Source organism: Marinomonas transparens (assembly GCF_016463975.1).
Classification (GTDB): Bacteria; Pseudomonadota; Gammaproteobacteria; order Pseudomonadales; family Marinomonadaceae; genus Marinomonas; species Marinomonas transparens.
In genome coordinates, this window is record NZ_JAEMNX010000031.1 from 1 (window position 1) to 40,900 (window position 40,900).

Sequence of the window (40,900 nt, forward strand, 5' to 3'; positions counted from 1 at the left end):
AGCGGATAATAAAAAGCCAATCACTTGATATGACTGGCTTTAAAAGGTGGGTGGCACGTTAAATCTAATATTTCTTTGGCTTTTTTGGTAATACCAAATAGGCCATAAGTAAAGAAGACACTGCACCTAAAGCAAAAGCCAGATAGGGACCAGTAGACTGCACATCAACATGACTTCCAAAAACAATAAGTGACCATAAACACGCAACACAACCACCAACTAATGTTATAAAAAAGTAGCTACGCCAACTTTTAAATAAATGAAGCATGGTATAAATAATAGAGGCAGCAAGAGCTGGGATGCAAAACATTACAAAACCACCCACCCCAGTAATAAGTGGGATCAACAATATCATTCTAGTTAACTCAAATACATTATTAACATCCTCACTTACCATACCCTCAGCAAGCATCACACTACCACTAAGAAGCCCTGCAAGCCCCGGACAAAGAGTAAAGCCTATTATGACTCGCCGATATGGATAGTCATTTATCATGGCTTACATCCCTGTTCTTCTGAATATCCCATTAGCTTACAGCCGTAATCCATACGCGATTCATAATCAAGAATATTAACTCCCCCAGATTGACCTTGCTCTTCAGAAGTTCCAAATATAGTAAATATATTCCCAACACTAACTAGGTTGTCAGTATTCGTTATTTCGGTTGAAAGCCAAGTAAAAGCGTTTCGATCATTTAAATATTTTTCATGTATTGGCTGCAAGGCCCTCTGCTCACCACCTAACTGATGAATATCCCAAGCAACTGGATCATTGACTTCTCGGTTGTATAGGCTTGTGAAGTTATCAATAGCGTTGTATAGACACCCACTTTAAAATACGTCCAAGTACACCAGTATTGCAACAGGGACAATCTACTTTTAGGCAATAAAATAAATTCAAAAACCACTTTTTGGATGGCTTCATCTAGCAAAACAGAAAAACGAGAAGGAAATGTACTTTTAGCCTAATTGAAGGCGAAGAAAAGCGACTAGATTATCGCTAGTTTGATAGGAAAATATATTGGAAAAGTATATTAGGCGAGTAGCTTAATACCTTGCTGGCGTGGCTTTCGCTGTCGATGGTTTGACTCGCAGTAATACGCTATGGAATGCTCAGTCCCTACTACATTGCCTGTTCTTGCCCCGAATTCCGTGGCTATGCAAAGCCAGTTTTCTGAAGAGATATTGAGTCGTTGAAGTATCGGCAAGAGTGAAGCGTCTATCAAACCTCGTTTGTCTTCTCGGATGATTCGGCCTGTCATATCAACAAGTTCAAGGTAATCTGATAGATGAAAAGGCAGGCCATCAGGCATGTTCTCTCTGGGGTTACCAACAAAAGGATAAAGCGGTTTCGGTTGTTTTTGATGCCTCGCGGCAACAATTCGTTTTTTCACACTGGTGAACTCTGAGGTTTCAGGTGTTCGGCTTATTTTTACTCTCAATGGATTGAGGTCAACATAGGCCATACAAGCGGCCAGCGCCGCTTCATCAAGCAGGGCTTGAGACTTAAATCGTCCTTCCCAAAATCGACCAGTGCATTTATCTTCAAAGTTGGCTTGGCGAGCAATAGGTTCATTTAACTCTTTCATGAACCAGCTAATGTCCATAAGGCGATTTCTAAAGGTCTCAGCGGACGATTCCACTAACGTTAGAGCGTATTCAGGTAGGGACTCACCTCGTACATATTGCTGAGTAAACAAGGTGCCTTTATGGATCTTATGCCACCTTTGAATAACCTCCAACGTAGACCATTTTGCTATTTTCTCTGAATTAATGTGTAACACTACATGAAGGTGGTTACTCATTACCGCATAAGCACAAATGTCGATAGCGAAGACGCTTGCGAGGAATAACAGCCTATTCTCAACCCAACCTCGGCGGTGCTCAAAGCTTTCTCCAGAAATTAGGTCTTCACCACACAAAAACGCCCTACGAACACAGCGAGAAATACAGTGATAGTAAGGCGTATCTTGTAAACTAATTTGCTGACTTCTGGCTCTTGGCATGACAGACCTCTCTTCCATGAGAAACAAATAATACTGGTTAAATATACAGCATTCTTTTTGATCGTCAAGATTTTATAGTTTTCGATTTTTCATAAAAATAGCCAATCACTTGATATAACTGGCTTTGAGAGGTGGGTGGCACGTTAAATCTAAAAATAGCCAATCACTTGATATAACTGGCTTTGAGAGGTGGGTGGCACGTTAAATCGGGCAATTGAATCGGTGGGGAAGTGTTCTCCAGTTTTTTATCTAAGCTTTCTTGTGCTGCCTTGTCTCGTAGCCGAAATTCCGTTGCGTTGTCAGGAACGGCAGAAGGAGTTACGGGGTCAGCTGCTTTGACAGGTAGAGCAATACCATACGAAAAAACGTTTATAAACAAACACTTAACTCTCTTAGAAAGAGACAATACAACACTCTCCATGGAAAAATGATACAACTGAGTAAACTATGACGGACACTCTACACTCACCCACAAAAACTACATATTTATATATTACCTTTACTAAAACTAAAGCGTCAGTCTCAAACATCTCAAAAAGATCAAAAAAACACCAATTGAAATAGCTTGTATGATGTTTTCCATTGGTGAAACTTGTTATCGCTATCAGGCTAAAAAACAGGGATGGCAATGAGGATAGCAGAGTTACTGGTAGGTCTTACAGAAGACCAATCAGATTGGGGGATTAGGTTGTGCTTTTTCTATCAGAGAAATGTGAAGGAACCCACTCGACCAAACCAAGTATGGTCAATCGATTTTTAAATAGAGTTAAAAAAGAGAGGATTACCAATCTTTTCAATTTATTTTCCACATAAAAACGGCCCTCTTTTATATAAAAGAGAGCCGTTTCATTAGAACATTAACGCTGGAGGATTATTCCCACTCAATAGTGGCGGTGATGTAAAGCATTGATTTGTATAGCATTTAAAATCACTTTCTAACAAGTTTCTAACTATTCCCTTCGTTTTTTCGTACGAAGTGAACTATTGAAACTCAATAGTATCAATGCGTTAGTGAAAAGGCGATTGAAAGGTTTCTAAACTAATTTAGCTTCAACAAAGGTACCAATTCTTTCGCCACTAATTCAGCCCCCTTCACTGACATATGGTCATCATCAAAAAACAACGCGACCCCCTCTTTCACAACATAACAATCGCGTAAATCACAAAATACATCTGATGGGTCATAAACCTTAACTGCTTGAGGCAATTCTTTCAAAAGATCATTTTTAGCAGAGTACATATTAAACCAATCCTCTTTTGTTCGACCTTTCACGCTAGACTTAACACCAAACACTCCTTGTCTGATGTAGCTATTGATGTGCTTCGATGGCATCGGTGCTTGAAGAACAAGAACAACATCTTTATTGGCCTCAACAAGCTTTTTGAGCATTTCAACAAGTGATTTTCTGCGTGAAACGTTTTTGAGATACCCCTCATTACGGTAGGACACAATCACAGAAGATATCGAATCGTCCGACACCAATTCCTTTACAACTTTACTTTGCCAAGCAGCACATATCTGATGCTTGTTTTTATCTTTTGTTGAACCAAAGTTATGGACGCAACCGCTCATCGTGTGATGCCGTACGCCGTAACCAACATCTTTTAGAACTTGAGCTAAACCAAAAGCTAGTTCAACACTATGGCTATTGCCAAATACAGCAACTAATTTTTCAGTATGAAAATACTCACAAACAGATCTTTCAGAGAAGTCGTTTTTAAGTGGAAAATGGCAGTCTTTTCTTTTTGGACTTGCTTTAGCAGTGTCCGCCACCACTTGCTTCGGTGTTAAGGGCAATATTCTCCCCTCAGTTTTATGCACAGCGAAAGCGAAAAGACCAATTAACGCTAGACTTGCGGACAAGGCAACAGTTTTAAGCCCCCAATTTCCAACTCTTCTTATAGGCACTTCCAATAGTCGGTAGGTAAGCCAAGCCAAAAATATAGAAAGTAGAACAGCTATTATGCGAGCGTCTCTATGTGGCACTTTTCCTTCAACGATCTGAATAAAGGATAGAATCGGCCAATGCCATAGATAAAGCGGATAACTAATCAATCCAAACCAAACAGCAAGTGGATTCATTAGAAATATACGGTTCAACCAAGCCATAGAGCCACTAGCGATAATTAACACCGCACCTAAAACTGGAATTAGAGCCCATTTTGAAGGGAATGAAAGACTTTCATTAATGCGGATTACACCATAAGCCAATAACAGTAATCCGCAGAAAGACATCAGATTAGATGTAGTGGAGCCATCAGCCTCAACTTCTTTAGAGTGAATAATTCTAACTAAGAACTTATCAACCCATAGCTTAAATTTACTTAGTAAATCTGACTTATACAAAAACAACCAAGCAAGAACACTTCCACTTAAAAGCTCCCAAAATCGTCCTACTGGCCAAAAAAAAGTTTCTGTTGGATGTGACTTAACAAAACGTAGATTCAAATAAAATGAAACCGCAGCCACTAAGATTGTGATCGTAAGTAAATTAAACTTACGTTTCCAAGCAAGCCAAAGCACCAATGGCCAAACGATATAGAACTGCTCTTCAACAGCCAAGCTCCACAAGTGAAGCATTGGCTTGGTTTCTGCAGCATTATCAAAATAACCACTTTCATCTACCAATATGAAATTGGTAATAAAGGCCGCACCACTCGCAACGTGCTTACCAAGTTGAGCAAATTCATCTGCTAATAAAGCAAACCAACCAAAAGCTAATGAGCAAGCCATTACAAGGATAAGGGCTGGAAAAATTCGTCTGATGCGACGACCAAAAAAGTCAGTAAAACTGAATTGCCCTTTATCTAATTTTTCAAAAATATGACTAGTAATCAAAAAACCACTGATTACGAAAAAGACATCAACACCTATAAAGCCACCTTTTAACCAACTTGGAAAAGCGTGAAAGGCAACAACGGATAAGACAGCAAATGCTCTTAAACCATCAATTTCAGATCGATAGGATGACGTGTAAGGAGAAGATTGGTTCACTTGGTTCACTTGGTTCACTTGGTTCACTTGGTTCACTTGGTTCACTTGGTTCACTTGGTTCACTTGGTTCACTTGGTTCACAAAGCGAACAAAAGTCTAAGTTTATAGAGATCTAACTCGGAAAGACACCGTTGACTACAGATTTTATGGCGTCAACAGCCACTTTTTTCTTCCTACTAACAGCAACTGAAACCACCCTTCGCTTGTAGGCGATATCCCATTCTTCTTCAGTGTTGCGTTGCTCAACCTCTATACCTACTTGCTTTGCCAACGCATAGTTATTCACTTTTTCGCCATTAGCCTCTGCTTGTTCAATCAAGTCATATAATGCGAATGCTGTTTGAAGACTATCGATAGCGATTGACTTTGATAGGCTGTAGCGAGCATTGGAACGATTTGGATTACGTGTCTGCCTACCCTTTTCAAACTCAATGTGTTTTTTGAAGAGGCGATTGAGTGTCTTATCAATGTGTGTTCGTTTCATACCTTTTGAAACACGTATCAACAACTCATCTTCATCTGCTATCAAACGTTCCGCTGTAGCAACATCCTCAACCAACTCCACCTTCATTTCTGTCAGTGGTTCAGCAAACAGATAAGCACCTTTCGTTTCACCATTGGCAAGTTTCGCATTCCACCATTTAGCAAACGCTACATACCTATCACCTTCATATCGCACATCACCAAAGTCTTCATACACCTTCAACAACTTCTTTTTCGTTTTGAAACGATTTGCTGATGGGTTTTCGCATAACGCCACATAGTCGCAATTCAGCGTTAGTGCTAACCACCAATAAAAGTAGGGAGATTGTTCAATCTTCCACTTTGTAGGATTCGCATAACTGCCAAATGTTGGATATTGAGATATGAAGTAGCGACGCATTGTTATCAACCTAATGTGTTTTGATAAGTGATAACAAAAATATACCAAAGTGTTATCAATAAACAAACAAGTTAATTCTTGTTGGAATGATAACAGACGGTTTTGAGAGATACTGATTACATCGTTGATAACAGCGATAAACACTTTAATTTTAAATAGGAGATGCAGAAATGCAAACTAAAAACTTTAATTTTGAAAACGACACAATGTTAGCGAAACACGCTTACGCAATGGCAGAAAAGTTTATACGCAGTTGTGAAAGTGCTAACACAAATAACAGCAACAACAAACTGAACAGCATAAAAGGAGACAGCAGTTTGTATGACAAATACAACGCTGACTTTGACTACTTTATTGTTGGTAAAGTTTGCAGTTTAAGCGAAAACAGACAAGCACACTTTACGCAGTTTGTTGAAACAGAAAGCACAGATGAAGCAGATAGAAACGAGCGTGCATATAAATGGCTGATGGTTAATGCAGTATATGAACTTTATACAAACTTTATACTAGATGCTTTTTACTACAGTTACGTTGATGCAGACGATGATGCTGACGTATGGAAAGGTTATGGCTTTTGGTGCAACAGCATACGAAGCGAAGTAAATGGAAAGCGAGTATTTAACGTATTTAAGCAAACAAAAGTATTGCAAGTAGCATAAAGGAGCAAATGCAATGCTTGCATTATATTAATGCAAGCATTGCAGATTAAAAGGTAGCGTATTTAATACACTTCTCACTATGCCTAGCATTCATTCCGTCAAATACTAAAGGCAATCAGAAAGAAACGTGCGATTTTGACTCGTTTTGCCACATTTCAATCAAACCAATCGTTTCTTTTTCTACGCTACTTGTTTCAAAACGATTAAAACGGCGACTGAGGCTTTATTGGTTGTAGTTCAGACTGCTTCTGTAAGTAGTCGTTGCGTATGTCACTTATATCCTTACTAGTAAATGATTGACTTCCAACAGCACTATTTGGAGTTGCTTGTTGCGTCGTATTGGAGACTGAGGGCTGTGGTGGCTTTACTGATGGGAAAGGTTTGGCTTTAGTAATACCTTTGCTTTTCTTCGCTGTCTTTTTCTTCGCTGTCTTTTTCTTTGCCTTGTCTGTTGGCTGAAGGCTTTTTCTTACCCTCAAATCAATCCTATCACTCATATCTTTAACGGCGTTAGCCATCGCCTTCATATCGTCTAATGTTTGTTCTAAAGGTGCTGTAAATGATTGCTGTTTGACGATATCAATCAACTTACGCATTTCATCTTTGTAGTCCATTCCCTATTCCTAAAAGTATGGTGGTGTAAAATCACCACCCTAAAAATATTCTGTATTTCAAAAAAACTGCACAGCAGATTTTTTTGTCATCAGAACCCTTTTCACTACTGTTCAGCCATCCGTGTCATCCACACGTGCTTACTCTGTTGATACATCGCACTATCCAAACGTGCTGACAGCACATCAAAATCAGAAGCCAACTTACGGCTGTTGCTATCAGCCTTTTGCTTCAACGCTTCGCTGTAATGCTTCAACTTACTGCTACATACAGCAATAACACTAACTGATGGTGGCTTTTGGTTATGCTTCAAACAGCGAAAATAACTATCTCCTCTATTCAGCCAATCCCTACAAAACTCTCTCTTCGTATCCACCACACCAATCTTGTTCAGTAGCGTATAGGTTTCTTCAAATACCATTTCTGCCGTCATTTCTGTCTCCGTAGATAAATAAACGTGTAGGCAGAAACGCTTTGCCTACAACGTATTTAGTTGAGGAAGAGTTGAGATGACTTACAACAGAAGAGAAACAATAAAGGCGACAGCAGAATGGCAAAGTAAGCAAAACTACACACACTTCGCTACCGCTACATTTCAATACGCCAACAACTTTACTGAAGAACACGTTATGAAAACGCTTCGTTATTTCTTCAATGCGATTGACAGAAGGATATATACCCACAAAGGCATAAACAAAGGCAAAAGATTTGAAAGGATGGTGTATTTGGAGAGAGGCAGAGGAAGAGACAATCTACACACCCACTTTTTCTTCAAAGGCACTGATGACACAGAAGCAAAACTGATTTCTCAAATAGCAACTGAACTATGGCAAAACAAAATACACAAATCACACAGCATCAAAATCTTACCCAATACACAGAAAGACAACAGAAATGGCTACGGAATGAAAGAACACTACTTTGCTGACGATGACAACTTCGTAGCAGAGTTATCTGTTATCAATACACTTCAATAAGTGGCTATGCTCGAACTTTGAGGTGCTTTCATTTAACTACGTGCTTATTTTGATAGGCACGTGTTCTTCGTGTGCGTAAAACATAAGAAAATACAGAAAACATTACGTTTTGACGTAAGTCATTGAAAATCAAGTGATTGATTTATATGATATTTTCGGTAGGAAAAATAAAAGTAAGAAAGCACACTTGTACGTACGAAAACATTACATTTGATGGGATTTGTACGATGAAACAAGCAAAAGTACTGACAGACAAAGAACTCAACAAAGTATTAGACGTCATTTCACTCTACGCACACGCAGAACGAAACAGAGCAATGGGGCTACTGACGCACTTGTGTGGGTTGAGGGTATGCGAGTTAGCCAATCTGCGTGTTAGCGACGTAGTAAATGAAAATGGCGAAATAAGAGATTTGCTTTATTTGGATGCTACGCAGACAAAAGGAAGCGAAGTTAGACGTGTGTTTGTGGGCAAACGAGCAAAGTCAGCACTTAAACGCTACCTACAAAGCAATACAAGCGTCATACAGCGTATTTTTCTATTTAACACGCAAAAGAGTAAGCGATTCAACACAAACGCACTTACGCAACTGATAAAGCGTTTGTACGAACGAAGCGGCATTAGAGGAGCAAGTAGCCACAGCGGCAGACGTTCATTCATTACAAACTTAGCGAACAAAGGCGTCAATGTGCGTGTAATAGCAGAGTTAGCCTCACACAAATCCATTCAGACAACACAAAGATACATCGAAGCGTCAGAAACGACATTGGCAAATGCGGTAGATTTGTTGTGAAACGCTTCAGCACACACAAGTTGAAGAAAGAATTCAAAAGAGCAGAACGGCACAAAGAGTGGCTGAAAAAGAATCCGCCAAACTCAACGCAACAGCGGAAAAATCAAAAGGAAATACTCAAACTGCTAACAGAAATACGAGTACGTTAGTCTTCTGCTATCTCTTTGCCTAATGCGTAAATCTTTCCATCCCTACGCACAAAGCGAGCCGTAGCCACTGCCCTCATCTTTTCTTCGTTCAAATGATAGTAGGTGCTTTCAATCTGCTTCACACTCGTTCCACAATAAAACGCCACATCACTCAAACTCACACCACTCAATACTTGGTTGGTAATGGCTAAATGGCGAAGGCTGTATGGCACTAACAACTCTCTCTTATCCAAAGCAATGTCAGTTAGTAGCATTATTTGACGCCAATGACGGTGTAGGCGATAACGTTCATACTCTTCTTCGCCATCCAAACTAAAAATCAAACCATCTGTGCTTTCGCCATACTCTTTCTGTATCGCCTTCCAACGCTGTAAGTAGTCGCCACCTCTACACCAAAACGTGCGTTCTTTGCGTACTTTAGTGGTGCCTTTGCGAATATTCACACGCACCAACAACAACTCATCACCGTTGTCTTTTTCTTTGTGGATGCTGACATCACTCCAACGTAGTTGCCTTTGCTCACCACTCCGCAAACCACTATTCGCCGCAAACAAGCACCAATGCCTAACAAGTTCGCGTTCAAACGCCTCTTTGTCAGTCAGTCTATTTTTCACTTTGGCTACATATGAACGCATTGACGTATAAAACGACTTCCACTCGTCGTGTGTAAAAGTCATACGCTGTACTTCTTCGCCACTCTTTGTCGAACTGCCTTCAATCTTCAAACTTGGTAAGCGGAAACGTGGGAAAGAAGTGATTTGTTCGATATCGCAAAGATGACGCTGACACGCATTGATTGATGCCATTTCATTGCGAACGGTTTGTTTTGAAGCACCTTGTTCAGTTCGAAAAAGCACGTAGTTTGTTTCTTTGCCTTTCCACTCAAACTTCACAAGTGTGTTGATACCCAAGTTTGCGGCTTTTTCTTTTTCGCCAACGTACTCAATAAAGTGATTGAGATGAGCACGTATCGTATTCCAACGTCCCTCTACAATCTCTTTAGTGCGTACATCAATCTTTCTGTGTTCCAAATAGATAGCAACGGCTTCAGCAATCGATACAGAAAATAACTTTCTGCCATCCTTCAACTCATTCTGTAAATCAAAGTACATCTCTTCTGCTTTATCGATAGCCTCTGCTCTACGTTTGGTACGCAAAGACTTTTCGTAATAACGCTTTTCGTTGCTTACCCACATACGAAACTGCCACACATCAAACTTGTTCTGTTTGATAGTCGCTTTGCCGCCGTATATGTCTATCCGTTCAGTGCTCAAAATCTACGCTTTGTAATAGTTGATGTAGTTTCTAACTTTCTTTCTAACACTAAACAAAAAAGCCAACAGAATCAACCATTGGCTTTCGAACTTTTTAACAACTTACTAACTAAAAATAATAATAAAATCAATAAGTTAAGTTATTTGAACTACTCCCACTCAATCGTCGCCGGTGGTTTAGAAGAAACATCGTAAGCCACACGAGAGATGTGCTCGATTTCGTTGATGATACGGCCAGACACTGTTTCTAGCAGTTCATACGGAAGATGAGCCCAACGAGCCGTCATGAAGTCGATGGTTTCAACCGCACGAAGTGCGACAACGTATTCATAACGACGACCATCCCCCACCACACCGACTGATTTAACGGGTAAAAAAACGACAAATGCTTGACTGGTTTTTTCATACCAACCAGAACGACGTAACTCTTCGATAAAAATGGCATCCGCACGACGAAGAATATCAGCGTACTCTTTTTTCACTTCACCCAAGATACGCACACCTAGACCCGGCCCAGGGAAAGGGTGACGGTAAACCATATCGTGAGGTAAACCTAGAGCGACACCCAATTTACGCACTTCGTCTTTAAACAATTCACGAAGCGGCTCTACCAATTGCATTTTCATGTCTTCCGGCAGACCACCAACATTATGATGAGACTTAATTACGTGAGCTTTACCTGTTTTTGAAGCCGCAGACTCAATCACATCTGGGTATATCGTACCTTGTGCAAGGAACTCAATCTCATTAAGTTTTGATGATTCTTCATCAAAAATCTCAATAAAGGTATTACCGATAATTTTACGTTTTTTCTCTGGGTCACTTTCACCAGCTAATTTACCAAGGAATAAATCTTCGGCATCAACACGGATTACTTTCACACCCATGTTGTCAGCGAACATTTTCATCACTTGATCACCTTCATTTAAGCGAAGCAAGCCATTATCCACAAACACACAAGTCAGCTGATCACCAATCGCCTTATGAAGCAAGGCTGCTACGACAGAGGAATCCACACCACCAGACAAAGCCAACAAGACTTGTTTATCACCTACTTGGGCACGCATTCTTTCGATTGCATCTTCTGCAATGTTTGCAGGCGTCCACAAAGTATCACAACCACAAATATCAACAATAAAACGATTCAGAATTAAGCCACCTTGTTTAGTGTGAGTAACTTCTGGGTGAAACTGAACGCCATAAAACTTTTTCGTTTCATTCGCCATCGCTGCAATCGGGCAACTTTCAGTCGATGCCATCAATACGAAATCTTCAGGCATAGCTGACACTTTATCACCATGACTCATCCACACATCAAGAGAAGCCACACCGTTGTTTGCAACATGATCTTCAATGCCTTCAAACAAAGCTGGGCCTTCATGCTTACGAATTTGTGCGTAACCAAACTCACGAAGATCAGAACCTTGAACGTTACCGCCCAGTTGCTCGGCCATCGTCTGCATGCCGTAACAGATACCAAAAACAGGCACACCCAAATTAAAGACAGCCTCTGGCGCACGAGGAGAACCTGGCTCTGGCACAGACTCAGGACCACCCGCTAAAATAATACCTTTAGGTGCGAAGTCGATAACCTCTTGATCTTCCATATCAAAAGCACGAATTTCACAGAAAACACCAATTTCACGAATACGACGTGCGATCAATTGAGTGTACTGAGAGCCAAAATCAAGAATGAGAATTTTATGAGCGTGGATATCTTGCGACATTGTAAGCCAGTCCTTTCACCCTTACTCAGTAAGAGCGTATCTTTTGTATTGAAAATAATAAGAGCAAAAAATAAAGATGGGGCGATAACATCGCCCCATCTCAGTGTCCATTTATACGCGATTAACCCGCGTGATAATTTGGCGCTTCTTTGGTGATTGTCACATCATGAACATGACTTTCACGCATACCAGCACCCGTGATTTGTGAGAATTGCGTTTTAGTACGCATGGTCTCAATATCAGCAGAACCAGTGTACCCCATTGAAGAACGAACACCGCCCATCAATTGATGAACCACCGCAGCCATTGGCCCTTTGGAAGGCACACGACCTTCAATACCTTCTGGCACCAACTTCTCAACACTGCTTGAGTCTTGGAAGTAGCGATCACTAGAGCCTTGAGACTGAGACATCGCACCTAACGAGCCCATGCCACGGTACGATTTAAATGAACGACCTTGGAACAAAACCACTTCGCCCGGCGCTTCATCAGTACCCGCCAGTAAGCCACCCACCATGATGACACTAGCACCAGCGGCAATCGCTTTACTAATATCACCCGAGAAACGCACACCGCCATCAGCAATAACAGGAATACCACGGGGATTCATCGCTTCTGCTACGTTAGCAACCGCACTGATTTGAGGAACACCAACGCCCGCAACAATACGAGTGGTACAAATAGAACCCGGACCGATACCCACTTTAACGCCATCAGCACCTGCATCCGCCAAAGCAATGGCCGCTTCCGCCGTTGCAATATTACCACCGATTACCTGAATATGAGGGAAGTTTTCTTTTACCCAACGAACGCGATCAATAACGCCTTTAGAATGGCCATGCGCGGTATCAACAACAATTACATCGACACCTGCATCAGACAAAGCCTTAACGCGATCTTCTGTATCCGCGCCAGTTCCAACAGCCGCACCAACACGTAAGCGACCTTCTTCATCCTTACAAGCGTTTGGGTATGTGGTCGCTTTCGTAAAGTCAGTTACCGTGACCATTCCGCTCAATTCAAACTGCTCGTTGACAATAAGCACTTTTTCAATGCGATTTTCATGGAGTAGTTTACGAATAGAACCTGAAGAGGAACCTTCAAGGGCTGTAATCAAGCGCTCTTTTGGCGTCATGATGTCAGACACTTTTTTATCGAAATCTTTTACGAAGCGAACATCACGGCTGGTAACGATACCAACAAGATCTGTACCTTGAACAACAGGCACACTGGAAATGCTATTTGCCGCCGTTAATGCCATCAGCTCATTAATGCTAGCGTCTGGACTAATAGTAACAAGATCGCGAACAATACCGCTCTCATATTTTTTAACACGACGAACTTCTGTCGCTTGTTCTTCGACAGTCAGGTTTTTATGAACAATACCTAAACCACCTTCTTGAGCCAAAGCAATCGCCATACGATATTCAGTTACCGTATCCATTGCTGAAGAAATAAGTGGAATATTTAGCTCAATGTCTTTAGTGATGTTGGTTTTGAGGCTAACATCCTTCGGGAGAACTTCGGAATAGCCGGGGATAAGCAATACGTCGTCAAACGTCAAAGCTTCTTGCACGATTCGTAACATAATGGGGAGTTTCCAATGCCAACAAGGGTGTTAAGATGGCAAGTAATTCTACTCTAATAGTTGCACTCGGTAAATCAAAACCACGAGAGATTAATGAAAAACTTTACAACTTCTACTGCACAAGAAACCGCCTTCACCGTTTCTCAACTTAATCGACAAATCCAACAACTTTTAGAAGCCAGTTTACCGTGGATTTTAGTGGAGGGAGAGATATCTAATCTGGCCAAACCGGGTTCTGGCCACTGGTACTTCTCTCTTAAAGACGATAAAGCTCAAATCCGCTGCACCATGTTTAAAAACCGCAACCTAGCAGTACGCTTCCAGCCACAAAATGGAGACAAGGTCCGTTTACGTGCACGGGTCACTTTCTATGGGCCTCGCGGAGATTGTCAGCTCGGTGTAGAAAGCATGGAATCCGCAGGCGAAGGTGCACTACAACAAGCCTATGAACGATTAAAAACCAGCCTACAGCTTGAAGGACTGTTCGATTCCAAACATAAAAAACCGCTGCCAACCAAACCAGAACGTGTCGCTATTATCACCTCCCCTGTTGGCGCCGCGGTTCGAGACATGGTCATCACCTTTCGTCGCCGTTTTCCGTTAACTGAGCTGACTATTTTACCGTCTTTAGTTCAAGGGCAAGACGCTGCAAAAAATATCCTAAGACAATTAGAACGTGCTGATAGCAGCGGACACTTCGACGCTATTATTCTTGGTCGAGGTGGCGGCTCATTAGAAGATTTATGGAGTTTCAACGACGAAACCCTGTCACGAGCCGTATTTCATGCAAAAACTCCCATTGTCTCGGCCGTCGGTCACGAAACAGACTTCACCATTACCGACTTTGTCGCCGACATTCGCGCCGCGACTCCCACAGCCGCGGCCGAGCTACTTAGCCCAGATAAAGCACAGCTTAGTCGACAAATTGAGCAGCAAGAAAAACAACTCACACGACGCATGGATAGACTATTAGAACAGTTCCAACAACAGCTCGACTTCATGACCAAGCGCATTCGCCACCCTAAGGAGCGAATCAAGCAACAACAAAACCAGCTAAACCAATTAATACGACGTTTACAACAAAGTATGCAACGCAAAGTATCTGATCGACAAATACAGACAACAAACCTTGCCCACAGATTAGAAAAAAACAGCCCTGCTCGCCGAATATCTCAAGACAGGCAAAAGCTGAGCGACATGGATACTCGACTAGCTCGTGCACTAAGTAACACTCTAACAAGTAAGCAAACCACCTTTGCTCGTATCATCGAAAAGCTCAATTTAGTCAGCCCTCTAAACACCTTATCCCGTGGTTACTCTATTGCGACGAAAGATAAACAAGTCATTCGATCTATTCATGACGTTGAAAAAGGGGATGCTATTTCAGTCAGAGTTCAAGATGGGGAAATACGCTGCGCCGTGACAACAAAGAAAACGGTCACCCATTAATAAAAAGCCTAGCTATGCATTCATCGAAGATACATTCAAACAAAACGACTTTTCGAGCCACCATAAAAGGTGGCTCTCTTATGATCGACTAAATTGCAAAAAATACCTTTAGATGATCAATAAAGGCCTCAACTTGTGGAGGTAATACCCGACCTTTCATCGAAATCAAATCAATGCCCGCGGTGATAGATTGAGCCTGAGGAAGTACCTCAACGACAGTACCTTTCTTTAACTCTTCTTCAAATAATGCTTCTGGTACATTGGCAATCCCAAGGTGCGACATCACCAGCTGTTTAATCAACCTATCATCATTGGCGGACATTGAGGCGGTTTTTATTTCCAAGTATTTGACCATCGTCTTGTCGTTTTTATTAAGCCAAGTTTTCATCGACGGACAATCTGGATGGTAATCAATAATATTGCTGTCGATAACGTCTCTAAAGCTATTGAAGGGTCCATGCGCTTTCATAAATTCCGTGCTTGCCAGCGTAATAAACCGTTCTTTTTTTATTGGGGTGATATGTAATAATTGGGCTTCTGATGAGAAAACAACCACGCCCAAATCAGCCTCACTGTGAATAATATTTTTTACAGTTGCAGCATCATCTTGTAACGCCAGCTCTACATTAACTTGTGGGTAACGCTTCTTAAAACTGACAATCATTGGCACTAGAATCAAGTTCGCCAACTCCATCGTTGTGCCTATTTTGATTGGTCCAACTATCGTGGAATGATCATGTTTTACTTTGAAAATATCGTGCTCTAAAGCGGACAAATGCTTTTCTGTTGTTTTTAATAGCGACCTACCTTCTTGAGTTAAATATATCTTTCGATGCGCTCTTTTAAACAGCAGCACACCTAATTCATCTTCTAATTTCTTAATTTGGTAAGAAACGGCCTGCTGCGTTAAGTGCAGCTTTTCTGATGCTTTTGTCACACTTTCATGCTTTGCGACCTGAACAAAAGTCGCCAAATTATTTAAATTTCGCATTGTATACCTCATCGCGAAAACACGAGTAGAACCCTCAACTTAGCACAAAATATTTTTAATCAAAGATAAAAAATGATTGTTATTTATTTGTTATAAAAATTCACATAATTGTCACAACCCAATCATTAAAGGAAACAACCATGACACGATTATTTCCATTTACTAAGAATACCTTATTAGGTTGTGTTGCCTGCTTATCTCTCAACCAAGCTCACGCTTTAGATATTGAAATAGACCCATTAGCCTACGCGTTGAATGGACACTCTGTACACTTTGGCTTTGGAGGAAATCAGTACCGTTTTGATATCGGTACATTCGGACTAGAATCGCCTGAAGCCTTCCATGGCGACGAACGTTATGATCTAGAATTTAAGGGCTATGGTATTAAACTAGACTACCTATTTGGACGTTATGATGGTGTATTTATAGGCGTTGAAGCCAGTTCGTCAGAGGTAGAATACACATTAAAATCAACCAACCAAAAAGCCACCCGAACGCAAATCTCTCTAGGTCCCAGAATTGGCTATCGCATCATGTACAACAAAAACATCACTATCACACCATGGTTAGGAATCGATTTAAACCTCGACCATGACGACGTCGATCTCAACGGGGAAAAATTTGATAGCCAACCTGTCTCGTTATTTCCAACCGTACACCTTGGTTGGAAGTTTTAAATTTACACAACAAACATGGAGATCATTTAAATGAAAGAAGCAGCAGGTAATATCAGATGGGTACTAAGAATTGAAGGAGTAGCAATTTTAACATTATCCTCTATCGCTTTTGCACACTGCGAGGCTAGCTGGACGTTATTTGCCATACTTTTCTTAGTGCCAGATTTTTCCTTAATAGGCTATTTACTGGGAAGTAAAACAGGGGCGATTGCATACAACATCACTCACTCATTAATCGGCCCACTCATTTGTATTGGCGCAGGCCTTCTTTCTGAAAACAGTCTGACTATTGCCATAGGACTAATCTGGTCTGCTCACATAGGTTTTGATCGCGGCCTAGGATATGGGCTCAAATATCAATCTGGCTTTCGTTACACACACTTGGGAATGATTGGAAAATAAACCGCTTACAATCCATACCTTTCTATCTTTTTAATCAAACCTTGCCGTGAAATACCAAGCTGTTTTGCGGCTTGGGTTCGATTGTCTTTATTCGCTTCTAACGCATGGTGAATCAATCGGATCTCAAGCGCTCGCACCTGCTCGTCCAATGTATCGCTATTACTAGGCTCATGCTGAAAAACTAAACTAGAGCGATCGACACTTGGATACAGAAGTTGAATATCATCCATGGTAATCACTCCCTCAGGACAAATGGAAGCAACACTGTCGAGGGCATTTTTTAATTCACGGACATTTCCCTTCCATGGTTGATCTCGGAACCACTGAACAGCTTCTGGACTAAGCTGTAAGCGCTTAGATTGTTGATGTTGTAAGCGAGATAAGAACGTTTGCAATAAAATAGGGACATCTTCGATACGCTCGGCAAGTAATTGCGTTTCAATATTAACGCCTTTAATTCGGTAATATAAATCCTCTCGAAAACTGCCCTCTTGTACTTTTTCTAATAGGTCAGCGTTGGTGGCGGAAATTACTCTAATATCTATGTACTTCTGCTCTCTTCCGCCAACTGGAAAAAAGGTTCCTTCCTGTAAAACTCGCAATAATTTCACCTGCATCGCTAAGGGCATTTCACCAATTTCATCTAAAAATAAAGTGCCGCCGTTGGCTAAACTCAATAAGCCGACCTTGTCTTTTTCTGCTCCGGTAAATGCCCCTTTTACATAGCCGAATAACTCGCTTTCTAACAAATCCGCTGGAATGGCACCACAATGCACAGAAACAAACGACTTAGCAGATCGATGACTCAGGTCATGCAAGGTTCGTGAAATAACCTCTTTGCCTGTTCCAGATGGGCCGGTAACCAATACTCGAACATCCGTTGGCGCAATTCGTTCAACCAAAGCACGTATTTTCTGAGAACTCACCGAATGGCCAATATAGGCTGAAGCGCCTTCCGGCTGACTAACAGATTGCTTTAGTTGGTTCAGCTCTCGTTCTAGCGTCGTTTTCGTAATAGCGCGACGTACCACCACCGCTAGCATATCTGGATCAATCGGCTTGGCAATAAAATCCCACGCCCCAAGATCAATAGCCTTCAGAGCAAGATCCCGATCCGCATGGCCTGTAATGATGATGACTGGGCGACCATCAAAATCGGCCATTGCATCAAGCGTCACTTGAGGATCAAAATACGGCGGCATAGATAAATCCAACAGGACTAAATCCGCATCAAATGCTGTTAATGCCTGACGAGCCTCGTCTAAACTTCCTGCCGTTTTAACGTGATAATTCTGTTGCGCCAACCAACGGCTAGCCAATTCACGAAAAGCGGGCTCATCATCCACCAATAAAATTTTATTTTGTGTCATAGGGGTCTCGGTTCGAAATAGAAGTACTAGAAGAATGAAGCGGTAAAAACAGTTCAAAGGTTACCGGCCAACCTGAGTCAGAACGATGCTGGATTTTCCCGTTATGGGCATCGACAATACGACGTACAATTGCCAATCCCAAACCACTACCACCAGCCCGCTTCGTAACAAAAGGTTGAAACAAGGTCTCTCCTTGTAAGCTAGCATCAACTTCTGGGCCGTTATTATGCACTTGAATCACAACTGTCTTGTCATCCGTTCTCGCTGCAATAAGAAACTTGCCATTAGGTTGATTACGCAAAAATGCCACCGCGTTATCAATCAGATTAATAAACACTTGCTGCAGCCGTTGCGGGTCAGCTTCAAGCTCAATGGATTCATCAATATCTATTTCATAAGCCACACCATCCAATTGAGCTTGCGCCAAAATACCTAATACCAAAGCACGCAATGGTGTGGTACTTATTTGCAGCGTTAAGCCACCCGAGTAAACCAACATATCACTCACTAAGCGATCCGCTCGTTTGAGTTGAGTTTGAATATGTTGCCGCGTTTCTGGAGGCGTATCGTAAGCCGCCATGGCAATAATATTAAGTGGGTTACGAAGCTCATGAGCCATTGACGCAGACAGTCCGCCTAACTCAACCAAATGCTTTTCGTCTAATCGTTTTCGCTCCGTAGCAGCCAACGCCAATGACCGTTCCAGCAAACCGCAACTGGTGGAAAACAAGGAGCCAAATACCTCGGCTGTTAATCGCATTCCAGGGCTTGCATCTTCCCAGCCTAACAGCATAAAACGCCAACCGGAGTCTGACCGAGATACTTGTAAGGCCAAATCACGATCATCAAGAACACTGTCGCTTTGAAGAACATTTAGCTTAATCTCAATACTCCGTCTTATTTGAGATGACAGTAAATCTTCTCCGAGAGCCGTTAATTGTTCCCAATCTTGAGCTTCTTTTAATCGACTAGACCAAGTATCTAGCACGGTTTCATTCAAGACCGCTCCGGGGTAAATTAGTCGAGAAATTAGACGATTTAATGGCTGATAAATGAGCGCAGACATGAGTAACATTAACAAAGAGTACAACCATAATTGCCAGCTTGGCACATCGGCTAAGGCCTGCAAACCGATACGACCAGAGACCACACTAATGACAGCAATCAAGCAAAGAATTACTAACATCATCGCCAACCAAAGCAAGGCCCGATTAGCAAAAGCATTAACAGAGAGGATTTGATACCTCACCACGGCATAAACCAAAAGCAACAAATAGGTTGGCAATAACAACATAGGGTAAGGAAACCAACTAATGCCAAAAGACGGAAACACAAAGCTTGTCGCCAGTAAAAGTCCCCACGCCCCCACACCAAACATGGCAAGTATCGAACGCTTTTTATTGCCCGAGTGACGATACCAGCCAAATAACAAAACGCCATGAGCCAACATACCGATCAACACGGTATAGGCTAAATTCCACGATCCAGCATCCGTAAAAATAAAGAAGGAACGCGTATCCAATGTACTAATTGCATCGCCCGCTTCCATCCACCAGCTATGTAACACTACGGCAACACTGGCAACATAAAACCAAGGTATCGCCAGATGCAGTCGGTCGAGTGTTCTCTCTTTTGCAGGGCCAGAATTCACAAAGACAATAGCAAAATGCAGAAAAAAGGTTGGCATTAACGGGTTTGCAAGAATGATGTTGATCCCAATTTTTTCATATCCTTGAAACAAGACCACATGACCAAAACACCAGATCGCCATCATGATGGCAAAACCCGCCAACGCTTGTAAATCGCCCTGATTCCTAGCTCGCCACAACAGCCAAGCTGCGACAAGAACACCGCAAACACTGGATATCGACATAGCCATTTCGAACATCAATGAGACAGTCACACTGTAAACCTCGTTTACACATAAAAGTTGATAAACCGTAAAGCTACTTTACAACTTTCGCAAGAATATATTTTATCCTTTTAAAATCAAACAGATAAAGCCATCGAAAAATTGGCCTACGGATTGCTATTAGAAGAGTAACTTTTTTTGATCTAACTCAACCTTTTACTTATTAATGGAGAAGACCTTATGAATACTGGCTTTTTTATGACTGAAATCATCGCACTGTTTTGCATTGTAGGCTTAGCAATATTTCCTTTGGCATTGCAAAAGATGCGCACAATTAAAATCAATAAAGACGACTAAGACTTTTTAGTTTGTGAACTCTGATTATCCAAAAAGATTTTTATCACCACATAATTAGGTACGTACATGGATCTCGACGTTGCTCTATTATCCCGTCTCCAGTTCGCTTTCACTGTGAGCTTTCATATTATTTTCCCAAGCATCACCATTGGCTTGGCAACCCTCATCGCTATCTGGGAAGGTTTATGGTTGAAAACCCATAATCCTTATTATTTGCAACTGGCTAAGTTTTGGATCAAACCGTTCGCCATCACCTTCGGGATGGGCGTCGTGTCCGGCATTGTTTTGTCTTACGAGTTTGGCACCAATTTTTCTAAGTTTTCCGAGATCACTGGTGCCGTCTTAGGTCCATTGATGGCTTATGAAGTATTAACGGCCTTCTTTATGGAAGCAGGCTTTCTTGGTGTTATGCTATTTGGCTGGCAACGAGTGGGGCGCAAGCTTCATTTTTTCTCGACTATCGTCGTTATGGTGGGCACTTGGTTTTCTGCGTTTTGGATTATCGCGGCAAACTCTTGGATGCAAACCCCAGCAGGTTACAAAATAGTTAATGGAAAATTTGAAGTCGAAAGTTGGATGGCGGTTATCTTCAATCCCTCCATGCCCTACCGACTCACTCACATGGTAATGGCGTCTTTAATAACCGCAACCTTCGTTGTGGCCGGAATTAGCGCTTATTATTTACTAAAAAAGAAAAACATTCCCTTTGCCAAAAAAGGCTTATCCATGTGCATGTGGTTCGCCTTGGTCTTAACACCAGTACAAGCTTGGATCGGCGACATGCACGGCTTAAATGTGAAAGAGCACCAACCAACAAAATTAGCCGCGATGGAAGGTATCTGGCCTGCGCAAGAAGAAAACGTTCCTTTATTGCTGTTCGCTATGCCTAATATGAAAACGGAATCAAATGATTACGAGGTCGGCATACCGAATTTAGGTAGTTTGATATTAACCCATTCTTGGGATGGTGCCGTTCAAGGCTTAAAAGCCGTTCCTCCAGAAGATAGACCAAACGTGCCATTAGTATTTTGGTCATTCCGAGTCATGGTCGGAATTGGTGTCGGCATGATTGGCATTGCCTTTTTGGCTTTATTGTTGCGCTGCAAGGGCCGTTTATTCGAGAACAGGCCCTTCCTTGCTTTGCTCACTTTATTTACACCAACAGGTGTCATTGCCGTCCTTGCTGGCTGGTATGTGGTTGAAGTAGGCCGTCAACCTTGGATCGTCTATAACTTAGTGCGTACCGCCGACATAGTCTCACCATTACCTGCCGAGCGAGTACTTTTTACCTTTATGATGTTTGTCATCATTTACACCTTATTACTCGGTGTTTACCTCTACTTCATGCGTAAGCTTATTAAAAAAGGTCCTCCAACAATGGAAGTACTAGAGCAACAGCTAATTGGTATGAAAGCACCAGGATACGCGCTGGCTTGGGTTAAAAACTTACAAAATAAAGCACAAGGAGAGAAATAATGGACTTAGCCTTTTTCTATTTCCTTCTATTGGGGTTTGCCATTTTCATGTACGTGTTGCTTGATGGCTTTGATTTGGGTATTGGTATTCTCTACCCTTGGTTCGATCAAACGGGCGAGAAAGATCATTTGATGCGCTCTATTTCACATGTCTGGGATGGTAACGAAACTTGGTTAGTGTTTGGTGGTGTGATCTTATTCGCCGCCTTCCCCATCGCTTATGCACAAATCACGTCCACCTTTTACTTACCTATTATGCTCATGCTGTTCGCCTTAATTTTCCGAGGCGTGGCATTTGAATATCGCTTTAAATCTGATACTTCTCGACCTTATTGGGACTTCGCCTTTAGCTCAGGATCCGCCATCGCCGCCTTTTGCCAAGGCATGTTGCTTGGTTCATTGGTGCAGGGGATTCCAGTTGGCATAAACAGTATGTCCAGCTTACATTGGCTAACCCCTTTTTCCGTCTTAACAGGTTTCGCCGTCATGGCAGGCTATGCGTTATTAGCGGCCTGTTATTTGTTTATGAAAAGCCGAGGACGAATTCAACAACATGCCGCCATGCTGGGTAAGCGCCTATTAGTTATCACTCTATTGGCGATGGTAGCGGTTAGTTTGTGGACGGTAATAGGTCAAGTTGAAATTCGTGAACGCTGGTTCTCTGGCTACCATTTTTTGCTGTTGTCACCGCTGCCTATTTTAACCCTAATAGCAGCGGCCATTGCTTGGAAAGACTTGAATAACCACGCTACAGGAAAAGCCAGCACTGAAGGCCGACCGTTTTGGTGTGCTGCCATGCTGTTTTTACTTGGTTTTTCAGGCTTGGTAGTTGGATTGTTCCCTTTCCTACTCCCTAGACAACTCACCTTTTGGGAAGCCGCATCACCAGACAGCAGCTTGTTATTTTTATTACCCGGCGTATGCATTTTCGTTCCCCTTATTTGTGCTTACACCTTCTGGGGCTATCGCGTCTTTGCAGGGAAAGTTGAAGATTATCAGGAAGGGTACTAATGCTTTTGGAACGAATTAAAGCCAAACTCTCCGTCTTAAAATCATGGCAATGGTTTTTATTGCTGTATCTAGGCGGTTTTATCACCGTACTATCCGCCTCTTACGGTATTAAGCTTTTAATGACTGGGTTACCTTAAATTCTACACACAGATAGGAATAGCTCGCTAGATTTATTCCGATCTGTGTCCTCTGTTTCTTCTTAATCTGTCCATGTTCAAGTGCCTATAAAACACGTAGAGTAATCAACTTTTCCATGCATTGCTCGGTTCAAGGTTCTTTATGATTCGTAAGGATATGTTTTTAGCGCTGATTATCATTATTGCGTGGGGGTTTAACTTTATTGTCATGCGCTGGGGATTGGATGAATTAACGCCAATGATGCTCGGAGGACTAAGGTTCTTAGTTATCGGAATGCTAGGCTGTTTCTTCTTTTCCCGCCCTAATACGCCACTGCTTTGGTGTATTGGTTATGCCTTATTATTAAACTTTGGGCAATTTGCTTTCTTGTTCAGCGCCATGTCGTTTGGCATGCCTGCGGGTTTAGCCTCACTGGTTCTACAATCTCAAGCTATTTTTACACTGCTATTCGCCGTTTTATTATTAAAAGAAGCGGTTCGTCCTTATCAAGTACTCGCTATTGGAATTGCGATTGGCGGCTTGGCAGTCATTGGCTTAGAAAATGATAACGCCACAATGACGGCACTTGGCTTCGGTTTAACCTTAGCGGCGGGATCAAGCTGGGCTCTTGGAAACATTCTCACAAAAAAAATTAGTAGTAAGGGCTACGATGCTAACTTGAACCTTATTGTTTGGTCGAGCTGGATACCACCTATTCCATTCTTTTTATGCGCGTACTTTATCGATGGCAGTGATGTTATGTGGAACAATATCGTTAACCTAAACATCAAAACGCTTTCTGCCTTGGCTTATTTATCACTGTTTGCGACATTGGCCGGGTATGGTTTATGGAGCTACTTATTATCTCGCTACCCTGCTGCTACCGTGGCACCGCTAACATTAGGCGTACCAGTGGTTGGCTTAGCATCCGCCGAAATATTTCTATCTGAAATAGTAAGTTTAATGCAGTGGGTAGGCATTTTTATTGTATTACTAGGATTGATATTAAACACTTTTGGCGGCCGCTGGCTAAAAAGGGCTAGCCAGCAAACACCTTAAATTCAGATACAGAGCTATTCTTTCCTACTTTGCTGTGCATCTATCTTATCGGAAAGCCGAGCCACTTGAGCTTGTAATTCTGAGATTTGAGCCACCAAAGCATGGTGGTGGTTATCCTGATTTTCTTGATCTTTTTCAGCGGTTTCTCGAGTCATCACATCGAGCACAACACCTACCATCATGTTTAAGAAAATAAAGGCGGTTAGGAAGATAAAAACAATGTAGAAAATCCAGCTAAATGGATAAACCTCCATCGTCTCATACATAACATCTGTCCAATCCTCAAAAGTCGCTACCCGAAACAAGGTCAACATAGAAACGGCAATGTCACCCCAAAGCTTTTCATTTACATGATCAAAAAAGATCGACCCCACTGCGGCAAAAAGATAAAAAATGATAAACATCAGCAATGCAATGTAGCCCATTTTTGGTATCGCTTTAAGCAAGGCATTAATGAGGTAACGTAAATCAGGGATAATAGAAACCAATCGCAGAACACGAAAGACTCGAAGTAAACGCGCCACTAAAACCATATCGGATTCCGATGTTGGAATCAGACTGCCAACGACGATTATAACGTCAAAGATATTCCAAGGATCTGCAAAAAAGCGACGTTTATCATCATGAGTGATAAAACGCAGAGTGATTTCTACAAGAAAAAAGACAGTGATAAAGCTGTCTAAGTAGTTAATAGCTAATTCAACACCATAGGGTAAAGAGTAAGTTTTAGCGCCAACAGTTAATGCCGCAATAATAATGATGCTAATAATAAAGCCTTGGAACCATACACTGCGCTCAACGCGCTTCATCATGGTAAAAAGACTACTCGAACGACTCATTTCCATTATTCAAAATACCTAATTTATAATCGAGAAAAACCTACATGGAGACATAATGCGCCATATTAAGTTCATATAGTGAATAAGAAAAGTACGAATGATATAGATAAGGAAAATAGTCTTTAAGTACGCTTAACCCGCACGACTTTCATGATTTCTACTGCTATGCCAGCCACCATTTCCTGCGCTGGATAATAGGTCAAATTCACCCGTGCACCCTTCAATGTACGGTACTTACCCTGACGTTTGAAGCGAAATGGCACGTCATAACCTTCAATCATCAAGGTATGAAGTATCCAATCTTCTTGAGATCTTTGTACGTGGGATTTCACTTTCAGCGCATCCGAATGAATGAGCTCATCGTTTTTCTTTAACAGGGTTTCAGGATCCGATTTCACAAAACACTCTCCATTCGAAAAGATGAGAGTTTTTCATTATGGCACAAATAAACGGAATCTTGAAAATTTGATCGTTTTTTATGCGATATCAAAATATAAAGCTTATGAATCATCCGTTTTTAATTTTTCATTAAACTGACTCATCGCTTGAGCCGCCTCTTTGTTAGCAAAGCGAATCACAGCTTTTTGTAGAATTAAGCTATTTGGGTAAGTCACCACATCACTGGATAAGCGCTGAATAATCACATGAAACGTCGATATTTCGATAATTTGACCTAAAACTTCATCATCTTTGTCCACCACCTTAACCCAATCACCGACTCGATAGGGAAAACTGAAAAAGATGATCAAGCTCGCTGTTACATTACTTAAAATCGACCATTGAGCAAATAAAGCAACCCCCACGACAGCAAAAACAGAGGAGAAGAAAATCGCAAATTGCCCATAACCAACCCCTAGCACCAAACAAATCAGCAAAACAAATAGGGCAGTAAGACCAAGATGAAGCATTTTAGAAACATAAGTAATGCGCACTTCATTAATCGATTTCTTCTGGCCCAACAAAGCAATGCTCGACTTTAAAAAACGTGAAAAAATGACATAGCCAATAATTAATAAAACGGTCAAACCGATTTGCAGCACCATAACTCCCCTCTTCAAATTTGTGCTTAGTTTATAAGACGTAAAACAAAACACAAGGCACGATAGCTAAACTCATTAAGTTACCAATCAATACAATAGAAGCCACCTTATGAGGCTCTTGTTGATAAAGCTCAGCTATCATGTAGTTGAGCACAGCAGGCGGCAAACAAGCGAATAGCAATAAGTAACCAAAATACTCTGCCGACATGCCCACTGTGAACTGCCAAATAACAGCAATAATTAAACCACTTAAAGGACAAAGAAAACCACTAATAACACCCAGTTTCCAATGACTAAAATCGACATTGGTCATACGCACACCTAGAGCAAACAACATCAAGGGAATCGCAATCTGCCCCAGCATATCAACCGACACCTTAATCGCAGTGGGTAATACCCAACCCTGTAAGCTCCACATCACCCCCAGAATAGTGGCAATAATCATCGGCATTTTTAACGTATTTAATAAATTAGATTTTGGGTTAAGCAAGTACATGCCAACCGTAAAATGCAGTAAGTTTTCGGTTAGAAATAACACCACAGCAACGGGCAGAGCTGATTCGCCAAAGGCTAACAGAATCAAAGGAATACCCAAGTTACCGCTGTTATTAAACATCATAGGAGGCACTAGGGTTTTCGGTGCAATTTTAAGCAATTTACATAATGGCCAAACGAGTAAGCCTGATCCTAAAACCACGACTACTGCGGCAAGTATCAAATCAAGGTATTGTGAAATATGAAACTCTTTCGACGCCATAACAGAAAAAATCAAAGCAGGACAAAATACACTGATGTTTAAGCGATTCGCCACCGTCATATCGGTTGGCCTTACCCGTGCGTAAAGGAACGCCACTAAGACGATACTCGCTAAGGGAAAAACGGTATTAAGAATTTGAGAAAATAACGTTGATGTGTCCATGAATAACCTTAAAGAACGAAGGCCATTAGCTTACCTAGCTTCGCCATAAAGGCCAATGAACAAATAATTTTTTAAGCAAGAAATAGGCAATGCAAGCAACCTCCTTGTTACTTGCCAATCCCCCTTAACTACTTCCAAAACGGCTTTTCTATTTCATGGTAGACATCACTTCTTGTTAAGCCTAAATCCTTCATATCCGTTTCTGAAATAGTCATAAGCTGGCGGCGTGTTCTCCAATTCCGGTAAGCTTTTCTAAGCTTGGCCAAGACATTTTTAAACGTCAGTTTTTTTTCTATCCGCTGACAGCACTGGCTGATTAAGTCTGCGTCATGGTGATTAGATAAATGAGTGGTCATGCTAAATCTCCTTTTAATTTATGAGGAAACGCGGCTAAGCGTTGGACTCATAATCGATCAAAAAAGAAACACTGACAAACGAGAAAATTTACGCCATAGTTAAGAAATACTTAACCATAGAGATTGAGCAATGAGTAATACTCCCCTCCGTTTACCACCACTAAAGTCCTTATTAGCCTTTCGTCATGCTGCCCGAAGTCTGAGCTTTAAAGATGCGGCAGGCCAGCTTCATGTAACCCAGGCCGCCATCAGCCAACAAATAAAGACGCTAGAAGAAACATTAGGTGTGCCTTTATTTGAACGCCATACACGACAGATTAGCTTAACCCATGAGGGCCAATATCTATTCGAGCATGCCGAGAAAGCCTTTGAGCTGTTAGAAACGGGTGTAAAAGGCATTATCGATGACCCAAACCCAAACACCTTGGTAATTAGCACTCTGCCATCCTTTGCCAGTCGCTGGTTAGTCTCTCGTTTAGGCCATTTTCAAGAAAAAGAAAAAGACATTAATATTCATCTCAGCCCAAGCCTGAGCTTGGCGTCTTTTTCAGATGGAAATTTAGATTTATCAATCCGTTTAGGACAAGGTACTTATGCTGGTTTAAGATCAGACCTGTTATTTGATGAGTTTTTATTACCCGTATGCCACCCTGCTCTGTTAAACAATACAAAAGAAATCAAGCAACAGCTTGCCGCTCTGCCAGTGATTACCGACGGCGGTCCAGATCTGATACATGTATGGCCAGAGTTTCAACGCTATTTAGGCTCAACAAACACACCATTAAAATCACACCTGCATGTTTCAGACTCAACCATATTAATCGAAGCACTCCTTTCTGGTCAGGGTATCACCATGGCACGATTTAGTTTGGTTTATGAATTAATAGAAAAAGGTCAATTAATTTGCCCTCTACCTATTTATGTAAAATCCTATTACAGCTTTTACTTAGTCGCACCAGCGCCTCACTTTAAACATCATAAAGTGACAACCTTTATTAGCTGGCTAAAAGGGGAAACAAAAACCATAGAGGCGTCATGGCAAGCCTATTTAAAAGCTCATCCTGAACTTGAAAAACTTGAAATCAGCTACGGAAAAATAGAGGACGGTTGCTAGGTCTTTGAATAAGATAAAAACTAAGGTTTTTCAACAAGTACGGAAGGAATCAAAATAAAACGCTGGGGCACTTCCCGACCTTCTAACAAGGCCATCGCAATTTCAATGGCTCTTTCCGCCATCAATGCGGGTCTTTGCACTGCGGTTGCAATCCAAGGGCTACCTTGCTGCTTAATCATCTTTTCAGCAAAAGGTGCTCCATCCACAGATGCCAAAAGAAACTCATTGCGCTTAGCTTGTTTTGCAGCACGTAATACCCCTAAAGCAGTCGGGTCATTAATAGTAAATACCGCATCAATATGAGGATAACTTTCCATCAAATAAGTCATGGCTTCCATCCCTCCTCCAACACTGCCTGTGCCGTTCATTCGATCACTTAACAGCTTAATATCTGGGTATTTATTGAGAACAGATTTGCAGCCAGCCACGCGCTCGACAACAGAAGAGACTAAAACGCCATTAACAATAACGAAATTTCCTTTGTAGCCTATTTTTTCAGCCAATTTTTCACAAGCCACAACACCAGCTTGTACATTATCTGTAGTAATCGTTGCATCGGCACCTTTAGCATTTACGTCAACTGCAATAACCTTGATGCCAGCACGCTGTGCTTTAGCAACAACCGCCGCCACCTTATATTCTTCAGCCGCCGTCAGCACAATAAGATCCACATCTTGTTCGATAAAATCATTAAGTTGCTCGATTTGTCGATCCAAATCATAGGCATCCGAGCGAATCAGCATTTTCACTGGACCACCAGTGAGCTCTTGCGCTTTTGCCGTTGCAGACTCTACCAATTGGACAAAATAAGGATTACCAAGATCCGCTACACTAATACCGATGGATCTTAAATTAGAAGGTTCCGAGGATTGTGAGGATATAGGGAGCAACAAGGCCGCGACTAAAAAAGCGGCAATCAGCCCCTGAATAAGATGCGCTTTCATACCAAGTTGATGCAACTTCCCAGTAGCTAAATTGAATAACTTGATTACGTGCATTGAGTTCCCCTAATAATGGCCAAATAGGCTTCCATCTTGCTATTTATTAACACCTAAGACAGAAGCCTCCTTTTATTAGGCGGCTTCTGTTGAAGCGTCGACTTCCATTGCCCCCGTCATAATGGCAACAGCATCAGACATGCTATGAGACTGAGGAGTGACAACCGCTGCTCGCTTACCTAAACGATGAATATGAATACGATCCGCGACTTCAAAAACATGGGGCATATTGTGGCTTATCAAAATAATTGGCAAGCCTCGATCACGAACTTCTTTAATCAAATTCAATACTCGACGAGATTCTTTCACCCCTAAAGCGGCTGTTGGTTCATCCATGATCACCACCTTACTACCAAATAGCGCCGAACGAGCAACTGCCACACCTTGGCGTTGACCACCAGACAAAGACTCAACGGCTTGACTAATGTTTTGAATGGTCATCAAACCTAATTCAATCATTTTATCACGGGCACGCTTTTCCATTTCCTTTTTGTCTAACATACGAAAAACAGAACCCAAGATACCCGGCTTCAAGATTTCTCGCCCAAGGAAAAGGTTATCCGCAATGTTTAATGCAGGGGAAACCGCTAGGTTTTGGTAAACCGTTTCAATCCCCAATGCACGAGCCTCCATGGGAGACGTGAAATGTACTGGTTCCCCGTCGAGTAGAATTTCACCGCCATCAGGAATCAAGGCACCAGATAGCGCTTTGATTAAAGACGATTTACCAGCACCGTTATCACCGATAATGGCTAAGATTTCACCCGGATAAAGTTCTAAGTCTGCATGATCAATAGCCGTTACACTACCGTAACGTTTAACCAAGCCTTTTGTTTGAATAACGGGTGTTTTATCGTATTGAGCTACCATTATGCAGTCCCTCTTCTGATCCACTGATCGACACCAACGGCGACGATAATCAAAATACCCACGGTGAATTCTTGCCATAAAACATCAACACCAGCGAGAGCTAAACCGTTACGGAAGATCCCCACTACTAATGCACCGATTAGCGTACCGTAGATCGAGCCTCGACCACCAAACAAACTACAACCACCAATAACAACGGCCGTGATACTATCTAAGTTAGTGGTATAACCTGCTTGAGGGCTCACCGAGCCAATACGACCAATCAATACCCATGCACCTATTGCACAAACCACACCCGCCAGCACATAAACAGACAACAAGATACGATCTGTACGAATACCTGCAAGCTTTGCCGCAGCAGGATCATCTCCTGTGGCATAAACATGACGTCCCCATGGGGTCCAATTCAAGGCATACCAAATGACAAAGAAAATCGCCAACATCAAAATGGAGCCATAGGTTAAGCGCGCGCCAAAGACATTAATGGTTTCACCTAACCACTGTAATAAAGGTGCCATCGTGCTGATGTCCTGCGAACGAATGGTTTCACTTTTCGAATACCAGAGGTTCAATGCAAAAAAGACATTCCATGAACCCAAAGTCGCAATGAAAGGTGGCAGCTTCATACGCGTAATCAGCAAGCCATTAATAAAACCAGCCAAAGCACCAACACTCATACCGATCAACAAAGCCAACCAAGCATCAAAGCCATAATCTATAGCCATGCGTCCCATCACAACAGACGCCAATACCATAATGGCACCAACCGACAAATCGATACCGGCCGTTAAAATAATTAAAGTCTGAGCAACCCCTATCACACCGATAATGGTCACCTGCTGCAATACCAAAGACAGGTTGAACGGTGACAAAAAGCGATCACCAACAATTAAACTAAAACCAAAAACGGCAATTAAAAGAACAATACTTGGTGCGGCAATAGGGTATTTATGCAGAAACTTTTGAAAACTCTGAACAAAGGTATCGGTGTTTTCAAATTGTGCGACATAACTTGTTGCTTGATCCGCGACTTTATCGTGATCAAGCACAGCCGTAGAAGGTTTTGGATCAGTAGAACTCATAGGTTACTCCAGGCAAAAAGAAGACTACTAGCCAAATGGCTTGGCTAGTAGCAAGTCAGGGGCGCCTTTTAGCCCCTTATATTACAAAAGGCGATTAGCCCCAGCACATAGCCAAACCAGGTTTAGACCCAACGGAATGAACACCTTTAACAGGCTGGTCAGTGATTAGCTGTACACCAGTATCGAAGAAATCTAGGCCATCCGATGCTGAAGGTCGTGAACCCGACTTAGCGAATTCAACAATGGCGGTAACGCCTTCAGAAGCCATTTTTAGAGGGAATTGCATAGAAGTCGCGCCGATAACGCCGTCTTGCACGTTACGAACACCAGGACAACCGCCATCAACAGAGACAATCATCACATCTTTTTCTAGACCAAACGCTTTTAGCGCTTCATAAGCTCCTGCCGCTGCTGGCTCATTGATGGTGTAAACCAAGTTTACGCCAGGATCTTTTTGAAGTAGGTTTTCCATCGCACGACGACCACCTTCTTCTGAGCCTTGAGTAACATCGTTACCCACAATGCGCGAATCCGTTTCATCACCCATGCGGTTTGCGTCTTTTAAATCAATGCCAAAGCCTTTCAAGAAACCTTGGTCACGGGCAACATCCACTGTGATCTGACTCGTATTTAGGTCAAGCAGAGCAATTTTTGCATCTTTTGCTTTATCACCCATTTGTGCTTTCGCCCACTTACCGATCATTTCGCCCGCTTTAAAGTTATCAGTAGCGAATGTCATGTCAGCAGCATTTGCAGGGCTAAGAGGCGTATCCAATGCGATAACCAATAGACCGGCCTTACGTGCTTTTTCGATCGTTGGAACAATAGCAGATGGGTCGCTTGGGGCTATCAAGATACCTTTCGCACCAGATGATATTAGGTTTTCAATGGCTTGTACTTGCGCTTCGTTATCACCGTCGTAACGGCCAGCGAAAGTACGTAGTTCAACGCCAAGCTCTTCCGCTTTTTGTTGAGCACCTTCTTTCATTTTAACAAAGAATGGGTTGGTGTTTGTTTTGGTGATAAGACCAATGATTGTAGTATCTGCCGCAGCGACAGAAGAAAGGGCTCCAGCCGCCACAAGGCAAGCCAGTTTTTTATAAGGAATGCAGTAAGAGAATTTCATCGTTTTATAACTCCACTTTTGTTTTTATTATTGGCTGTAATGCCATTGAAACAAATTAGCCAAACTCTGTTTCTAAGAAACGACTATGGAGAATAAAAACTAATGGAAAATTTCACAGTGAGGATTTTTTTTGTAATATTTGTAATATTTTATTTTTCAATATGAAATATTCTCTCTAACTCTTTGATTGTAAATGGTTTTGATATAAATAAATCATCATCTTTAAGATGATATTTTTGTTTTAGCTCTTCTTGAGGCAAACCAGACATTAACAAGACAGGACCAGAAAAAGACAAAGAAGCCCCATCACTACGAATAAGGTGCGCCAATTCGACGCCATTCATGGTTCCGGCTAGGTTTACATCAGATACGATAGCATCAGGTAGAACCGACTTTCCTAACGCATCAACCACAGCTTCCGCACGATCAAAGCTTTGTACAAAAAAACCCATTTTTTCTAGTTGTTCACGCATCACTTGACTCACCTCAACGTCATCTTCAATTAGCCAAACCGTACTCAATTCAGGTAATAACATGGCTTCAGAGTGGGTACTAATATCATTATCAAGGTTTTCAATCGCTGCCAATTGTTGTGGTAAAAACAAACAGACTCGGGTCCATTGACCCAATTCAGATGTCACGACGACTTCACCGCCGCTTTGCTTTACAAAGCCATAAATCATACTCAAACCTAAGCCACTACCCTTACCAACGGGTTTGGTCGTAAAAAATGGTTCGAAGATACGACCAATAACCTCCTCCGAAATGCCTGCCCCAGAATCTTCCACTCGTATTCTAATTGCAGGCACATCGCTATCAGGTAAACAGCAATACTTGGTTGAGAAGGACAAACGCCCTCCTTCTGGCATCGCACTGGCGCTATTCAAGGCTAAATTAAGCAAGGCGTTTTCAAGCTGGGAAGGGTCAATCAAACTAACTGCATCAGGACACTGTAAGTCACTTTCTACTTGAATGTGTGAACCCACACTGTATTCCACCAAATCCAGCATACCTTCGATTAAATCATCGATACCAATAGACACTGGGAAAAGCTGCTGACGACGGCTAAAGGCCAATAATCGCTGCACTAGGTTGCTGCTTTTCTCGGAAACCACTAAAGCCCGCTCTATGTATCTGGCTTGATCTTCTGTCTGTGGTCGTGAATCCGACAACATTTGCAGATTACCCATAATCGCCGCCAATAGGTTATTAAAATCATGGGCGACACCACCGGTTAACTGCCCCAACATTTCCATTTTTTGCGCTTGGCGCAGTTGACTCTCCACACTTTTACGCTCAGTTAAATCCGTATACAGGGTAACAAACCCCCCTTCAGGCATAGGCTTAGAGCGAAATTCAACAATTTTCCCAGAGTCAAAGTGCCGCTCAAAACTTTGGAAACGCAGATGACGAGAGACATTCACCTCTTCCATATAAACTTGCTGATTTTCTAAATTAAGGTTTTTATGCTGCCCCCGATTAATCAAGCTTTGAACTTCCTTCAAGGACATGCCAACGCGCAAATCATCATTCTGCAAATCAAATATATTTTGATAGCCTAAGTTCCACGCTAATAAAGTGCCTTTCGCAGAAAAAACACTTAGGCCATCATTCATATTATCGAAAATGGTTTCTAATAATCGCTTTTGCTCTGAAAGCTCGGCTGTGACCTCCAAGCGCCGTAAAGCATCTCGACGAAATACTTCAAATGCATCAACAAGCGTACCTATTTCATCATTACGGCGTATTGCAGGATTCTTAGAATCGACTCGACCAAGAGATAACTGCTCCATATCATAAGTTACTGCGCCAAGATCTTTTGTCATGCGTTGACTATAAAAATACAAGCGACTTAAACCCAACAACAGAAACACAGAAATGCCAATAATCCAATGTTGTCCAGTAGAAACAAAGGATGATACATCCTGCCGTTGACGACTTACCTTTTTTTGCAAATCACCAACAAATTTACTCACTTGTCGACTCAATTGTTCGGACTTAGCCCGAATGGAAATCAATAAATAGTTTTTTCTTTCTTTGATGCTATTCAGGCGACGATGGGCCGCTAATAGATTATGAGCGATATCGGCGACCTGTCCTTTTTGCTCACTTAACTTCAAGGTTTTTTCCATATTCTCTGGAACCAAGCTAGGAGACTCAAGCAATTGCAACAACCAAACTAACCCTAACTGATTATTCACCGTTGAAGTGACCTCATCATTAGGTAATAGCTGACGAATATGGAATTGCTGAGCAAGACTGTCTTCACGAATATAAAGCTCTTCCCTGACCAAAGAAACCAACTCTTCTAAGGTTTTTTGCAGGTCATCTAAACGCTCATCAACGTCATCACGAAACCTTGAATCCACTAGACTCTCGGCCACACCACGTAACTCTAAAATACGCTGATGAATACGCTCAGACTCGGTTTGTAATTGAAATGGCCGACCCGAACCTGCGGTATAGGGCGCAATCGCTGCTAACTGAGCAACCCCTTCGGCCAAGGTCAATGAGGTACTAATTTCTGGCAGGGTTTCAGATTCAAACTCTGATAAGGAAGCTTCACTTACTCGCATGGACTGCCAACCAATTGCCACCATAAAAAACGCCACCAAACTAATGGCAAGAATGGTTAACGACGCTTTTTGGCGAATACTGATAAAGCGCATTTAATTGGTCCGCACTGGTCCTTGGAAAAAATACCCAAGTCCGCGCTGTGTCTTAATAAATTCTGGTGTTTTAGGGTTCGACTCTATCTTACGTCTAAGCCGGAGAATAAGCACATCAACGGTACGATCAAATACTTCTGTTTCCAATCCTCGACTTTGATCAATTAATTGTTCACGGGAAAAAATACGATCGGGGTGTCGTGCTAATACCTCCAATAGAGAAAACTCACCTAGGGTTAGCGACACCAAATGCCCGTCTTGGCCTTGCAACTGTCGAGCGGTGATATCCAAAGTCCAACGGCCAAAGCTCAAACATTCGTGGGCTTCATTTATCACATTCGATAGCACTGGCGCTTGCTGGGTTGCCCTTCTTAATAAAGCATGAATACGAGCCATCAACTCTCGTAGATTAAATGGCTTCATCATGTAATCATCAGCGGCAAGTTCAAGACCTAAAATACGATCCGTTTCATCTCCCTTACCTGTCAACATCATGATAGGCATGGAAAAACGCTCACGTACTTCTCTGGCTAACTGTAACCCATCTTCATCCTGTAGGTACAAATCCATCAAGATAAGGTCAACCTGAACCTTATCCAGATAGCCCCACATGCCAATGCCATTTTCAACCGCGAATGCGTTATAGCCTTTTTGCAAAAAAGCATCGCAAAGCAATTGGCGAATATCCTGATCGTCATCGACGATTAATAAGGTTTTTTTATTTTGCTCTGTCATTATCTAAGTCGAAGTCCACTTTTCATGATGAAGATGAAATGAGCCAGTCGGCACAAAGTGTTACAAGCTGCATGCTAGCAATATCATGCTAAAGTTAATATAAAATTAACAGATGAAAAATCCTAACAACGAATACTTAATCAAATAATCCGCTCTAACGGAGAGTCAACGTGACACATAACATCCTGCATCTAAGCGGCGACAATAACGATCAATGGCTTTTGGTACATCAGGATGAGCTTATCTTAGAGGCCTTACTTGAGCATGGTGTCGCTATTAAGCAGGCCTGCACAAATGGCGTCTGCGGAGTCTGTTTAACCCCGTTACTAAAAGGAGAAATAGATTACGCAGATAGAATTCCCCGCGGTCTCAATGAAAAAGAAAAACAAAACGGCTACTTTCTCCCTTGCATTGCCAAATGCAAAACAGCGATTCGTATTGGGCCGCCTAAAGTGAAACTGCGTTAGAGCACAAAAAAAGTTATCATGGGCACAGCATCACAACGAGTGTCCCTATGTTTATCAAACTACCCATTTATCAGCTGATCCCAGATCTAAAACGCCAACTAGAGCAACACCACCAAGCCATTTTAGAAGCCGCACCCGGCGCAGGTAAAACCACGGTTGTTCCAATTGAGCTGATGGGTGAAGCATGGTGTAAAGATCGCAAAATCATCATGTTAGAACCAAGACGATTAGCTGCTAAAACCGCAGCCAAGCGCCTCGCTGATACATTACAAGAACCACTCGGTAAACGCATAGGTTATCGTATTCGTCATGAAGGAAAAGAAAGTAAAGAAACCCAAGTACTCGTCGTCACCGAAGGGGTATTAACCCGTATGCTACATGACGACCCGAGTTTAGAAGAGGTTGCTTTAGTTATCTTTGATGAATTCCACGAACGAAACCTGCACTCAGATTTAGCCTTTGCCCTGTGTTTACAGGCAAGAGACTTATACCGCGACGAGAACCCACTCAAATTATTAGTCATGTCAGCGACACTCGACACTGACTTACTCGAAGAAAGGCTTGGCTGTGCGACATTAACCAGCCAAGGACGAAGCTTCCCCGTCGCTACCCATTACTCCAATAAATCTCTGCAAGCCTTCCAAGTAATAGATGAAGTCATACGCTTAACTTGCCAAGCCTATCGAGAAGAACCGGGCAGCATTTTGGTCTTTCTACCTGGTCAAAAAGAAATTCGTCAGGCTGCTAACCTGCTTCAACAACAGTTAGGTCATGAAGCTCATTTAAATATCTTGCCTTTATATGGCGAACTTAGTTTAAAAGAACAAGAAGCGGTAATTCTTCCTGCCACAGCCCCTGCTCGCAAGATAGTACTCGCGACAGCCATAGCCCAAACCAGTTTAACCATAGAGGGCATCCGTGTTGTAGTAGATGGGGGCTTAAGCCGAGAAGCACGCTTTGATGCCAATACCGCCACCACACGACTCCATACACGCCGGGCAACGCAAGCTGAAACCACCCAGCGTATGGGACGGGCAGGCCGAACTGAAGACGGTGTTTGCTACCGTTGGTGGAGCGAAGGCCAGCAACATCAACTCGCCCCTCAAGCCCAACCACAGATTGAAATCAGTGACCTTAGTACTCTGGTGATGGATCTAGCCAAATGGGGAGTGCAAGAACGTTTAGAACTCGATTGGATAACACCACCACTCAATAGCCACTGGCAGCAAGCTCTCGACATACTGACTAGCCTAAATGCCCTAAAAACCCAGCAGCCGCTGCAACTAAGCGCTATTGGAGAGCAAATGAGTAACTTGGGCATAGCACCACGTTTAGCAAGAATACTGATCGAAGGAAAGCAAAGAAATAACACTAAAATAGCCAGTAATATTTGCGCTATTTTGTCCGAAGGTGACCCCTTTTCTCAACATCACAGTGACCTCACCGACCGGCTTCGTTGGCTAGAAGGTCACCACAACGTCCAAAGTAAGCGACCAAAACAGAGCTACCTGAAGGCCCAGCAGCAATGGCAAAAACGCAGCCTACAATTAACAGATCAAGTGGAAACTTCTGCCAATAATACAAACTCTATAGAGCCGCTATTAATCAGCGCTTTCGCTGATCGTATGGGACAAAGAATCACCCAAGACCACGAAAAGGTCCGCTACAAACTTGCTAATGGTCGCATGGCAAGCCTTAATTCCCAAGATCCTTGCGCGCAAAGTGAGTGGCTTATCGCTCTAGATATTGGCGGACATCACGGACAAAACGAAGACCGTATTTTTCTCGCCTATCCGATTAAACTCAATAGCCTTATAAACGACTTCCCTGAATTAGTAAGCGTCAAACAGCATCTTGCTTGGTCAAAGAAAGACGCTCGACTATTGAGTGAATCACAACGCTGGGTTGGTAGGCTGTGTATCGATAAAAAAAGAAACACAGTGCCTTCCGAAGAAGACATCAGCCAAGCTGTTTGCCAATATATTCGGCAAGAAGGTCTATCGGTTTTACCTTGGAATGACATGAGTAAACAACTAAGAGCACGTCTTCAATTTGCTTATCAAAATGATATGAACAACTCATGGCCCAACTGCTCTGATGAAACGCTATTAGCCCAACTAGAGCAATGGTTAGCCCCTTACCTTGGTAAAGTCACTAATCAACAAATGATGAACAAATTGCCATTAGCCGATATCTTACTGAACCAACTAGATTGGAGCCAACAGCAAACTCTCAATCAAAAAGTACCAGCACGAATCGAAGTACCCTCAGGATCAACTCATGCTATTGATTACTGCGCACAACCACCCACTCTAAGTGTAAAGCTACAAGAAATGTTTGGCTGCACCACCAGTCCAGTTTTCTTAAATCAACGCATACGTATTGAATTGCTGTCACCGGGAAAAAGACCTCTTGCTGTCACCCAAGATCTGGCCTTCTTTTGGCGTGAAGCCTACCCAGAAGTGCGTAAAGAAATACGTGGTCGTTACCCAAAACACCCTTGGCCCGAAGATCCTATGAAGGCTCAGGCCACAGCAAAAACCAACCGAGCATTAAGGTCTTCTTAATCAAGAGCCTCTTAATTGCGCAAGGGCTTGTTCCGTTATTCGATTACTCAATGGCGTATTTTTCTTATGGGTCGGCGCCCAGCCCATAATAAAACGGTGAAAATCAGCCCAAGCAATGACAAATAAGCCCTGCCATTCTTCTATGACTTCCTGCGCAAATGACTGAGATTCTCCTTCGGCCATCAACGCCCTTCCTAATTCAGCAAAATAATGATCCAACAAATAACTCAGGTTTTCTTCCAATTCATATTCACCCAAAGCACTCCCCAACAAGTAGGCTAAATCCTGAACTCCAACGCCGCCCCCCACATACTGAAAATCAACCGCCGCCACCTGATCATCAACAAATGAAAAGCAGAAATTAGCGACTTTTGCATCGCCATGAACCATCGTTTTAAAGCGAGCTTGATCAAGACACTTAGACAAAACCGAGGCTGAAGATTTCAGTTCACCCTCCGGCATGACTGTCCACTCTTCTTGGCGAGTATCAAGATGCCAATAGGTGCCTTTCTCCCAAAGACCATTTGGCCAATCTAGTGGCGGATCTTGATGAATAAAACCTGCATGGAAGGCAGCTAACCAATTAATACAGGAAATTAAATGGTCTCTGTTATTAACATCGTATCGATTGGAATAGCCAGCAGCGTCTAGATCTTCTAATAAGATTAATCGTTGACCTGATTGCTCATCATGAAAATTTCCATAACAAAGTGCAACACGGGCCGACACATGACAACGGGAAGCCCAACTCCGATACCAGGCTTGCTCTACCGCATAGGAACGGACTTTACGTTGATGGGCATGATCAGACTGCCATCCCCTAGGGTGCTCAACGTCTAAAGGTATTGAGCAATGCTTAGCAATAACAAAAGAGGCGACAGGACTTTCGGTTAATGAATAACGAGCAATTTCACCGTAACCACTCCACAAAGACTGAATTACTTCATGTCGCTTAACAGTATTCGCCTTGCATTGGCGCTTAATAAAAATCTCAGGTGTCATAAAACGGCTTACACTAAGTTAACAAAAAGGCAGAATTTCAGGTACTTAGACAGTAAGAGAAATACTTGTCGTTTTACAAACCTTTCTTATCTCGTAAAGAATAAATAATCTTTGAACCATAACGAACTTCTAATCCCTCTCTCTGGGACTTTTTTAACCCTTTGACAACCAAAGAATATGAGTTATCAACCATTCTTTCTATTTCTCCCATCGGCAGAGAATTATCCAACACCACCGTATTCCAGTGACGCTTATTCATATGATAACCGGCTTGAACACAGGGAAAGATATCTCTCAATTGCACCGCCTCATCAGGATCACACTTCAGATTTAGACAAAAATTTCCATTACGAACCATGAATAAAGCAAACATCTTACCTTGAACCTTAAATACTAAAGGCTCTGGACCAAATGGATAAGACTCCTCTGCTTCAGGCTTAGATAATAAATAATTTTTCATCCTCAGACCCAGCATAAATAACCCCTTCTAAAAACAACTAGCCTATAACATAAAGCATGTCTGGACTTTCCTCCAAACGGAAAAACCTGACAGGATAACCTATCAGGCCCTCTTAATATAAAGCTTTATGATGCTTATTCTCTTGTGGGATTACCACCGGAGATGGCGAGCGCCTGCGGCGAATAAAGGGCCACTTCTGAGTCCATTGGATAATGTAATGTATATACCATTG

General features: G+C 42.2%; 38 protein-coding genes and 1 pseudogene. 14 read left to right on the top strand and 25 right to left on the bottom strand.

The features are described from left to right. Positions 1 to 64 precede the first annotated feature (64 nt). Together I8J31_RS18900 and I8J31_RS18905 are read right to left on the bottom strand one after the other, a co-directional pair. Positions 65 to 496, bottom strand: coding sequence for a hypothetical protein (locus I8J31_RS18900; RefSeq protein ID WP_199470142.1), 432 nt, complete (start codon positions 494 to 496; stop codon positions 65 to 67). 538 nt (positions 497 to 1,034) lie between these two features. Beyond that, complete coding sequence (locus I8J31_RS18905; protein WP_199470143.1) at positions 1,035 to 2,006, bottom strand: transposase; 972 nt, start codon at positions 2,004 to 2,006, stop codon at positions 1,035 to 1,037. Between the two features lie 554 nt (positions 2,007 to 2,560). Here I8J31_RS18905 and I8J31_RS20940 point away from each other — a divergent pair. Next, positions 2,561 to 2,763: pseudogene (locus I8J31_RS20940) on the top strand (IS3 family transposase); the annotation flags it as partial. A 282-nt stretch (positions 2,764 to 3,045) separates the two neighbouring features. On the opposite strand, the gene I8J31_RS21155 reads toward I8J31_RS20940, so the two are convergent. Both I8J31_RS21155 and I8J31_RS18915 read right to left on the bottom strand, forming a co-directional pair. Further along, positions 3,046 to 5,064: an acyltransferase family protein gene (locus I8J31_RS21155; protein ID WP_199470144.1), complete on the bottom strand. Its 2,019-nt coding sequence runs from the start codon at positions 5,062 to 5,064 to the stop codon at positions 3,046 to 3,048. A gap of 49 nt (positions 5,065 to 5,113) precedes the next feature. After that, a complete protein-coding gene (locus tag I8J31_RS18915) occupies positions 5,114 to 5,884 on the bottom strand; it encodes a hypothetical protein (protein ID WP_199470145.1) in 771 nt (256 codons plus the stop codon). Positions 5,885 to 6,054: 170 nt separating this feature from the next. On the opposite strand from I8J31_RS18915, the gene I8J31_RS18920 reads away from it, so the two are divergent. Then, positions 6,055 to 6,543, top strand: a complete 489-nt coding sequence (locus tag I8J31_RS18920; protein WP_199470146.1) for a hypothetical protein — start codon at positions 6,055 to 6,057, stop codon at positions 6,541 to 6,543. Between the two features lie 203 nt (positions 6,544 to 6,746). Here I8J31_RS18920 and I8J31_RS18925 read toward each other — a convergent pair whose 3' ends face one another. Together I8J31_RS18925 and I8J31_RS18930 are read right to left on the bottom strand one after the other, a co-directional pair. Further along, entirely contained in the window at positions 6,747 to 7,157 is a 411-nt protein-coding gene (locus I8J31_RS18925) for a hypothetical protein (RefSeq protein WP_199470147.1), read from the bottom strand. A 104-nt stretch (positions 7,158 to 7,261) separates the two neighbouring features. Beyond that, complete coding sequence (locus I8J31_RS18930) at positions 7,262 to 7,588, bottom strand: DUF6626 family protein (RefSeq protein WP_199470148.1); 327 nt, start codon at positions 7,586 to 7,588, stop codon at positions 7,262 to 7,264. Between the two features lie 76 nt (positions 7,589 to 7,664). Here I8J31_RS18930 and I8J31_RS18935 point away from each other — a divergent pair, with 76 nt between their 5' ends. Together I8J31_RS18935 and I8J31_RS18940 are read left to right on the top strand one after the other, a co-directional pair. Further along, on the top strand, positions 7,665 to 8,132 hold the full coding sequence (locus I8J31_RS18935) for a hypothetical protein (RefSeq protein WP_199470149.1): 468 nt from the start codon (positions 7,665 to 7,667) through the stop codon (positions 8,130 to 8,132). A 227-nt stretch (positions 8,133 to 8,359) separates the two neighbouring features. After that, positions 8,360 to 8,926 (top strand): tyrosine-type recombinase/integrase, encoded by a 567-nt coding sequence (locus I8J31_RS18940; RefSeq protein WP_199470150.1) that lies wholly within the window; start codon positions 8,360 to 8,362, stop codon positions 8,924 to 8,926. A gap of 145 nt (positions 8,927 to 9,071) precedes the next feature. Here the strand turns inward: I8J31_RS18940 and I8J31_RS18945 are convergent, their stop codons facing one another. From I8J31_RS18945 to guaB, 3 genes are all read right to left on the bottom strand, one after another. Further along, positions 9,072 to 10,349, bottom strand: a complete 1,278-nt coding sequence (locus I8J31_RS18945) for a tyrosine-type recombinase/integrase (RefSeq protein ID WP_199470151.1) — start codon at positions 10,347 to 10,349, stop codon at positions 9,072 to 9,074. Positions 10,350 to 10,498: 149 nt separating this feature from the next. Next, positions 10,499 to 12,076: a glutamine-hydrolyzing GMP synthase gene (gene guaA, locus I8J31_RS18950; protein WP_199470152.1), complete on the bottom strand. Its 1,578-nt coding sequence runs from the start codon at positions 12,074 to 12,076 to the stop codon at positions 10,499 to 10,501. A gap of 121 nt (positions 12,077 to 12,197) precedes the next feature. Continuing rightward, on the bottom strand, positions 12,198 to 13,664 hold the full coding sequence (gene guaB, locus I8J31_RS18955; RefSeq protein ID WP_199470153.1) for an IMP dehydrogenase: 1,467 nt from the start codon (positions 13,662 to 13,664) through the stop codon (positions 12,198 to 12,200). A 93-nt stretch (positions 13,665 to 13,757) separates the two neighbouring features. On the opposite strand from guaB, the gene xseA reads away from it, so the two are divergent. After that, a complete protein-coding gene (gene xseA, locus I8J31_RS18960) occupies positions 13,758 to 15,113 on the top strand; it encodes an exodeoxyribonuclease VII large subunit (protein ID WP_199470154.1) in 1,356 nt (451 codons plus the stop codon). A gap of 88 nt (positions 15,114 to 15,201) precedes the next feature. Here xseA and I8J31_RS18965 read toward each other — a convergent pair whose 3' ends face one another. Beyond that, entirely contained in the window at positions 15,202 to 16,104 is a 903-nt protein-coding gene (locus I8J31_RS18965) for a LysR family transcriptional regulator (protein ID WP_199470155.1), read from the bottom strand. Positions 16,105 to 16,244: 140 nt separating this feature from the next. Between I8J31_RS18965 and I8J31_RS18970 the strand changes: the two genes are divergently transcribed. Continuing rightward, positions 16,245 to 16,781, top strand: a complete 537-nt coding sequence (locus tag I8J31_RS18970) for a hypothetical protein (RefSeq protein ID WP_199470156.1) — start codon at positions 16,245 to 16,247, stop codon at positions 16,779 to 16,781. A 30-nt stretch (positions 16,782 to 16,811) separates the two neighbouring features. Beyond that, a complete protein-coding gene (locus tag I8J31_RS18975; RefSeq protein WP_199470157.1) occupies positions 16,812 to 17,183 on the top strand; it encodes a DUF4260 domain-containing protein in 372 nt (123 codons plus the stop codon). A 5-nt stretch (positions 17,184 to 17,188) separates the two neighbouring features. Here the strand turns inward: I8J31_RS18975 and I8J31_RS18980 are convergent, their stop codons facing one another. Both I8J31_RS18980 and I8J31_RS18985 read right to left on the bottom strand, forming a co-directional pair. Beyond that, entirely contained in the window at positions 17,189 to 18,553 is a 1,365-nt protein-coding gene (locus tag I8J31_RS18980; RefSeq protein WP_199470158.1) for a sigma-54-dependent transcriptional regulator, read from the bottom strand. Further along, complete coding sequence (locus tag I8J31_RS18985) at positions 18,540 to 20,456, bottom strand: ATP-binding protein (RefSeq protein ID WP_325101229.1); 1,917 nt, start codon at positions 20,454 to 20,456, stop codon at positions 18,540 to 18,542. Before I8J31_RS18985 ends, I8J31_RS18980 begins: the two co-directional genes overlap by 14 nt. Positions 20,457 to 20,828: 372 nt before the next feature. On the opposite strand from I8J31_RS18985, the gene I8J31_RS18990 reads away from it, so the two are divergent. The 4 genes from I8J31_RS18990 to I8J31_RS19005 all read left to right on the top strand — a co-directional run bounded on the left by I8J31_RS18990 (position 20,829) and on the right by I8J31_RS19005 (position 24,424). After that, entirely contained in the window at positions 20,829 to 22,238 is a 1,410-nt protein-coding gene (locus I8J31_RS18990; RefSeq protein WP_199470159.1) for a cytochrome ubiquinol oxidase subunit I, read from the top strand. After that, positions 22,238 to 23,248 (top strand): cytochrome d ubiquinol oxidase subunit II, encoded by a 1,011-nt coding sequence (gene cydB, locus I8J31_RS18995; protein ID WP_199470160.1) that lies wholly within the window; start codon positions 22,238 to 22,240, stop codon positions 23,246 to 23,248. The genes I8J31_RS18990 and cydB overlap by 1 nt, the downstream gene beginning before the upstream one ends. Continuing rightward, a complete protein-coding gene (locus I8J31_RS19000) occupies positions 23,248 to 23,385 on the top strand; it encodes a hypothetical protein (RefSeq protein ID WP_199470161.1) in 138 nt (45 codons plus the stop codon). Before cydB ends, I8J31_RS19000 begins: the two co-directional genes overlap by 1 nt. Positions 23,386 to 23,527: 142 nt before the next feature. After that, entirely contained in the window at positions 23,528 to 24,424 is an 897-nt protein-coding gene (locus I8J31_RS19005) for an EamA family transporter (protein WP_199470162.1), read from the top strand. Between the two features lie 14 nt (positions 24,425 to 24,438). On the opposite strand, the gene I8J31_RS19010 is transcribed toward I8J31_RS19005, so the two are convergent. From I8J31_RS19010 to I8J31_RS19030, 5 genes are all read right to left on the bottom strand, one after another. Then, positions 24,439 to 25,269: an ion transporter gene (locus I8J31_RS19010; RefSeq protein WP_199470163.1), complete on the bottom strand. Its 831-nt coding sequence runs from the start codon at positions 25,267 to 25,269 to the stop codon at positions 24,439 to 24,441. A gap of 116 nt (positions 25,270 to 25,385) precedes the next feature. Beyond that, complete coding sequence (locus I8J31_RS19015; protein WP_199470164.1) at positions 25,386 to 25,661, bottom strand: hypothetical protein; 276 nt, start codon at positions 25,659 to 25,661, stop codon at positions 25,386 to 25,388. A 102-nt stretch (positions 25,662 to 25,763) separates the two neighbouring features. Continuing rightward, complete coding sequence (locus I8J31_RS19020) at positions 25,764 to 26,306, bottom strand: mechanosensitive ion channel domain-containing protein (RefSeq protein WP_199470165.1); 543 nt, start codon at positions 26,304 to 26,306, stop codon at positions 25,764 to 25,766. A gap of 28 nt (positions 26,307 to 26,334) precedes the next feature. Further along, positions 26,335 to 27,222: an AEC family transporter gene (locus I8J31_RS19025; RefSeq protein ID WP_199470166.1), complete on the bottom strand. Its 888-nt coding sequence runs from the start codon at positions 27,220 to 27,222 to the stop codon at positions 26,335 to 26,337. A gap of 128 nt (positions 27,223 to 27,350) precedes the next feature. Next, entirely contained in the window at positions 27,351 to 27,578 is a 228-nt protein-coding gene (locus tag I8J31_RS19030) for a DUF1127 domain-containing protein (RefSeq protein ID WP_199470167.1), read from the bottom strand. A gap of 130 nt (positions 27,579 to 27,708) precedes the next feature. Between I8J31_RS19030 and I8J31_RS19035 the strand changes: the two genes are divergently transcribed. Next, positions 27,709 to 28,692, top strand: a complete 984-nt coding sequence (locus I8J31_RS19035) for a LysR substrate-binding domain-containing protein (protein ID WP_199470168.1) — start codon at positions 27,709 to 27,711, stop codon at positions 28,690 to 28,692. Between the two features lie 20 nt (positions 28,693 to 28,712). Here I8J31_RS19035 and I8J31_RS19040 read toward each other — a convergent pair whose 3' ends face one another. From I8J31_RS19040 to I8J31_RS19065, 6 genes are all read right to left on the bottom strand, one after another. Continuing rightward, a complete protein-coding gene (locus tag I8J31_RS19040) occupies positions 28,713 to 29,690 on the bottom strand; it encodes an ABC transporter substrate-binding protein (RefSeq protein ID WP_199470169.1) in 978 nt (325 codons plus the stop codon). A 75-nt stretch (positions 29,691 to 29,765) separates the two neighbouring features. Next, positions 29,766 to 30,560 carry an ATP-binding cassette domain-containing protein gene (locus tag I8J31_RS19045; RefSeq protein ID WP_199470170.1) on the bottom strand — a complete coding sequence of 265 codons (795 nt, stop codon included), beginning with the start codon at positions 30,558 to 30,560 and terminating at the stop codon, positions 29,766 to 29,768. Then, positions 30,560 to 31,642 (bottom strand): ABC transporter permease, encoded by a 1,083-nt coding sequence (locus tag I8J31_RS19050; RefSeq protein WP_199470171.1) that lies wholly within the window; start codon positions 31,640 to 31,642, stop codon positions 30,560 to 30,562. The genes I8J31_RS19045 and I8J31_RS19050 overlap by 1 nt, the downstream gene beginning before the upstream one ends. Positions 31,643 to 31,736: 94 nt before the next feature. Then, positions 31,737 to 32,768: a sugar ABC transporter substrate-binding protein gene (locus I8J31_RS19055; protein ID WP_199470172.1), complete on the bottom strand. Its 1,032-nt coding sequence runs from the start codon at positions 32,766 to 32,768 to the stop codon at positions 31,737 to 31,739. A gap of 149 nt (positions 32,769 to 32,917) precedes the next feature. After that, a complete protein-coding gene (locus I8J31_RS19060; protein ID WP_199470173.1) occupies positions 32,918 to 35,437 on the bottom strand; it encodes a PAS-domain containing protein in 2,520 nt (839 codons plus the stop codon). Further along, the gene (locus I8J31_RS19065) at positions 35,438 to 36,172 is read right to left on the bottom strand and encodes a response regulator (protein WP_199470174.1); all 735 of its coding nucleotides are present in this window, start codon (positions 36,170 to 36,172) and stop codon (positions 35,438 to 35,440) included. Positions 36,173 to 36,342: 170 nt separating this feature from the next. Here I8J31_RS19065 and I8J31_RS19070 point away from each other — a divergent pair, with 170 nt between their 5' ends. After that, a complete protein-coding gene (locus I8J31_RS19070) occupies positions 36,343 to 36,639 on the top strand; it encodes a 2Fe-2S iron-sulfur cluster-binding protein (RefSeq protein ID WP_199470175.1) in 297 nt (98 codons plus the stop codon). 47 nt (positions 36,640 to 36,686) lie between these two features. Continuing rightward, positions 36,687 to 39,206 carry an ATP-dependent helicase HrpB gene (hrpB, locus tag I8J31_RS19075; protein ID WP_199470176.1) on the top strand — a complete coding sequence of 840 codons (2,520 nt, stop codon included), beginning with the start codon at positions 36,687 to 36,689 and terminating at the stop codon, positions 39,204 to 39,206. Here hrpB and I8J31_RS19080 read toward each other — a convergent pair whose 3' ends face one another. Together I8J31_RS19080 and I8J31_RS19085 are read right to left on the bottom strand one after the other, a co-directional pair. Further along, positions 39,207 to 40,208 (bottom strand): phosphotransferase, encoded by a 1,002-nt coding sequence (locus tag I8J31_RS19080; protein WP_199470177.1) that lies wholly within the window; start codon positions 40,206 to 40,208, stop codon positions 39,207 to 39,209. A gap of 73 nt (positions 40,209 to 40,281) precedes the next feature. Further along, a complete protein-coding gene (locus I8J31_RS19085; protein WP_325101230.1) occupies positions 40,282 to 40,668 on the bottom strand; it encodes an MmcQ/YjbR family DNA-binding protein in 387 nt (128 codons plus the stop codon). Positions 40,669 to 40,900: the final 232 nt, after the last annotated feature.

Bases quoted from the DNA above. Each gene is read 5' to 3' on its own strand.
- I8J31_RS18900 (WP_199470142.1), bottom strand. From the start codon at position 496: ATGATAAATGACTATCCATATCGGCGAGTCATAATAGGCTTTACTCTT.
- I8J31_RS18905 (WP_199470143.1), bottom strand. From the start codon at position 2,006: ATGCCAAGAGCCAGAAGTCAGCAAATTAGTTTACAAGATACGCCTTAC.
- I8J31_RS18915 (WP_199470145.1), bottom strand. From the start codon at position 5,884: ATGCGTCGCTACTTCATATCTCAATATCCAACATTTGGCAGTTATGCG.
- I8J31_RS18920 (WP_199470146.1), top strand. From the start codon at position 6,055: ATGCAAACTAAAAACTTTAATTTTGAAAACGACACAATGTTAGCGAAA.
- I8J31_RS18925 (WP_199470147.1), bottom strand. From the start codon at position 7,157: ATGGACTACAAAGATGAAATGCGTAAGTTGATTGATATCGTCAAACAG.
- I8J31_RS18930 (WP_199470148.1), bottom strand. From the start codon at position 7,588: ATGACGGCAGAAATGGTATTTGAAGAAACCTATACGCTACTGAACAAG.
- I8J31_RS18935 (WP_199470149.1), top strand. From the start codon at position 7,665: ATGACTTACAACAGAAGAGAAACAATAAAGGCGACAGCAGAATGGCAA.
- I8J31_RS18940 (WP_199470150.1), top strand. From the start codon at position 8,360: ATGAAACAAGCAAAAGTACTGACAGACAAAGAACTCAACAAAGTATTA.
- guaA (WP_199470152.1), bottom strand. From the start codon at position 12,076: ATGTCGCAAGATATCCACGCTCATAAAATTCTCATTCTTGATTTTGGC.
- guaB (WP_199470153.1), bottom strand. From the start codon at position 13,664: ATGTTACGAATCGTGCAAGAAGCTTTGACGTTTGACGACGTATTGCTT.
- xseA (WP_199470154.1), top strand. From the start codon at position 13,758: ATGAAAAACTTTACAACTTCTACTGCACAAGAAACCGCCTTCACCGTT.
- I8J31_RS18965 (WP_199470155.1), bottom strand. From the start codon at position 16,104: ATGCGAAATTTAAATAATTTGGCGACTTTTGTTCAGGTCGCAAAGCAT.
- I8J31_RS18970 (WP_199470156.1), top strand. From the start codon at position 16,245: ATGACACGATTATTTCCATTTACTAAGAATACCTTATTAGGTTGTGTT.
- I8J31_RS18975 (WP_199470157.1), top strand. From the start codon at position 16,812: ATGAAAGAAGCAGCAGGTAATATCAGATGGGTACTAAGAATTGAAGGA.
- I8J31_RS18980 (WP_199470158.1), bottom strand. From the start codon at position 18,553: ATGACACAAAATAAAATTTTATTGGTGGATGATGAGCCCGCTTTTCGT.
- I8J31_RS18990 (WP_199470159.1), top strand. From the start codon at position 20,829: ATGGATCTCGACGTTGCTCTATTATCCCGTCTCCAGTTCGCTTTCACT.
- cydB (WP_199470160.1), top strand. From the start codon at position 22,238: ATGGACTTAGCCTTTTTCTATTTCCTTCTATTGGGGTTTGCCATTTTC.
- I8J31_RS19000 (WP_199470161.1), top strand. From the start codon at position 23,248: ATGCTTTTGGAACGAATTAAAGCCAAACTCTCCGTCTTAAAATCATGG.
- I8J31_RS19005 (WP_199470162.1), top strand. From the start codon at position 23,528: ATGATTCGTAAGGATATGTTTTTAGCGCTGATTATCATTATTGCGTGG.
- I8J31_RS19010 (WP_199470163.1), bottom strand. From the start codon at position 25,269: ATGGAAATGAGTCGTTCGAGTAGTCTTTTTACCATGATGAAGCGCGTT.
- I8J31_RS19020 (WP_199470165.1), bottom strand. From the start codon at position 26,306: ATGGTGCTGCAAATCGGTTTGACCGTTTTATTAATTATTGGCTATGTC.
- I8J31_RS19025 (WP_199470166.1), bottom strand. From the start codon at position 27,222: ATGGACACATCAACGTTATTTTCTCAAATTCTTAATACCGTTTTTCCC.
- I8J31_RS19030 (WP_199470167.1), bottom strand. From the start codon at position 27,578: ATGACCACTCATTTATCTAATCACCATGACGCAGACTTAATCAGCCAG.
- I8J31_RS19035 (WP_199470168.1), top strand. From the start codon at position 27,709: ATGAGTAATACTCCCCTCCGTTTACCACCACTAAAGTCCTTATTAGCC.
- I8J31_RS19040 (WP_199470169.1), bottom strand. From the start codon at position 29,690: ATGCACGTAATCAAGTTATTCAATTTAGCTACTGGGAAGTTGCATCAA.
- I8J31_RS19045 (WP_199470170.1), bottom strand. From the start codon at position 30,560: ATGGTAGCTCAATACGATAAAACACCCGTTATTCAAACAAAAGGCTTG.
- I8J31_RS19050 (WP_199470171.1), bottom strand. From the start codon at position 31,642: ATGAGTTCTACTGATCCAAAACCTTCTACGGCTGTGCTTGATCACGAT.
- I8J31_RS19055 (WP_199470172.1), bottom strand. From the start codon at position 32,768: ATGAAATTCTCTTACTGCATTCCTTATAAAAAACTGGCTTGCCTTGTG.
- I8J31_RS19060 (WP_199470173.1), bottom strand. From the start codon at position 35,437: ATGCGCTTTATCAGTATTCGCCAAAAAGCGTCGTTAACCATTCTTGCC.
- I8J31_RS19065 (WP_199470174.1), bottom strand. From the start codon at position 36,172: ATGACAGAGCAAAATAAAAAAACCTTATTAATCGTCGATGACGATCAG.
- hrpB (WP_199470176.1), top strand. From the start codon at position 36,687: ATGTTTATCAAACTACCCATTTATCAGCTGATCCCAGATCTAAAACGC.
- I8J31_RS19080 (WP_199470177.1), bottom strand. From the start codon at position 40,208: ATGACACCTGAGATTTTTATTAAGCGCCAATGCAAGGCGAATACTGTT.
- I8J31_RS19085 (WP_325101230.1), bottom strand. From the start codon at position 40,668: ATGAAAAATTATTTATTATCTAAGCCTGAAGCAGAGGAGTCTTATCCA.